This window comes from Bradyrhizobium guangdongense, assembly GCF_006483445.1.
Classification (GTDB): Bacteria; Pseudomonadota; Alphaproteobacteria; order Rhizobiales; family Xanthobacteraceae; genus Bradyrhizobium; species Bradyrhizobium guangdongense_A.
The window spans coordinates 1-47,000 of the sequence record NZ_PPPT01000115.1; the positions used below are offsets into that span (position 1 = coordinate 1).

Below are 47,000 nucleotides of genomic sequence, written 5' to 3' on the forward strand. Positions count from 1 at the left end.
CTCACGAGGCGGGCGATGACATTTGAATCTTATGACCGCACTGGCGATCCCCTTAAGGAAAAGACCATGACTGAAATTCGTGTGCCGACGCTCGGCGAATCCGTCACCGAGGCCACCATCGGCCGCTGGTTCAAGAAGGCCGGCGAGTCCGTCGCCGTCGACGAGCCCTTGGTGGAGCTCGAGACCGACAAGGTGACCATCGAGGTGCCGGCGCCGTCAGCAGGCACGCTCGGTGAGATCATCGCCAAGGATGGCGAGACCGTCGCGGTCGGTGCGCTGCTCGGCCAGATCAATGATGGTGCTGCGCCCGCGGCCAAGCCTGCCGCCGCCGCGCCGGCGAAGCCCGCTGCTGCTGCGCCCGCTGCCGCCGCTGCTGCCGCCCCCGCTGCGAAGGCGCCGCCGGCAGATGCGCCGCTCGCGCCCTCGGTGCGAAAAATCTCGGCTGAATCAGGCATCGACGCCTCGACCGTTCCGGGCTCCGGCAAGGACGGCCGTGTCACCAAGGGCGACATGCTCGCCGCGATCGAGCGTGCGGCCTCCGCGCCGACCCCGGTCAACCAGCCGGCCGCCTCGGTGCAGGTCCGTACGCAATCGCCGGCCGACGATGCCGCGCGCGAGGAGCGCGTGAAGATGACGCGGCTGCGCCAGACCATCGCGCGCCGCCTCAAGGACGTGCAGAACACGGCCGCGATGCTCACGACCTTCAACGAGGTCGACATGACCAACGTCATGGCGCTGCGTGCGCATTACAAGGATGCGTTCGAGAAGAAGCATGGTGCCAAGCTCGGCTTCATGGGCTTCTTCACCAAGGCCGTCGTGCAGGCGCTGAAGGACATCCCGGCCGTCAACGCCGAGATCGACGGCACCGACCTGATCTACAAGAACTACTACCACATCGGCGTCGCCGTCGGCACTGACAAGGGCCTGGTCGTTCCCGTGGTGCGCGACTGCGACCACAAGTCGATCGCCGACATCGAGAAGGGCATCGCCGATTTCGGCCGCCGTGCTCGCGACGGTCAGCTCAAGATCGACGAGATGCAGGGCGGCACCTTCACCATCACCAATGGCGGCATCTACGGCTCGCTGATGTCGACCCCGATCCTCAACGCGCCGCAGTCCGGCATTCTTGGCATGCACAAGATCCAGGAGCGGCCGATGGTCGTCGGCGGCAAGATCGAGGTTCGCCCGATGATGTATCTGGCGCTGTCCTACGATCACCGCGTGATCGACGGCAAGGAAGCCGTCACCTTCCTGGTTCGCGTCAAGGAGAGCCTGGAAGACCCGGCGCGGCTGGTGCTGGACCTCTGATCCCCTGATGTCCTCAAAAACGCCGTCGCTCGCGAAGCGGCGGCGCATGTCGAACGATGGAGACTGACGTGACAGACAAGGTCGTTGTCATCACCGGCGGCAGCCGTGGCATCGGACGGGCAACCGCGCTTGCGGCCGCCGCGCGCGGTTTTCGCGTCGTGGTCGGCTATGCCAGCAACAAGCAGGCCGCTGACGACGTCGTCGCCAAGATCGAAGGCAGCAACGGCAAGGCCATCGCGGTGAAATGCGATGTCGCCGAGGAGAAGGACATCCTCGCGCTGTTCAAGGCCGCCGACAAGTTCGGCACGCTGGGCGCGCTGGTCAACAATGCCGGCATCGTCGGCACCAGCGGCGTGCGGGTCGACGAGATGTCGGCCGAACGCATCCAGCGGGTGCTGGCCATCAACGTCACCGGCAGCATGCTGTGCGCGCGCGAAGCCGTGAAACGGATGTCGACCAAGCATGGCGGCAAGGGCGGCGTGATCGTCAATTTGTCGTCGGTCGCAGCGCGCCTCGGTGCGCCCAACACCTATGTCGATTATGCCGCGTCCAAGGGCGCGATCGACTCTTTCACCGTCGGCCTCGGCTATGAGGTCGCGGGCGAGGGCATCCGCGTCGCCGCGATTCGCCCCGGGTTGATCGACACCGAAATCCATGCCGCCGGCGGCGAGCCGGATCGCCACCATCGTCTCGCCCATGTGGTGCCGATGAAGCGCGTCGGCACCGCTGACGAAATCGCCAATGCCATCGTCTGGCTGATGTCGGACGACGCCTCCTATGTCACCTCGGCCATTCTCGATGTGTCCGGCGGACGCTGACGCATCTCACCACGCTTAACTTACGGGACTTCCTCTCATGGCTACCTACGATCTCGTCATCATCGGCACCGGACCGGGCGGTTATGTCTGCGCGGTGCGCGCAGCTCAGCTCGGCATGAAAGTCGCCGTGGTGGAGAAGAACGCAACGCTCGGCGGCACCTGCCTCAATGTCGGCTGCATGCCCTCGAAGGCGCTGTTGCATGCCTCCGAGATGTTCGAGGAAGCCGGGCATTCCTTCGCCAAGATGGGCGTGTCGGTCTCAACGCCAAAACTCGATCTGCCGGCGATGATGAACTTCAAGCAGCAGGGCATCGACGGCAACGTCAAGGGCGTCGAGTTCCTGATGAAGAAGAACAAGATCGACGTGCTGAAGGGCACCGGAAAGATCCTCGGCACCGGCAAGGTCGAAGTCTTCGCCGACGGCAAGTCGCAGGTGGTTGAGACCAAGAACATCGTGATCGCTACCGGCTCGGACATCGCGCGGCTCAAGGGGATCCAGATCGACGAGAAGCGCATCGTGTCCTCGACCGGCGCGCTGTCGCTGGAGAAGGTGCCCGGAAAGCTGCTGATCGTCGGCGCCGGCGTGATCGGGCTCGAGCTTGGCTCGGTCTGGCATCGCCTGGGCGCCGAAGTCGTCGTCGTCGAATTTCTGGATCGCATCCTGCCCGGCATGGACGGCGAGATCGCCAAACAATTCCAGCGCATCCTCGAGAAGCAGGGCTTTTCGTTCAAGCTCGGCGCAAAAGTCACCGGCGTCGACACGTCAGGCAAGACGCTCAAGGCGACCGTCGAGCCCGCCGCAGGCGGCGCTGCGGAAACCATCGAAGCCGACGTCGTGCTGGTCTGTATCGGTCGCGTGCCCTTCACTGATGGGCTCGGCCTGAAGGAAGCCGGCGTCGTCCTCGACAATCGCGGCCGCGTCCAGATCGACGCGCATTTCGCCACCAGCGTGAAGGGCGTCTATGCCATCGGCGACGTCGTCGCAGGCCCCATGCTTGCGCACAAGGCCGAGGACGAAGGCGTTGCGGTCGCCGAGATTCTCGCAGGCCAGGCCGGCCACGTGAATTACGATGTTATCCCAGGCGTCGTGTATACCACGCCAGAGGTGTCCTCCGTCGGCAAGACCGAGGAGGAACTGAAGCAGGCCGGTCAGGCTTATACTGTCGGGAAGTTTCCCTTTACCGCCAACGGTCGCTCCAAGGTCAACCAGACGACCGATGGCTTTGTGAAAATTCTCGCAGATGCGAAGACCGATCGTGTGCTCGGCGTGCACATTATCGGCCGCGAAGCCGGGGAAATGATCCATGAAGCGGTCGTTCTCATGGAATTTGGCGGCAGTGCAGAAGATCTCGCTCGCTCCTGCCATGCGCATCCGACCCGCTCGGAGGCCATCAAGGAAGCCGCGCTTGCAGTCGGCAAGCGAGCGATCCATATGTAGCAACACGCGCCCTACGCTGAATCGGGCCGGACATCACATGCTGCGCCGCTTACTTCAACCGGTTTGGGTCCTGCTTGCGATCATCTTCCTGATCGAGGCTTGGCTGTGGGACCACCTCGAACCGATCGTGGCGCGGCTGGTTGCGGCGATTCCGCTGGCGGAATTCAAGCAGTGGCTGTCCGATCGCGTCGACGCGCTGTCGCCGGCGATGACGCTGATCGTGTTCGCGGTGCCGATCGTCCCGCTGTTTCCGCTCAAGCTCGTCGGGCTCTGGCTGCTCACCCACGAATACTGGATGAGCGCGATCGTCACGATCGTGTTCGCAAAACTGCTCGGCGTCGGCGTCACCGCCTTCGTGTTCGACGTGACGCGCCCGAAGCTCTTGGAGATGGCCTGGTTCGAGAAGATCTACGAATTCGTGCTCTCGGTGCGCGCCAAGGCCCACGCACTGGTCGATCCGATCAAGCTGCGGATCAAGGAGATACTCACCGGCAACGGCGAGGGCTGGTCCGCCCGCACGCTGCGTCTGATCCAGCGTTTCCGCAAGAGCGTGCACGAGGCGAGGTAGCGCAGCAATTAATCTATCAACCGTCACCCTGAGGTGGCCGCTTCTTCAGCGGCCCTCGAAGGGCGACGGCCCGGCTGCTTCAGCGAGGCCGTTCACGTTCATCCTTCGAGGCTCTCCATGCGACGCGTCGCGTCGCACGGCTCGCACCTCAGGATGACGGGATCGACACCGTCCGCGGGCAACAAGATCTCAATGCAAATGCAACAGATGCGGCAGCCACACGCCGAGCCCCGTCATGCCCAATCCCGCAATCGTCAGCAGTCCCGCGACCCAGGCGAGCGCGGCCATGCCGGTGATGATGGTGGCGGATGCCAGCACGATGCCGATCTGGAAGGCGGCCGAGGCGAGCTCGAAGTGATGATATTTTGCGGTCGCCTCGTCGCGCTCGTGCTCGGCGTGCTTGGCCTTCTCGGCCAGTTGCTCGGTGCCTTCGCCGGTCTCCGGTTCGGAGCGGTAGCGCGCCGCGGTCTTGGTCCAGTCGTCGATCTGCTTCTGCACCGCGGCCTTGCGGGCGTCGTCCGTCGTGGCACCAAGCTCGAGCTTGCCCTGGTCGGCGGCGACCTGCACCACGGTGCGGCGGATGCTCTTGGCCTGGAAGAACGCCCAGAGGTTGGAGGCTTCGACGTTCTTGCTGATCGATTCGGTTTGCGCGCCCTTGCCGAGCGTCTCCGAGATCGCGAGGAAGAGCGCCAGCACGGCGATCAGCAGGGCGATCTTCTTGTTCGAGCCGGACGCGTGCTCGGCATGCTCGGCATGCTCCATGCTTTCATGTGCGCTCATGATGTCCCTCCTGCCTCGATCGCCCACGATTGACCGAACCGCGGCGTCCGCGCAAGAGGCATGCTGGATGTGACAACGTTATGTCGGGGTCTCGTGTCCCGGACGCGGCGCGGCATGAAATGACGCGACGCTGAGCCGGGACCCAGTAAGGCCACATGGGCCCCGGCTCAGCAGCGCACCGCTGAAGAAGCGCTGCCCTGCGTCCGGGGCACGATAGCGGCGCTTAGCGCCGCGGATGTGCCGAGGCGTAGACTTCCAGCAACCGCTCGGAATCGATACCGGTGTAGATTTGCGTAGTCGAGAGCGAGGAATGGCCGAGCAATTCCTGGATGGCGCGTAAGTCCCCGCCGCGCGAGAGCAGATGCGTGGCGAAGGAATGGCGGAGCGCGTGCGGCGTGGCGGAGTCGGGCAAGCCGAGCGCGCCGCGCAGGCGCTCCATCGCGAGCTGGATGATGCGCGGGCTCAGGGGACCGCCGCGTGCGCCGAGGAAGACCGGACCTTCCGGCGGCAGCGGATAAGGACAAAGGCCGGCATATTCCTGCACCAGCGCCAGCACGTTCTGCAGCACCGGCACCATACGGGTCTTGTTGCCCTTGCCGGTGACGATCAGCACGTCGCCTTCGCCGGGGCGCGGCACGTCGCGGCGCTTCAACCCGAGCGCTTCGGAGATGCGCAGGCCCGAGCCATACAACAGCGCCATCACGGCGGCGTCGCGCACCAGAATCCAGGTCTCGCGCTCCTCGCCGGCGCGCTCATCGGCATCGGCCAGGCGTTTTGCCGAGGCCATCGGCAGCGGCTTCGGCAGGCTCTTTGCGATTTTTGGCGCACGAATGGCGGAGAGGGCGCCGACCTTGCCCTTGCCCTCGCGTTCGAGGAAGCGGCCGAAGGAGCGCAGGCCGGCCAGTGCGCGCATCAGCGAGCGTCCCGCGATGTCGTCGGCGCGGCGCATCGCCATGAAGGCCCGGATGTCGGTGGCTTCCAGCGCGGCGAACCGCTTCAACGTCACGCGCTCGCCCCAATGCGCGCAGAGGAAATCGAGGCACTGTCTGAGATCGCGGGCGTAGGCCTCGAGCGTCTTCGGCGACAGCCGGCGCTCGGCGCCGAGATGCGACAGCCAGCGCGTCATCTCCAGCGCGACGGTGTCGTCGGCGGAAGGTAACTCGATTGCCTGGGTGGCGGCTTTGGACATGGCTCTGGACGCGGTGATTCCTCAGAGTATATCGCATCACAGACGTTTATCGTTCGCTAAGGCCGCCCCGCGGCGCTAGCCTTTGACCACCCCAGGGTTCCGATTCTCAGAGATGGATCACGCCTCGCGCCCCGCTGCTCCGGCCGCATCGACCCGCATGGTCGATGTGCTGGTGCCCGTTGCGCTCGACCAGACCTATTCCTACAAGGTGCCGCGCGGCATGGAGCTGAAGGCCGGCGATCTCGTCGGCGTGCCGCTCGGGCCCCGTGAGGTGCTGGCCGTGGTGTGGGGCGAGAACGCCAACCCCGATCCGCGCCTGCACAATCGCCTGAAGGACGTCAGCGAAAAGCTCGACGTTGCGCCGCTGAAACCCGAGCTGCGCGCGCTCGTCGACTGGGTCGCCAACTACACGCTGGGTGCGCGCGGCATGGTGCTGCGCATGTGCCTGCGCATGGGCGAAAACCTCGGCCCCGAGCGCGTGCGCGCTGGCGTGCGGCTGGTCGGCGATCCGCCGCGACGGCTGACGCCGGCGCGGCAGCGCGTGATCGAGGTGCTGTCGGATCGCCTGCTGCACGGCAAGTCGGAAGCCGCCAAAGAAGCCGGCGTCTCCGCCGGCGTGATCGACGGCCTCGTCGACGAGGGCACGCTCACCATCGAGCCATTGCCGCCGCCACCTCCGCCGCCGGCGCCCGATCCCGCCTATGGCCAGCCGGATTTCACGCCGGTGCAGCGCGCTGCGGTGGACGCGATGCGCGCGCTTGCGTCCAACGGCACGTTTCATGTCGCGCTGCTCGACGGCGTCACCGGCTCCGGCAAGACCGAGGTCTACTTTGAGGCCGTCGCCGAAACCATCAGGCGCGGCAAGCAGTCGCTGATCCTGATGCCGGAGATCGCGCTCACCGGACAATTCCTGGATCGTTTTGCGCAGCGTTTTGGCGTGCGGCCGCTGGAATGGCATTCGGAGCTGACGCCGCGCACCCGCGCGCGCAACTGGGCTGCGATCTCCGAAGGCAGCGCATCGGTCGTGGTCGGCGCGCGCTCGGCGCTGTTTCTGCCCTATGCCGATCTTGGGCTCATCATCGTCGATGAAGAGCACGACCAGGCCTACAAGCAGGATGACGGCGTGCATTATCACGCCCGCGACATGGCAGTCGTGCGCGCGCATATCGCGAAGATCCCGATCATTCTTGCGTCGGCGACGCCGTCGGTCGAGTCGGAGGTGAACGCACGCAAAGGCCGCTACCAGCGCATCGCACTGCCGTCGCGCTTCGGCGGCCAGCACATGCCGCATATCGAGGCGATCGATCTGCGCCGCGAGCAGCCCGCGCGCGGCCGCTTCATCTCGCCGCGCCTGGCGGGCGAGATGAAAGCCGCCATCGAGCGGCAGGAACAATCGCTCCTGTTCCTCAATCGCCGCGGCTACGCGCCGCTGACCTTGTGCCGCGCCTGCGGCCACCGCTTCGCCTGCACCATCTGCGATGCCTGGCTGGTCGATCACCGCTTTCGACAGCGTCTCGTCTGCCACCATTGCGGGTTCTCGATGCCGCGCCCGCCGACCTGTCCGCATTGCGCGGCGGAGGAATCCCTCGTCGCCGTTGGTCCCGGCGTCGAACGCCTGCAGGAGGAAGCGGCCGCGCTGTTTCCGGAGGCCCGCACGATGGTGCTGTCGAGTGATCTCATCACCTCGATCGAGACGATGCGTTCAGAGCTCAGCGAGATCGCGGAGGGCCGCGTCGACATCATCATCGGCACGCAACTCGTCGCAAAAGGCCACAATTTTCCGCGGCTCAATCTCGTCGGCGTGGTCGATGCGGATCTCGGCCTCTCCAACGGCGATCCGCGCGCCGCCGAGCGCACCTGGCAATTGCTCAATCAGGTGATCGGCCGCGCCGGCCGCGAGCAGGGCCGCGGCGTCGGTTACCTGCAGACGCACCAGCCCGATCATCCCGTGATGAAGGCGCTGATCGCCTGCGACCGCGAGGCTTTCTATGGCAGCGAAATCGACCTGCGCGAACGCACGCTCTATCCGCCGTTCGGGCGGCTCGCGAGCCTGATCATCTCCGCCGGCGATCGCCCGAGCGCGGAAGGCTTTGCGCGCCGTCTCGTAACGATCGCGCCGCGCGACGAGCGCGTCGTGGTGCTCGGTCCCGCCGAAGCCCCGCTCGCGGTGATCAAGGGCCGCTACCGTTTTCGCATCCTGGTGAAATCGGCACGCGGTTTCGATCTCTCGGATTATTTGCGCAACTGGCTTGCGGTTGGCCCGAAGACCAAGGGCAATCTCAAGCTCGAAGTCGACGTCGATCCGCAGAGTTTTTTGTAGCCCCCGTCATTCCGGGGCGCGACGAAGTCGCGAGCCCGGAATCCATTTCACCGCGGATATTGTGGCCCGATGGATTCCGGGCTCACCCTTCGCGTGCCCCGGAATGACGATGGACAAACAAAAAGCCCGCCGTCCCCAAACGGCGGGCTTTGTTTCACACGCGCGCAACAAGTCGCTCATGCCCTTGGCGGACAATGATCAGAGCTGTGCGTACGGGTGAGGTGCGTCCAGCGACGCCTTAGGAGACGACCTCGGCGGTGACGCGGCCGACGCCGGCGCCAGTCAGGCCGATGGCGCGGGCGGCACCGGTCGAGAGGTCGAGGACACGGCCGCGGATGAACGGGCCACGATCATTGATGGTGACGACGACGCTCTGGCCGCGATGGGTCACGCGGACCTTGGTGCCGAAGGGCAGCGAGCGGTGCGCCGCGGTCATGGCGTTCTGGTTGAAGCGCGCACCGGAGGCGGTCCGGGAGCCGGACTCGTTGCCGTAATAGGAGGCCATGCCGGAGAAGGAATGTCCGGAACCGGAGGTCGGGTTCATCGACGCATTGGCGTTACGCCAGTCCGAGCCTTCGGCCTTGGCGACGTGGTGATGGCGATGGTGCCGCGACTTGGCGGAAGCCTCGGTGGCAGTTCCACCGATCAGAAGAGTTGCGGCGACGAACGCGATCGCCGTACGGGGCCGGGTTACGTTTCCCAGCGTTTTCAATGACAGCATTTAGTAGTCCCTGTACTAGTATTGCCACATATGTGGCCAGTGGAGCCCCCATGGGTTTGCGAGCGTCAGGCCGTTTCCTGTCGCAATGCGGCATGAATTGGGCAGTAAATCCCGTATGTGTCGTAATGAAATATCTTGTGAGACGATTCGGCTAATCAGCGAATGTTCCGTAATCTTGCACTTTAACGCATCGTTAACTGATCTTATACTTATCAATACTGTAAAGATAAGTTGTCATCTTCCCGGTTTAGAATTGGGTAAGTAATCGGCGAAGTGAAACAAAATGCCGGCGGCTCACGCCTCTGCGAGGCGTGTTCATGGCGGCTATGCGCTGAGGGCAGGAGCTAGCGCGACTTAGCCGGTCCGTCGGCGCTCACGCGGGTGAACCAAATCGTGGCGGCGGCGACACGACGCGGGGACACCGGCGTCATCAATGTCATCAACACAGGGACCGCGCGCCGCAGCCTTTAATCTGGCGTCATGTTGCACCTGCGCGCCTGCTATGATAGCAAAGCCGCGATTTTAACGAGCCCGGCACGTCCTGTGCCGGTCGGAAATCGAAGTCCCGCTTGAATTCCAAGGGCTTGGATCGCTTGGCGCCGCTTCCGTGGCGACGGTTTTTCCCTTGCGAATTTGACAGCTAAAAGAGCGCGTCTGTGGCTGCAGAAGATACGTCCGTTTCCGGTGTGTCCGGCCGTTATGCAACGGCCTTGTTTGAACTGGCCCGCGACCAGAATTCGGTCGACGCGGTCAAGGCCGATCTCGACAGGTTCGAGGGCCTTTTGAACGAGAGCGCCGATCTCAAGCGCCTCGTCCGCAGCCCGGTGTTTTCGGCCGATATCCAGGCCAAGGCGCTCGGCGCCGTCCTGGACAAGGCCGGCATCGCGGGCATCTCCGCCAATTTCCTGAAAGTGCTGACTGCCAACCGCCGCCTGTTCGCGGTGGCCGACGTCATCCGCGCCTACCGCGCGCTGGTCGCCAGGTTCAAGGGCGAGGCTTCGGCCGACGTCACCGTGGCGGAGCCGCTCTCGGACAAGAATCTCGACGCCCTCAAGGTTGCCCTGAAGTCGGTGACCGGCAAGGACGTCGCGCTCAACGTGAAAGTCGATCCCTCGATCATCGGTGGCCTCGTCGTCAAGCTTGGCAGCCGCATGATCGATAGTTCGCTTCGCACCAAACTCAATTCGATCAAGCACGCGATGAAAGAGGCAGGCTGATGGACATCCGCGCCGCGGAAATTTCCGCGATCCTCAAGGACCAGATCAAGAATTTCGGCCAGGAAGCTGAAGTCTCCGAAGTTGGACAGGTGCTGTCCGTCGGCGACGGTATTGCTCGCGTCTACGGCCTCGACAACGTCCAGGCGGGCGAAATGGTCGAGTTCGAGAACGGCACCCGCGGCATGGCGCTGAACCTCGAGACCGACAATGTCGGCGTCGTCATCTTCGGTGCCGACCGCGAGATCAAGGAAGGCCAGACCGTCAAGCGCACCCGCGCCATCGTGGACGCGCCGGTCGGCAAGGGCCTGCTCGGCCGCGTCGTCGACGCGCTCGGCAATCCCATCGACGGCAAGGGCCCGATCCAGGCCGACAAGCGTATGCGCGTCGACGTTAAGGCGCCCGGCATCATTCCGCGCAAGTCGGTGAACGAGCCGATGGCGACCGGCCTCAAGGCGATCGACGCCCTGATCCCGATCGGCCGTGGCCAGCGCGAGCTGATCATCGGCGACCGTCAGACCGGCAAGACCGCGATCGCGCTCGACACCATTCTGAACCAGAAGCCGCTCAACGCGCAGCCGGACGAGAACATCAAGCTGTATTGCGTCTACGTCGCGATCGGCCAGAAGCGTTCCACCGTCGCGCAGTTCGTGAAGGTGCTCGAAGAGCAGGGCGCGCTCGAATACTCGATCATCGTCGCCGCCACCGCGTCCGACCCGGCCCCGATGCAGTACATCGCACCGTTCACCGGCTGCACCATGGGCGAGTACTTCCGCGACAACGGCATGCACGCCGTCATCATCTATGACGATCTGTCCAAGCAGGCCGTCGCCTATCGCCAGATGTCGCTGCTGCTGCGCCGCCCGCCGGGCCGCGAAGCCTATCCCGGCGACGTGTTCTATCTGCACTCCCGCCTGCTCGAGCGCGCGGCGAAGCTGAACAAGGACCAGGGCTCCGGCTCGCTGACCGCGCTGCCGGTCATCGAAACCCAGGCCAACGACGTGTCGGCCTACATTCCGACCAACGTCATCTCGATCACCGACGGCCAGATCTTCCTGGAAACCGACCTGTTCTTCCAGGGCATCCGTCCTGCCGTGAACGTCGGTCTGTCGGTGTCGCGCGTGGGTTCGTCGGCACAGACCAAGGCCACCAAGAAGGTCGCCGGCAAGATCAAGGGCGAACTCGCGCAGTACCGCGAAATGGCGGCGTTCGCGCAGTTCGGCTCCGATCTCGACGCCTCGACCCAGCGCCTGCTCAACCGCGGCTCGCGCCTGACCGAGCTCCTGAAGCAGCCGCAGTTCGCGCCGCTGAAGATGGAAGAGCAGGTCTGCGTGATCTGGGCCGGCACCAACGGCTATCTCGATCCGCTCCCGCTCAACAAGGTGCGCGCGTTCGAGGACGGCCTCCTGTCGCTGCTGCGCGGCAAGAACGCCGACATCCTCAATGCGATCCGCGACAGCCGCGACCTCTCCGACGACACCGCTGCAAAGCTGAAGTCGGTCGTCGAAGGTTTTGCGAAGAGCTTCGCGTAACAGACAGCCGTCATGGCCGGGCTTGTCCCGGCCATCCACGTTCTACGGCGTGGAGACGAAGACGTGGATGCCCGGCACAAGGCCGGGCATGACGAACGGAAAGGCTAGCGATCAAGTCGCAGACTGATCGTCGGGGTGAACGAAGAATGGCGTCACTTAAAGACATGCGGGTCCGCATCGCCTCCACCAAGGCGACGCAGAAGATCACCAAGGCCATGCAGATGGTCGCAGCGTCCCGGTTGCGCCGCGCGCAGCAGGCGGCCGAAGCGGCGCGGCCCTATGCCGACAAGATGGCGGCTGTGATCGCCAACATCGCCACCGCGGCCGCGGGCTCGCCCGGAGCACCGAAGCTGCTCGGCGGCACCGGCAAGGACCAGGTTCATCTGCTGCTGGTCTGCACCGGCGAGCGCGGCCTGTCCGGCGCCTTCAACTCCTCGATCGTGCGCCTCGCGCGCGAGCGCGCGAATGCCCTCATGAACGAGGGCAAGGAAGTCAAATTCTTCTGCGTCGGCCGCAAGGGTTACGAGCAGCTCCGCCGCCTCTACGACAAGCAGATCGTCGAGCACCTCGACCTGCGCAGCGTCCGTCAGCTCGGCTTCGTCAATGCCGAGGACATCGCCAAGAAGGTGCTGGCCCGTTTCGATGCCGGCGAATTCGACGTCTGCACGCTGTTCTATGCGCAGTTCAAGTCGGTGATCGCCCAGATCCCCACCGCGCAGCAGATCATTCCGCTGAAGGTGGAAGAGAAGGCCGCGAATGCGCCGTCGACGTCCTACGAATACGAGCCGGAGGAGGACGAGCTCCTCTCCCGCCTGCTGCCGCGCAACATCGCGGTGCAGATCTTCCGTGCGCTCTTGGAAAACAACGCCTCGTTCTATGGCGCGCAGATGAGCTCGATGGATAACGCCACCCGCAACGCCGGCGAAATGATCCGCAAGCAAACCCAGATCTACAACCGAACCCGTCAAGCACAGATCACCAAGGAGCTGATCGAGATCATCTCCGGCGCCGAGGCGGTCTAAAGGCATAACGACGGTCGTTCACGTCAAGAATTCGAAGGAGAGCTTCATGGCTACAGCAGCTAACCCGGTCGGTCGCGTCACCCAGGTCATGGGCGCCGTCGTCGACGTGCAGTTCGAAGGCCACCTGCCGGCCATTCTCAATTCGCTGGAAACCAAGAACGGCAACATCCGCCTGGTGCTGGAAGTTGCGCAGCATCTCGGTGAGTCCACCGTGCGCACGATCGCCATGGACGTCACCGAAGGTCTGGTGCGCGGCCAGGAAGTGACCGACACCGGCCAGCCGATCGCGGTGCCCGTGGGTGACGGCACGCTCGGCCGCATCATGAACGTCATCGGCGAGCCGATCGACGAAGCCGGTCCCATCAAGTCCGACGGCAAGCGCGCCATCCACCAGGACGCGCCGACCTACACCGACCAGTCCACCGAAGCTGAAATTCTCGTCACCGGCATCAAGGTCGTCGATCTCCTGGCTCCCTACGCCAAGGGCGGCAAGATCGGCCTGTTCGGGGGCGCCGGCGTCGGCAAGACCGTGCTGATTCAGGAGCTGATCAACAACGTCGCGAAGGCGCACGGCGGTTACTCCGTGTTCGCCGGCGTCGGCGAGCGGACCCGCGAGGGCAACGACCTCTATCACGAGTTCATCGAGTCCAAGGTCAACGCCGATCCGCACAATCCGGATCCGAGCGTGAAGTCGAAGTGCGCGCTGGTGTTCGGCCAGATGAACGAGCCGCCCGGTGCGCGTGCCCGCGTCGGCCTCACCGGCCTGACGGTCGCCGAGCACTTCCGCGACCAGGGCCAGGACGTGCTGTTCTTCGTCGACAACATCTTCCGCTTCACCCAGGCGGGTTCGGAAGTGTCGGCGCTGCTCGGTCGTATTCCGAGCGCCGTGGGTTATCAGCCGACGCTCGCGACCGACATGGGCGCGCTGCAGGAGCGCATCACCACCACCCAGAAGGGCTCGATCACCTCGGTGCAGGCCATCTACGTTCCGGCCGACGACTTGACCGATCCGGCGCCCGCGACCTCGTTCGCCCATCTGGACGCCACCACCGTGCTGTCGCGCGCGATCTCGGAAAAGGGCATCTACCCGGCCGTGGACCCGCTCGACTCCACCTCGCGCATGCTCTCGCCGCTCGTCGTCGGCCAGGAGCACTACGAGACCGCGCGTCAGGTCCAGCAGGTGCTGCAGCGCTACAAGTCGCTCCAGGACATCATCGCCATTCTCGGCATGGACGAGCTTTCGGAAGAGGACAAGCTGACCGTGGCCCGCGCCCGCAAGATCGAGCGCTTCCTGTCGCAGCCGTTCCACGTCGCCGAAATCTTCACCGGCTCGCCCGGCAAGTTCGTCGACCTCGCGGATACCATCAAGGGCTTCCGCGGCCTCTGCGAAGGCAAGTATGACCATTTGCCGGAAGCCGCCTTCTACATGGTCGGCACCATCGAAGAAGCCGTCGAGAAGGGCAAGAAGCTCGCGGCGGAAGCCGCCTAAGACGCGAATGGCGAATTGGGAGTAGCGATCAGGTTGCTACTCCTTCTCGCCATCAGCCGTTTGCTACTCGCTATTCGCAAGGTTCATCATGGCCACCTTCCACTTCGATCTCGTCTCTCCTGAAAAGCTCGCCTTCTCCGGCGAGGTCGATCAGGTCGACATTCCCGGTTTCGAAGGTGATTTCGGCGTGCTGGCGGGCCACGCGCCCGTCGTGGCCGCGATACGGCCCGGCATTCTGACCATCATCACCGGCGGCCAGAAGCAGAAGGTCATCGTGCTCGGTGGCCTGGCCGAGGTTTCCGACAATCGCCTGACGGTGCTGGCCGACGTCGCCACTTCCCTCGACGAGCTCGATCGTGCGCAGTTCGCCGAAACGATCGCGGAGATGGAAGAGAAGCTCAAGCAGAAGGAAGGCGACGAGCTCGATCTCGCGATCACCCGCCTCGACCACTACAAGAGCATCCAGCAGCAGCTCTCGTCGACGGCGATGCACTGATCCGGCAATCGCCGCTCAAACAAAGAATGACGGTTCAAATCGGCGCTCGTCACGATGGTGGCGGGCGCCGAAACCTTATTGCACGCCGCTGCCGTTAGCGGCATTCTGCCGCGGAACACCGGGGCGATTGCATATGACCCTAGCGCAATTAAGCGCAGAGGCCTCCACGTCGTCATGGCCGGGCATAGCCGTCCGAAGGACGGCGTCGCTTCCGCTCGCCTATGTCCCGGCCATCCACGATCTTTCTTGCGGCACCAAGAACGTGGATGCCCGGGACAAGCCCGGGCATGACGAGTTCGTGGCATGACCGGGGCCGGTAGAGCATGAAACGCAAGATCGCAGCGATTTTCGCAGCCGATATTGCCGGTTACTCCCGACTGGTCGCGGAAGACGAAGAGGAGACGCTGCGGCGCCTGGCCTCCTATCGCTCCGTCGTCGACGATTTCATCGCAAAGGCCGGCGGGCGCATCTTCAACACGGCCGGCGATGCCGTGCTCGCGGAATTCCCGAGCGCCGTCGATGCCGTGCGCTGCGCGATCGACATCCAGGAATCCCTGCGAACCCGCAACATGGCCTATCCGCCGAGCCGGCAGATGTCGTTTCGCATCGGCATCACCATCGGCGACGTGGTCGAGCGCGACGGCGACCTGTTGGGCGACGGCGTCAACATCGCGGCGCGACTGGAGGGCCTTGCCGAAGTCGGCGGCATCTGCGTCTCGCGCGCGGTGCACGAGCAGGTCGCCAACAAGCTGTCGGTGCAGTTCGCCGATATCGGCGCGCAGGAGGTCAAGAACATCCCGACTCCGGTGCACGCCTACATGGTGGCGATGCGCCGCGAGGACGGCACCTATGCGACGCCACAGGTGAAGAAGGCGGGCGCCAAGGTGGCGGCGGCCCCGGTGTGGATGTGGCCGCTGGTGGTCGCCGTCGTGTCGCTCGTCGGCATCGGCGTCACCGGCTTCCTCTACAATAAGAAGCTGAAGCAGACCGAAACCGCAGTCGTGACGCCGAGCGTGTCGCCAAATGCTGTGGCGAGCGCGACCCCAACGGCGGCGGCCGTGACCCCGAGCCCGACGCCGACCCAGATGGCAAAGGCGCCGATGGCACCGATGACGCCGCCCATGGCCAACGCCGCGATGGCTCCGACACCGATGCCGTCGCCCTCCGTCTCGCCGATGACCGGAAAGCTTCTCGCCGACAGCGTCCCCTTCGTCAGCGACCGCGTCCGTGGCTATCTCAGCACTGAATATGCGCGGGGCGCCGATTACAAGGCGTTCGCCTTGAACATCGCCGGCATCACCGGTTCGGCGTTCAACCAGCCCGACGAAGACGCGGCGCGAAACGCCGCCCTCGAACAGTGCCAGAAGCGCGCCGAGGCCGCGCAAAATCAGCGTCGCTGCGAGGTCTACGCGGTCGGCAACAATTTGGTCTATGCACACGGCAAGCCGCCGATGCCGCCGCAGCCCTTCATGCGGCACGACGCAATGACCGAGCGTGCGTTCGTATCCAAGGACGTACCGCTGATACGCGATCAAGGTAAGCAACGGCTTGAGACCATGTTCGTCCCGGCGGCCAGATCGCGGGCGCTCGCGCTTGGCCCCGGTCAATACTTCATGAACAGCGGCTCACCATCGCCTGAAGAGGCGATGCGTCGCGCGCTGGAGTCGTGCGGTGCGATCGCCGGCGGTCCCTGCCTGATCATTGCGGTCGACGAGAATTTCGTCGTGCCGATTCCGAGCCTGTTCAAAGTCACCGGCCTCTTTCATGCCGCCAACAATCCCACGATCGTGGCTGACGCCCGCGACGACGTCGTGCGCCGGCTCGGCGAGAGCCTCGGCTGGAATGCCGTGGCGGTCGGCACAGCGGGGCGTCCAGGCCTCGGCCTCAAGGCCGCCGACGAGCAGACCGCCGTCAACGGCGCGCTCGGCGAATGCGCCAAGAAGGACAGCGACTGCCACGTCATCGCGATCGGCCCGTTTACGGTGGGGCCGAACAATTAGGCGGACCCGTCAGCTTCCGAGATGCGCAAACTGCTCGGCCACCGTGCGATAAACGTCGCGGCGGAACGGCACCACGAGGTCGGCGACCCGGTCGAGGCGCTCCCAGCGCCAGGCATCGAACTCCGCGGGCTGGCCGTTGCGCGGCGTCAGCGGATCGATCTCGCTGTCGTCGCCCGTGAAGCGCAGCGCGAACCATTTTTGCCGCTGGCCGCGAAATCTTGCCAGCCGATGCGTCTGCGGGCCGTCATAGGGCGGAAACTCGTAGGTGAGCCAGTCGGTCTCGCCGAGATAGTCGGCGCTTCTGACGTTGGTCTCCTCCCATAGCTCGCGCATCGCGGCGTCGCGCAAATTCTCGCCCTCGTCGACCCCGCCTTGCGGCATCTGCCAGTCCAGTCCCGGCAAAATGATCTCGGGACCATCGCCCTTGAAGCGATGCCCGATCAGCACGCGGCCATCGGTATTGAACAGCGCGATCCCGACATTCGGGCGGTAGGGTTTTGTTTCAGTCACTTGCTTCCTTCGTCATTCCGGGGCGATACGGAGCATCGAGCCCGGAATCCATAAACACAGGCGGTCATCGGATGAAAGCTCGTGGTCGATGTCTCCCGACCAACTTCTCCCTGGGGTTATGGATCCCCGCCCCCGTGCGCAATTACGCACTAGGCGGGGATGACAGCGGAGTGCTTGGCAGCGGCGGAGCGTGGCAGCCGCGCCCCGCTCACCCCTCCGACAGCGCAGCAAACTCCTGCACCACGCGCTCATAGACCGGCCGCTTGAACGGGATGATCAGCCCGGTCAGGTTCTTCATCGGCTCCCAGCGCCAGGTGACGAATTCGGCCTTGTGGCCGCCACCGCCGGGATTTGCGACGTTGATCTCGCTGTCCTTGCCGGTGAAGCGCACCGCGTACCACTTTTGGCGCTGGCCGCGATAGCGGCCCTTCCAGGCGCGGCCCGCGACGGTGCGGGGGATGTCGTAGGTGAGCCAGTCCGGCACCTCGCCGATGCGCTCGACCGACTTCACGCTGGTTTCTTCGTAGAGCTCGCGCTTGGCGGCTTCCCAGGTGTCTTCGCCGGGGTCGACGCCGCCTTGCGGCATCTGCCAGACATGAGTGTCGTCGACATGCTCGATGCCGCCGGCGCGGCGGCCGATGAACACCAGCCCGTCCTTGTTGATCAACATCACGCCGACGCAGGTCCGGTAGGGCAGATCCTCGTAACGCGCCATGCCGCCAAACCTCTCGCGTCTGTCCTGGCCGGGCCTCATCGGCCCACCAGGACCTGTGCCGTACCAATCCGTTGATCTAGCTGGATTTTGATTTCAGCATCGCCGTTGTCAATGGCACCAGCAGGACGCCGCGGCCCTCCAACCCCCTGATCCAGACGCCGATCCGGTCGATCGAGACCGGCAGCGCCGACGCCGTGCCGATGGCAACGCCGCGCTCGCGGGCGATCGATTCGAGCTTGGTCAGCGCGCGGTCGACCTCATTGGCCGTCGGCACCGCGTCGATGGCGATATCGCCCTTGCCGAACGGCATGGCCTGGCTGGAGGCGATCTGGCCGGCGACGCTGCGCGGCGAGGAGCCGTCGTCGAACAGGCCGAGCCCGCGCTTGTTGGCCTCGCGGATGATCGGGGCCATCGCGGCTTCCGTGGCGATGAAGCGCGCGCCCATGAAGTTGGCGATGCCGGCATAGCCCTGCATCCTGCTGAGGTGCCATTGCAGCCGGTCCAGGTTCTGGTCCGCGGTCAGCGACGTCAGCAGGGTCTGCGGCCCCGGATCGTTGTCCGGGAAGTCGTAGGGCTCCATCGGGAGCTGCAAAAAGACCTCGTGGCGCTGCGCGCGGGCCCGCTCGGCGAGCTTTGCGGGATCGGCGCCATAGGGCGTGAAGGCCAGCGTGATCGCGCCGGGCAGCTTCATGATCGCGTCGGTGGTCTTGGCCGCGCCGACGCCGAGGCCGCCGATCATGATCGCGACCACGGGCATCTTGGCGGCCTTGGCGCGATCGGCTTCGGCGGCGTAGGTGGTGAACGGCTTCATGTCGGCCGCCGCCACCGGGATCATGCCGTAGCGCCCCTTTTCCAGCAGCCGCTGGTCGACGCCGGTCATGGCGGCGGTGGACGGCGCGGCGGCGGGGTCGCCGGGCTTGTCGCTCGCTTCGCCGCCGGCACCGATCACGACGTCATGACGGGTGCCGCTGGAGCCGTCGATGATGGTGACGGTCTTCTGCTCACCGGGTGCGGCCTGCTTTGGCACAGCCTTGGTCTCGTGACCGCCGGCCGCGGGCGCCATGGCGGCCTTCTCATCGGCGGGGGCCTTGGCTTCGCGGATCGCGACCCTCGTGATCGGTTCGCCGCCAAGCGGGTCCTTGTTGAAGATGGCGAAGCCGCCGAAGGCGACCAGGAACAGGCCGAGCAGCACGGCGAGGGCCTGCATGAACGTGAACGGCAGCCGCAGTCGCCGTTTCCGGCGCGGCTTGTCCTGTCCGAGCGGGGTGCTCAGATCATCGGCCGTTTCTGTCATGCGCGATCCCGAATCACTCGCGCGACGATACCACGGCGCGGTTGGGCCACGGCAGGCCGGGAGAGGCCGGGGCCCCGCGAAGCAGTGGGAACTTCAAGCAAAAAGGGCGGCTCCAGGAGCCGCCCTTTGCGATTGGTTCGTATGAGGCCGATGGGCCGTTTAGTTCGCCGCCTTAGTTGGCAGCCTTGGGCTTGTCCGCAGCAGCCTTGTCGCCGCCAGGCGCGGGTGCAGCCGATGCGCTGTTCTTGATGCCGTGGAGCAGGTCGGCGGCGAGCTTGAGCGCCTTGTCGTCCTTGGCGTCCGGCGGGACGTAGGACTGCGATCCCGTCTTCTCGTCGCCGTCGTTCTTCAGATGGCCGCGCAGCGAAGCTTCGCCCTTGGTGTCGGTGCGGGCCTTCAGCTCGTCCGGCACGTCCTGCAGCACTTCGATGTCGGGCACGATGCCCTTGGCCTGGATCGACTTGCCCGACGGCGTGTAATAGCGCGCGGTGGTGAGGCGCAGCGCGCCGTTGCCCGAGCCGAGCGGAATGATGGTCTGCACCGAGCCCTTGCCGAAGGAGCGCGTGCCGACGATGGTCGCACGCTTGTGGTCCTGCAGCGCGCCGGCGACGATCTCCGAGGCCGAGGCCGAGCCGCCATTGACGAGCACCATGACCGGCTTGCCCTTGGTGAGGTCGCCCGCATGCGCGGAGCGGCGCTGGGTCTCCTCGGCATTGCGGCCGCGGGTCGAGACGATCTCGCCGCGCTCCAGGAACGAGTCGGAGACGGTGACCGCTTCCTCCAAGAGACCGCCCGGATTGTTGCGGAGGTCGATGATGTAGCCCTTCAGCTTGTCGCCGATCTGGTTCGAGAGGTTGGCGACCTCGCGCTTCAGGCCTTCGGTGGTCTGCTCGTTGAAGGTGGTGATGCGGATATAGGCGATGTCGTCCTGCTCGACGCGCGCGCGCACCGAGCGTACCCGGATGTTGTCGCGCACCAGCGTGACGTCGAGCGGATTGTCCTGGCCCTTGCGGATGATCTTGAGCCGGATTTTGGTGTTGACGGGGCCGCGCATCTTCTCGACCGCCTGGTTCAGGGTCAGGCCCTGCACCGCTTCGTCGTCGAGATTGGTGATGATGTCGTTGGCCATGATGCCGGCGCGCGAAGCCGGCGTGTCGTCGATCGGCGAGACCACCTTGATCAGGCCGTCCTCCATGGTGACCTCGATGCCGAGGCCGCCGAACTCGCCGCGGGTCTGCACCTGCATGTCACGGAAGCTCTTCGCGTCCATGTAGCTGGAATGCGGATCGAGGCCGGTAAGCATGCCGCTGATGGCCGACTCGATCAGCTTGGTGTCATCGGGCTTCTCGACATAGTCCGAGCGCACGCGCTCGAAGACGTCGCCGAACAGATTGAGCTGGCGATAGGTGTCCGCGGTGGCGGCCCGCGCGCTCGAGCCCATGAACACCGCGCGCGGCTGGGTCACGAACAGCGTCAGCGCTGCACCGGTGGCCGCGCTGAGGAGGATAACTGAAGTCTTGCGCATCATCCGCGAACCTTCTCGCCTTCATTTGCGGCCCACCATGGGCCTGGATCGATTGGAGTGCCGTCTTTGCGGAACTCGACATAGAGCACAGGTTGACTCGCGTTGGTGGCGAGAATGGAAGCGACTTGCGACGTCGACCCCATCACCGCGACCGGCTCCCCCGTGAGCACAAACTGTCCGATGTTTACCGAAATGCGCTCCATCCCGGCGATCAGGACATGATACCCGCCCCCGGCATTGAGGATCAAGAGTTGTCCATAGCTGCGGAAGGGCCCTGAATAGACCACCCACCCGTCACACGGCGTTGTGACCTGGGAGCCCGGCCGGGTTGCCAAAGAAATGCCTTTTTGTACGCCGCCCGAGCCGTCGGAACCGCCAAAATCCCTGATTTTGTTACCGTTGACGGGCAGAGGCAGCAGGCCTTTGGCCGAGGCGAAGGCGATCGCCGGGCTGGTCCGGGACCGGTCCTTGAACGCGGCCGCGGTCGGCTTGCCACCGGCGGTTGCGGCGGCGCGATTCGCGGCCTCCTTGGCAGCTTCCGCCGCCTTGGCGGCGCTCTTGATGTCCTGCTCCATCTTGCCGATCAGGCCCTGGAGGTCGCCGACCTGTTTCGACAGCGCGATGGCGCGCGCGCTCTCGGCGTCGAGATCCTTTTCCCGCGCCGATTGCTGGCGCTGCCGCTCCTCGACGAGCGCTGCGAGGCGGGTCTGGTCGTTGCGAATCTTGTCGCGGTCGGCGGCGAGCTGATCGCGTTCGGCACCGATATTCTTGCGGAGCGCCACGAGCTCGCCGAGCTCGCTTGCGATCTTCTCGGCGCGGCCGCGCAGTTCCGGCACCACGGCACCGAGCAGCATCGCCGTGCGCAGCGATTGCAGCGCGTCCTCGGGGCGCACCAAAAGTGCCGGCGGCGTGCGCCGTCCGGCGCGCTGAAGTGCGGCCAGCACCTCGACGATGTCGGCACGCCGCGAATCGAGCGAGTTGCGCATCTGCTGTTCGCGGCCGTTCAGCGCGGTCAGACGCGCCTCGGCCTCGCCGATCTTGGTTTCGACGGTCCGCACATTGGCGGCGGTGTCGATCAATTGCTGATTGAGCTGGGTGCGGTCCTGGCCGAGCGTCGTGATCTCGGATTTCAGCTTGGCCTGCGCCTCTTCGGCGCTCTTTTGTTTCGCACGCGCCGCCTCGAGCTCCTGCTCGCGCTGCTTGATCGCCTCGGGAGATACGGCTGCGGTCTGCGGCGCAGGCGCCGCCGTCTGCGCTTGCGCGAGACTTGCGCCTGCGAGGCTTGTGCCTGCGATCAGCAGCAGATTGAGGAACGGCGCGCGCATCTCGTCGGCAAAGGTGCTCGTTGTGCGCGCATCACGCGCGGTGATAGGGGTGGCCGGCCAGGATGGTTGCGGCCCGATAAAGCTGTTCCAGAAGCATGACGCGGACCATTTGATGCGGCCAGGTCGCCGAGCCGAACGCCATTGCGAGCTTGGCCTTACGCCGCAATTCGGGCGAAAGTCCGTCCGCACCGCCAATGACGAATATTGTATGTGCGCTGCCTTCGTCGCGCCAGCGCCCGAGATTCCGTGCGAATACGGTCGAATCGATATTTTGGCCGCGCTCGTCCATGGCCACGATGACCGATTTGTCGGGAATATGCGCGGATATCGCGGCGGCCTCTTCGGCCATGCGCGTGGCGGCGTCGCGCGCACGGCTTTCGGGAATTTCGTGGACCTTGAGCTCGCGGAAGCCGAGCTTGCGGCCGATCTCGTCGAACCGCTCGAAATAGCGGTCGGCAAGCTCCCGTTCCGGCCCCTGCTTCAGCCGGCCCACAGCGATGACAGCGACACGCATGAGCGTCCATTGAACCGCGCACAGCATGCGCGCGCAGGACGCTAGCATGCGCGTCAGCCGATTCGAAATCGGCCTCGAACCCTTAGATCGCCTTCGCCGCGACTGCTTTCGCAGCCCCTGGGCCCTGCGTGTACAATCGCTCGAGATTGTAGAACTCGCGGACCTCGGGCCTGAACACGTGCACGATCACATCGCCGGAATCGATCAGCACCCAGTCGCAATTGGGCAAGCCCTCGACGTGGATGTTCTTGATGCCGTTTTCCTTGAGGCCCTTCGTGACGTTTTCCGCGATCGCGCCGACGTGCCGGTTCACACGGCCCGTGGTGACGATCATGTAGTCGGAGTACGCCGATTTGCCGCGAAGGTCGATGGTGACCGTTTCTTCCGCCTTCATGTCGTCCAGGCGGGAGAGGATCAGGTTCAGCGTCTTGTCGGCGTCGGGTTGCGCCTTCAAGGCCGCAGCTTGGGTCGATGTTTTACGCGCGGTTTTGACCTTGGGTAAAACAGACTTGGACAATACAGACGGGGCCAGGGACCATTCCTTTCCTGTATCGCGAACTCCCGAATCCGGGGTCCGCCGTTACACTACATCATGTGGGGTTAAGGGTTTCAATACGCCAGTGCTCCCCCAACCGCCATTGCCTTACTTGGGTGCCTTCCAGCTTCCGTCCGGGTTCCGCAGGGTGGTCGAGGACAGGCTGAGCTTCAGCCCGGTGAGGAAGACCCAGGCGGGCGGGCGCCGATCCGCAAGCAGCCCTGCCTCATTCTCGGGCAAACGGTAGCGCGCGAGCGCGCGGGCCGCCGGCGAGGCGAGGGCGCGAAAACTCTGTGGAGGGCGATCAACCACCGCGATCGGCATCTGGGCCGCGATGCGCTGCCAGTCCTGCCAGCGATGGAATTGCGCGAGGTTGTCGGCGCCCATGATCCAGACAAAGCGCAGGCCGCTTGCGCGGCGGCGCAAGAAGTTGATCGTGTCGATAGTGTAGCGCGTGCGGATGACGGATTCGAGACAGCTCACCGCGATGCGCGGATCGTCGGCGACCTCGCGCGCGGCCTTCATCCGCTCGCCGAGCGCGTGCAACGCGCCGTTCTCCTTCAGCGGATTGCCCGGCGTCACCAGCCACCACACGCGGTCGAGCTTGAGGCGCGTCAGCGCGAACTGGCTGATCGCGCGATGGGCTTGGTGCGGCGGATTGAAGGAGCCGCCGAGCAGCCCGATGCGCATGCCGCTCGTAGAGGGCGGAAGCGCTTGCGCCACGAAGGGCGGCACCAGGAATGTGTTGCTCAACGCCCGCGCCTCGCGACGTTACGGTCGCGTCTGTCCGGTGCCGTGCACGCGGTACTTGAAGCTCGTCAACTGCTCGGCCCCGACAGGGCCGCGCGCATGGAATTTGCCGGTGGCAATGCCGATCTCGGCGCCAAAGCCGAACTCGCCGCCGTCGGCGAACTGCGTCGAGGCATTGTGCAGCACGATCGCGGAATCGACCTCGCTCAGGAATTTTTGCGCGGCCGCTTCATCCTGGCTGACGATCGCATCGGTGTGGTGCGAGCCGTGGTTTTGGATATGCGCGATCGCGCCATTGACGCCATCGACCACCTTTGCCGCAATGATCGCGTCGAGATATTCGGCGTCCCAATCGTCTTCGGACGCCGCCTTCACGCGCGCATCGGCGTGCTGCACGGCGGCGTCGCCGCGCACTTCGCAACCGGCCTCGATCAGCATCTCGACCAACGGCTTCAACTTGGTTGCGGCGGCTGCGCGATCGACCAGCAGCGTCTCGGCAGCGCCGCAGACGCCGGTCCGGCGCATTTTTGCGTTCAACACGATCGACTTCGCCATGTCGAGATCGGCGCTGGCATCGACATAGACGTGGTTGACGCCTTCGAGATGCGCGAACACGGGCACGCGTGCCTCGGCTTCGACGCGCGCGACGAGACTCTTGCCGCCGCGCGGCACGATCACGTCGATCGCGCCGTCGAGGCCCGACAGCATCATGCCGACCGCCGCACGGTCGCGCGTCGGCACCAGCGTGATAGCGGCTTCGGGCAGGCCGGCCTCGCGCAGGCCCTGCGTCAGGCACTCATGGATCGCACGGCAGGAGCGAAAGCTGTCGGAGCCGCCGCGCAGGATCACGGCGTTGCCGGCCTTCAGGCACAACACGCCGGCGTCCGCCGCGACATTGGGCCGGCTTTCAAAGATCACGCCGACGACGCCGAGCGGCACGCGGACGCGCTCGATGGTCATCCCGTTCGGCCGCTGCCAGCTTTCGGTGACGGTGCCGATGGGATCGGCAATGCCGCGCACGATCGCGATGCCTTCGGCCATGGCTTCGACGCGCGCCGGCGTCAGCGCCAGGCGGTCGATGAAGGCAGAGGTTGCATCGCCGCTGGCGCGGGCCTCGGCCACGTCTTCGGCGTTGGCGGCGAGGATCGCCGCGGCGTTGGCGCGGATCGCCCGTTCCATCGCCTCCAGCGCCCGGTTCTTCTGCTCGGCCGGCGCCAGCGCCAGCACACGCGCCGCAGCGCGGGCACGAGCGGCGAGGTCGGACATCAGCGCCTGAAGATCGGCGGTGCCGTCGAGGGCTTTGAGGGGGGTGGCCATAGCGGTTGAACCTTCTGCTAAGGCGGTGTCCTAGCACGGAAATCCCGCATTTGCGAAGGGTAGGGCGGGTATGGCTGCACGGCCCTCGCGGCTGGCAAGGTGTCTCGCATCGGCCATTGGCCTACACCTGCGCGGGACAGCTTGCCAATCCAGTCCCTCATTACATATCATAAAATGATATAGGAGACCCCTGATGGCGAGCAGCTACACCATCGGCAAGCATTTTGAGGATTTCATCGCGGGCCTGCTCGAGAGCGGGCGCTACGCCACCGCGAGCGAGGTCATGCGTGAGGGTCTGCGCCTCGTGGAGGAGCGCGAACAGCGCCGCCAGGTCAAGCTGGAGGCACTGCGCGAAGAGATCCAGAAGGGTTTCGACAGCGGGCCGGCGGAAGAGGTCGGCGACATCAGTCAGTGGATGGAAGACATCAAGGCGCGGGGACGGCAGCGACTGGCCGCGCGCAAACGTGACAAATAGATTCCGCAAGCTTCCACAGGCCGACCGCGATCTCGACTCCATCTGGGAGTTCATTGCTGCGGACAGCGTGCGTGCGGCAGATCGTCAAATTCAGCGCATAGGCGAGATTTTTGAGATGCTGGTCCAGAACCCATTGGCTGGCAGAAAGCGCGCCGAGTTGCGAAGAGACCTGCATAGTTTTGCTGTCGGCAACTACGTGATCTTCTACGTTCCGCTGTCTGACGGCGTCGAGGTAATCCGTATCGTGCACGGCCGGCAAGACATCAATGCGGACGATATGCAGTAGTCGTCTGGTTGGCCGCTACCCGCCCACCACCAGATCGTCGCGGTGGATCATCTCGGACCTTCCGCTGATGCCCAAAATGGCCATCACGTCCTTCGAGGAGCGGCCGATGACCCGCTCGGCATCGTCGGCGTCATAGGCGATCAGGCCGCGGCCGATCTCGCGCGTGTCGGGGCCGCGCACGATCACGGCGTCGCCGCGGGCGAACTCACCCTCGACCTTGATCACGCCGGCCGGCAGCAGGCTTGCGCCCGCGCGCAAGGCCCGGACCGCGCCGGCGTCGATGGTCAGCGTGCCCTTCGGCTCCAGGGTACCGGCGATCCAGCGCTTTCGCGACGTCACGGGATTGGCCGGCGTCAGGAACCAGGTGCAGCGGCCGCCGTCGGCGATGGCTTGAAGCGGATGCTCGATCTTGCCCGAGGCGATCAGCATATGCGTGCCGCCCGTCGTCGCGATCTTCGCGGCCTCGACCTTGGTGCGCATGCCGCCGCGCGACAGCTCGGACTCGGCATCGCCGGCCACGGCCTCGATCTCGGAGGAGATGCTGTCGACGACCGGGATCAGCTTGGCGTTCGGATTGTTCTTCGGCGGCGCGTCATAGAGGCCGTCGATGTCGGACAGCAGCACCAGGAGATCGGCGCTCGCCATGGTGGCGACCCGCGCGGCGAGGCGGTCATTGTCGCCATAGCGGATCTCGTTGGTGGCGACCGTGTCGTTCTCGTTGATCACGGGGATCGCGCGCCACTCCAGGAGCTTGCCGATGGTGGAGCGCGCATTGAGATAGCGGCGGCGCTCCTCGGTATCCTGCAGCGTCACCAGAATCTGCCCGGCGCCGATGCCGTGATCGCCGAGCACTTCCGACCAGATCCGCGCCAGCGCGATCTGGCCGACGGCGGCGGCGGCCTGGCTCTCTTCCAGCTTCAGCGGACCGCGCGGCAGCTTGAGCCGGCTGCGGCCGAGCGCGATCGAGCCCGACGACACGATCAGGACGTCGCGGCCCTCGCGGTGCAGTTTTGCGAGATCGTCAGCGAGCGCGGCGAGCCAGGACGCGCGCACCTCGCCGGCGTCGGAATCGACCAGCAGGGCCGAGCCGACCTTGACGACGATACGGCGGAATTGACTGAGTTCGGGGCTGGCCATGGCGTGTGCGACGAATTGCTCTGATCTGGGAGCGGCGGAGCGACAACGCGGCGCCGATGCGGCTAGCTTTTGCAGCAGGACGGTGGCCGGCGCAAGGCGGCGGAGCCGGTCAGGAGCCCGGTATATTGGCCGAACGGCGCTCTTGTCGGCGCCCGCCGCGCCAGTCTATGCCTCGGACAACGAATAACGGGGAGGAGAGCACATGGACCGCCGCAGCTTCATTGCCGGAGGCCTTTCGCTGCCATGGCTGGCGCAGTCCGGCGCCGCGCGGGCCCAATCCGGTCCACTGACCAAAATCATCTTCCCCTTCGCGGCGGGTGCCGGCGGCGACACGCTGTGCCGGCTGGTGGCGCAGCATCTGGCGCCCATGCTCGAACGCACCATCATCGTCGAAAACCGGACCGGCGGCGACGGCCTGATCGGCATCAAGGCGGTGAAGGGCGCCAACCCCGATGGCGCCACCATCCTGGTGACGACGGGCCCCACCATGTATCTGCTGCCGATGGTGGAGACGACGCCGAGCTTCGACACGGCGAAGGACTTCGTGCCGGTGTCGCTGCTCGCGCGCTTCGAATTCGCGCTCGTGGTGAGCCCGTCGATCGGGGTGACCGACTTCAAGGGTTTTGTCGCCTGGCTGAAGGCGCATCCGGACAAGACGTCGTTCGGCGTGCCCAGCAACGGCACCATCCCGCATTTCACCGGCTCGAAGCTCGAGAAGGATCTCGGCATTCCCATGACGCGCGTACCGTATCGCGGCACCGCGCCGATCATCACCGATCTCATCGGCGGTCACATCCCGTTCGGCATCACCACGCTGGCCGACGCAGTCCCGCAGCACCGCGCCAAGGGCGTGAGGATTCTCGTGGTCTCGAGCGCAGAGCGCTCGCCCTTCGTGCCCGAGGTGGCGACCTTCAAGGAGAGTGGCATCGATCTCGTCGCCGACGGCTGGTATGGCATGTGGCTCCCCGCCGGCAGCCCGCCGGATTTCACCGCAAAGCTCAGCGCCGCCGCGATGGCGACGATGGCAAAACCCGAGGTGCAGGAGAAGCTGACGGCGATCGGCCTGATCCCGGTCGGCAGCACGGCGGAGGGCCTGTCAAAACAGCTTGCCGCCGACATCGCCCTCTGGCAGCCGATCGTGAAGGCGACGGGCTACAAGATCGAGAATTGATCTTTTCTCCCTCGCCCCGCTTGCGGGGAGAGGGTTGGGGTGAGGGGGACTCTCCGCGGGGGCGGTGGTAGTCGGACTCGGGCTGGCTTAGCCTCCGTCATTGCGAGCGCAGCGAAGCAATCCAGACTGCATCCGTGGAAAGACTCTGGATTGCTTCGCTGCGCTCGCAATGACGGCGTGGATGGATCGTTGATCATCGACGAATTCGATTCGCGGAGAGTCCCCCTCACCCGGAATCCGCGCTTTGCGCGGATTCCGGCCTCTCCCCGCAAGCGGGGAGAGGCGAAGAGGGTAGCGCTTACAACTTCGTGCGCTGCGCGATGCCGTCGCGGATGTTAGCCAGCTCCTTCTCGTCCCAGATGCCGATCAAGATCCCGCCCTTCACCTGCATCTGGTTGTCGGCATAGGAAGCGATCTTCTCGTTCGGCGTGGTGATGTGGCCGTTCGGATGCAGCGCCCAGTCGAACAGCGCGGCCTGAAGCCGTGCGATGACGTCCGCACATTCAGGATCATCTCCGCGGTCGAGATATTCCTGCGGGTCCGTTTGCAGATCGTAGAGCATCGGACGGAAGCCTGAGGCGTGGATGTATTTCCAGCGGCCGTCATAGACCATGAACAGGCGGCAGCGCTCGATCGGCTGGTTCAGCTTCAACCGCACATCCTGCATGGCGTAGTCGTATTCGGAGAACACGACCTTGCGCCAGTCGGCCGGCTTTGCGCCGCGCAGCAGCGGCAGCAGCGAGCGTCCCTCGAGAATATGCGCAGGCACCTTGCCGCCAAAATAGTCGACGAAGGTCGGCGCGAGATCGATGCCTTCGACCAGCGCATCGCTCGTCGTACCGCGCGTGGCGTCGGCCTCGGGCGAGGGATCGATCACGATCAGCGGAATCTTGGCGGACTGTTCGTGAAAAAGATCCTTCTCGCCCATCCAGTGATCGCCGAGATAATCGCCGTGATCGGAGGTGAACACGATCATGGTGGTCTCCAGCAGGCCGCGCGCCTCCAGAAACTTCATCAGCACGCCCATCTGGTCGTCGATCTGCGTGATCAGGCCCATATAGGTCGGGATCACCTTCTCCCGCGCGTCGTCGCGCGCCATGTTGCGGGAGTAACGCATGTCCATGTAGGCGCCGAACACCGGATGCGGATTCTGTCGCTCGCGCTCGGAGCGGATTGCCGGCAGCATATCCGCCGTATTGTACATGCTGGCGTAAGGCTCCGGTGCGATATAGGGCCAGTGCGGCTTGATGTAGGAGAGATGCAGGCACCACGGCCGGCCATCGCTCTCGGCCTCGCTGATGAAATCCATGGCGCGCCGCGTCATGTAGGGCGTCTCGGAATGCTCCTCCGGAACGCGCGCGGCCTTGTCGGCGTGAACCAGCAGCCAGCCGTTCTGCAAACTGCCGTCATCGTCGGCGCCGGAATTGGCCCAATGCTCCCACGGGTTCGGCGCTTCAAAACCCTGCTTGCGCAGATACTCGTCGTATTTCGGGCGCGGGCGTCCGGTGGGATGCAATCCGTCGTCGCGCTCATAGGGCTCGAACCCGCATTCGGCGACATGCACGCCGATGATCGATTCCGGGGGTATGCCGAGCGATTTCATGCCTTCGAGGTCGGGCGCCATGTGGGTCTTGCCGACCAGCACGTTGCGCACGCCGATCTTCTTGAGGTGATCGCCGAGCGTCGGCTCGCCGACGCGCAGGGGCCAGCCGTTCCAGTGCGAGCCGTGCGAGCGCATGTAGCGCCCGGTGTAGAACGACATCCGCGAGGGTCCGCAGATCGGCGATTGCACATAGGCGTTGGAGAACAGCACGCCACGCTTCGCCATGGCGTCGATGTTCGGCGTCTTCAGTCGGGGATGGCCGGTGCAGCCGAGATAATCATAGCGAAGCTGGTCGCACATGATCCAGAGAACGTTCTTCGCGCGCGCCATGCCTCGCCCCTGCATTTTCTTTGGGGTGCAATGCTGCGCTATCGCGCGGGCGAAGACAACCCGCCAGTGATGCGCGCGCCCGTGGCCACACATTCCGCTGTCGTCCCGGCGCAGGCCGGGACCCATAACCCCAGGGAGTAGTTTGGCGAAGACTCGTCGATCGGTACTGCGACCGTTCGCAATCGAGAGATCACGCGGTATGGGTCCCGGCCTGCGCCGGGACGACGGTTCAGCCCGCCCAGGGCTCCGCTTCCGCCGCACCCTTCGCCTTGGCGGACACCGGCGCTTCGCCGATCACATCGGCGAGCGCGCGCAGCGCTTCCTTGACGCCTTGGCCGGTGACGCCTGACATCAGGAGCGGCGTCTTCTTCGCCGCGCGCTTCAGGCGGTCCTTCTGCTTCTTCAGCTCGTCCGGCTCGACCGCGTCGATCTTGTTCAGTGCGACGATCTCGATCTTGTCGGTGAGCTGCCCGCCATAGGCGTCGAGCTCGTGGCGCACCGTCTTGTAGGCCTTGCCGGCATGCTCGCAGGTCGCGTCGACGAGGTGCAGCAGCACGCGGCAGCGCTCGACATGGCCGAGGAAGCGATCGCCGAGGCCGGTGCCTTCATGCGCGCCTTCGATCAGTCCGGGAATATCGGCGAGCACGAATTCGCGGCCGTCGGCATTCACGACGCCGAGCTGCGGATGCAGCGTGGTGAAGGGATAGTCGGCGATCTTCGGCCGCGCCGCGCTGACCTTGCTGAGGAAGGTCGACTTGCCGGCATTGGGCATGCCGACGAGGCCGGCATCGGCGATCAGTTTCAGCCGCAGCCAGATCCAGCGCTCCTCGCCGGGTTGGCCGGGGTTGGCGTTGCGCGGTGCGCGGTTGGTCGACGACTTGAAATGCGCATTGCCGAAACCGCCATTGCCGCCTTCGGCGAGCACGAATTTCTCGCCGACTTTTGTGAAGTCGTGGATCAGCGTCTCGCGATCCTCGTCGAAGATCTGCGTTCCCATGGGCACCTTCAGCACGATGTTCTTGCCGTTGGCGCCATGGCGGTCCGAGCCCATGCCGTTCTCGCCCTTCTGGGCCTTGAAATGCTGCTGGTAGCGGTAGTCGATCAGCGTGTTGAGGCCGTCGGCGACCTCGATGATGACATTGCCGCCGCGGCCGCCATTGCCGCCGGAGGGACCGCCGAATTCAATGAATTTTTCGCGGCGGAACGCCACGCAGCCGTTTCCGCCGTCACCGGAGCGGATATAGACCTTTGCTTCGTCGAGGAATTTCATTGGGCATAGGTAGGGCAGGGGAGGGGTCGCGGCAACCCGAACTTCTCCGTAAAAGCAGCGAAATTCGGTCATTTTCAGGCGTGATTAACCGGGTTCGGGAGCCCAGAGGGGCAGGAGTGGGAATGAGGCGGCGGGAGTTCATTACAGGCGTTTTGTCGGCCGCCATGCTGTCCGGAGCCCGCGCGCAGAGCGCGGCCGGGGCCAAGCGGCTCGCGATCTACAGCCCGTCGGAGCCGTCCTCCCTGATGCAGGAGGACAGCACCAACCGCTATTACCGCGCCCTGTTCGCCGAGCTGCGCCGGCTCGGCCAGGTCAGCGGCGAGACGGTGACGATCGAGCGCTGGGGTGCGGAAAAGGCCGGCATCGGTGCGCCTGCGCTGGTCGAGGCGGTCGTCCGCAGCAATCCCGATGTGATCTACATCGTCGGCCCCGGCGCGCTCCTGTTCAAGCGCGCCACCGACAAGATCCCGATCGTGGCCCTGACCGCCGATCCGGTGGCGCAGGGGATCGCGCAAAACCTCGCGCGCCCCGGCGGCAATTTCACCGGCGTCAGCGTCGACACCGGCCCGTCGATCCACGGCAAGCGGATCGCGCTGCTGCGCGAGATCTATCCAAAGCTCTCGAAGCTCGCCTACGTTACGCTGCGCGGTGCATGGGATGGCGTGCAGGGGCCGAGCGTGCGCGCGGCCGCAGCCGCAACGAGAACCGAGGTCACGCCATATCTGGTGGAGTTCCCGACGACGGATGCGAGCTATCGGGATCTGATCGCGGGCATTCGCGCCGGCGGCGCCGACGCGGTCATGATCGGCGACAGTCCCGACGTGATGGCGAAGCGCGAGGTGATCGCGGTGCAGATCGCGTCTTCAGCACTTCCGGCCATCTACCCGCTGTCGGAATTCGTCGATGTCGGCGGCCTCATCACCTATTCCTTCGACCTCGTCGAACTGAACAAGCGCGCCGCCAACAATATCGATGCGATCCTGCGTGGTGCCTATCCCGGAGACATCCCGTTCTACCAGGCGTCGAAATTCGAGCTGGCGCTGAATCTCAAGACGGCGAAGGCGCTGTCGCTGGAGGTGCCGGCGACGCTGCTCGCGAGCGCTGATCGGGTGGTGGAGTAGGCGTCACGCCGGGCGCCGCCGGATCAAAAACTTCTGCATCCCCTCCAGCACAAGCTCCTTGCGCTGGTTGTAGATCGTGCTCTTCAGCGTCACCGTGCCGGTGGTGCGGCCTGGGACCAGCTCGATCACCTCGAGCGCCGGATAGATCGTGTCATCCGCGAACACAGGCTTCAGGAACCGGCTCGACTGCTCGAGAAAGCCGACCAGCGAGTCCTCGACCATGAAGGGAAACAGGCCGGCGCCCGGCGCGGTGTGGATCAGGGTCTGAAAACCGTGGGCGAGCAGGTGCGGCATGCCGCGGGCGCGGCAATATTCGACATCATAGTGCACCGGATGGGTGTCGCCGCTCGCGGTCTGGAACGCCGCGAACACCGCCGATGTCTGGGTGCGGCTCGGCAGCACAAAGCGCTCGCCGAGGACGAAATCCTCGAACCAGCGTTGCTCGGGGACCATGCGGTGCTGGGTCGGATCGAACGCGGTCATGGCTTTTGTTCTCGCGATGGCAACAGCTATCGGTACCGCGCTGCGAAGGGTGCGACAATCCGCTCAATTCGCTGTGGCCGGGCTTGTCCCGGCCTGTGAGGCCGCTACAACAGCGCCAATGCCTCTCTTCAAGAAACTCTCAGCCTACGACGAACGCTCCGCACGGTTGGCCGGCATCGCCCTGATGCTGCTGTCGATCTTCATGTTCTCGTTCGGCGACGCCATGGGCAAGTTCATGGTGGCGACCTATTCAGTGGGGCAGCTGTTGTTCCTGCGCGCCTGCGCGGCGCTGCTCCTGCTGTCGCCGATCATCTGGCGGCAGCGCCACGAATTTGCCCGGCTCGAACGGCCCTGGCTGCAGCTTCTGCGCGTGACGCTCTCGACGCTGGAGGTCGCGGCCTTCTTTCTCGCAACGGTCTACCTGCCGCTCGCCGACGTCATCACTTACTATCTCGCAGGTCCAATCTTCGTCACCGCCTTGTCCGCGCTCCTGTTAGGGGAGCATGTCGGCTGGCGGCGCTGGACCGCGATCCTGATCGGCTTCTGCGGCGTGCTGATCGCGTTGCGTCCGTCGGCTCAGACCGTCAGCCTGCCGGCGCTGATCGCGCTCGGCGGCAGTCTCTCCTTCGCTGTGCTGATGCTGATCACGCGCTCGCTGCGCCAGACGCCTGATATCGTGATGGCATCATCGCAATTCGTCGGTACGTTCCTGCTCGGCCTCGGGCTCTCGGTGTTCAACTGGGTGCCGCCGACCGGCGGCAGCCTGGTGATGTTCGCGCTCGCAGGTCTCACCTCGGTCGCAGCACTCTTCTGCGTCAACCGCTCGCTCAAGCTCGCACCGGCCAGCGTGGTCGTGCCCTATCAATATTCGATGATCGTGTGGGCGGTGATCTTCGGCTTCGTCGTGTTCGGTGACGTGCCGTCTGTCGCGACCATCATCGGCGCCGCCATCATCATCGGCGCCGGCCTCTACATCTATCTGCGCGAGCGCGATTTGGGCCGACAGGAAGATACGCAGGTGAGTCCACCGGTGTAATCCTTACCCTCCCCTGGAGGGGGAGGGTCGATCGCGCGAAGGGCGAGCGGGGTGGGGTGAAGGTCCCTCCACGTTTGACGCTGTCCGCGTTGAGAGATCACCCCACCCCGTCTCACATTTCGCTGCGCTCAATGTGAGCCGACCCACGAGCGAGCTACGCTCGTCTCGGACCCCTCCAGGGGAGGGTGGCGACGTCCGCGCTCTACCTCACCCTTCGCGCGCTGCTCCAGCTCTTCAACGACGACCACACCCCACGCGACAGCCGAAAGCTGTCGACCGGCGTCGACGACCCCAGCGCCTCGAAGCGGTGCAGCTCGACGCCGCTCCACTGGAAGCCGCACTTCTCCAGCACGTTGCGCGAGGCCGGGTTGGTGACGCGCGCGCCGGCGTAGAGGTGGTCCTCGCAAAACTCCTCGAAGAAGAAGTCGATCGCGCCGCGCGCGGCTTCGGTGGCGTAGCCGCGGCCCCAATGCTCGACGCCGAGCCAGTAGCCGAGCTCGGCCTCACCGGGCGTCGAGCGATCGATGCCGACCATGCCCACAGCGGTCTCGTCATGCTCGATCAAAAACACGCTCTCGCTGCCGAGCTCGGCAGTGGCGCGGATGAACTCCACCGCGTGATCCTGGTGGTAGGGGTGCGGCAGCCGACGGGTGTTTTCGGCGACACGGAGGTCGTTGGCGAGGCGCGCGATGGCCTTCACGTCGGCAAGCGTCGGGCGGCGCAGCGTCAGCCGCTCGGTGGCGACAACGCTCGGTCTCGCCTCGTGCAAGGTCGTGCTCGAAAAGTCCTGCAACATGTCCGGCTCCGTCAACTTCAATCAGTCAAAACGAAAAGGGGAGGCCGGTTTCCCGCCTCCCCTGGAGCCTTCGATCTTTCGATCCTAAGGACTCCGCCGGTTTGGTAGGATCCGGCGGACTCCAAATTGATCCACCGTCTATTCAGCCGCCTCGGCCATCGGAAGTACCGATACGAACGTGCGGCCGTTGGCTTTGGCCTGGAACTCGACACGACCTTCGATCTTGGCGAACAACGTATGGTCAGTGCCCATGCCGACATTATGGCCGGGATGCCAGGTCGTGCCGCGCTGACGTGCAATGATGTTGCCGGGAATCACATGCTCCCCGCCGAACACCTTGATGCCAAGGCGCTTGCCCTTTGAATCGCGACCGTTGCGCGATGAACCGCCTGCTTTTTTGTGAGCCATGGCTCGTCTCCGAAATCCTGCGTATTTCTAGGTCAATTCCTTGACGGAATCATTTCAAAATTTCTCACGCATCAATTCGTGAATTGGCGTGATCAAATCTCGTTACTCGGCGGCTTCCGCCGCCGGCTCCTTGGCCACCTTCTCCCTCTTCGGACGCGGGCCCTTGGTGGGCTTGGCATTGTCCGTCAGGATCTCGCTGACGCGCAGAACCGTGATCTCGTCGCGATAGCCGCGCTTGCGGCGCGAATTCTTGCGGCGGCGCTTCTTGAACGCGATGACCTTGGGCCCGCGCTTGTGGTCGAGCACCTCGACCGCAACGGACGCACCTGCGACCGTTGGAACGCCCAGCACCGGCGTGTCGCCGCCGAGCACCAGAACTTCATTCAACTGCACGATCGTGCCGACCTGGCCTTCGATCTTGCCTACTTCGAGAACATCATCCGGAACGACGCGGTACTGCTTGCCGCCGGTTTTGATGACTGCGAACATCGTTTTTTTCCTTCGTGTTCATTCCCGACCTTGCGGGCGGCGTACCGTCCGGGTCGGCTTTTTGTCAGTCGCTATGGGTTTATGATCGTTGCGTGGACGGGAGTTATCCCTTTGAAAATCCACGCAAAAGCAAGCGGCGCGAGAACGCCCCGCGCCGGATCGGGCGGATTTATAGCCGCTTAGCGCTCCAAGTCAAGGAAAACTGGCCAAAAATGCTCGAAATTGGAGGCATTTGGCGGGCATTTCGGGCCGGATTTCTACTGTGCATGGGGTTGTTTCTCGAAAAAACACCGAACCTGCAACCATCAGGTTCCCGCGCCGTTGTCCCGCCGAACAGGCAAGCGGGCAAGGGCTCACCATGGCAACGGACGAACTGGTCGCGACGACAGGCATCGCGCAGCACGGCGCGGGCCGGCTGCCGTCGGTGGACGTCGACAGCTTCAACATCGAGATCAAGGACGAGGACGGCTTCCTGGGCGACCGCGCCAGCAAGGGCGCGTTCCGGGAGATCCTGGACCATTGGCGCAAGCCGCTGCGCAAGTCGGGCGAGGACCCCTTCGGCGACGAGCCCTCGGACAAGATCAGCAAGAAGTTGCTGGACGACATGCTGGTCGGCGACGACACCGAGGCCTCCGCCGTGGTGCACAGCGCGATCGAGGAATTTGCGCAGGAACTCGCCTATGTCACGCGCCGCTTCCTCAAGACCAAAGCCTGGGCCAAGACCGAGCGGATCGTGGTCGGCGGCGGCTTTCGCGATTCCCGGTTAGGGGAGCTCGCGATCGCGCGGGCCGACATCATCCTCAAATCCGACGGCTTCAAGAGCGACATGGTGCCGATCCGCGCCCATCCGGACGAGGCCGGCCTGATCGGCACGCTGCATCTGGCGCCATCCTGGATATTCGAGGCCCATGACAGCATCCTCGCGGTCGATATCGGCGGCACCAATATCCGCTGCGGCGTGGTGGAAACGCGCTGGAAGAAGGCAAAAGACCTGTCGAAAGCTGCAGTGTGGAAGTCCGACCTGTGGCGTCACGCCGATGACGAGCCGACGCGCGAAGGCGCGGTGAAGCGGCTCACCAAGATGCTGAAGGGGCTGATCACCGAAGCCGAAAAAGAGGGCTTCAAGCTCGCGCCTTTCATCGGCATCGCCTGTCCCGGCGTGATCAACGACGACGGTTCGATCGAGAAGGGCGCGCAGAATCTTCCCGGCAATTGGGAGAGCAGCAAGTTCAACCTGCCGGCGAGCCTGATCGAGGGCATTCCTGCCATCGGCGAGCACGACACCGCGATCCTCATGCACAATGACGGCGTGGTGCAGGGCCTGTCGGAAGTGCCGTTCATGCAGGACGTCGAGCGCTGGGGCGTGCTCACCATCGGCACCGGCCTCGGCAATGCGCGGTTCACCAACCGCCGCAAGGAGAACGGCAACGCAAAAGACCGGGAGTCTACGGAGAACAACAAGCGAAAGGGCAAGGAGTAACCTTGACCGGTTAGGTTAAGGGAGGGATTGCGTTGCGGCGCACAGGCCAGTCGCTAGGGTCGATTCCGTCGTCTCACCTGGCCGGCGAAGCCGCCCTTCCCGACCAGATTTTTATGAGCGGCACGGGACCGCCAGTGTTTACCGCGTCTGGCGGTCCCACCCGTGGGGGTTTAGCCCCAGCCTTTCCGCTGAAAAAAACTTGCGATCTCCTCCGCCGCGCGATCCGGATCCTCGCGATGCGGAAAATGTCCGACATCGCTGAACATTGCGAGATCGAGTTCGCTGAACGTCTCTGCGAGACGATCGGTCCATTCAAACGGAAACAGCGGATCATGCTCGGCCCAGCGCACGCAGGTCGGCACTGCAATCGGCGATGATGGTGGCGCTTCGCCCTTCATCATGGCGATGCGCGCGGCGTGGGCCGCGCGATAATGCGCAAAGCCGCCGGCGAGATTCCCCGCCTTGAAGAAATTATCGGCGAAGGCCTCGAGCACGTCGTCGAAGGCGTGCTTGCGATGCGACCAGCTTTTGAGAAAATGCGCGATGTAGAGCCGGCAGCTCTCGCGCGTCGCGCCCACGAGCTGTGGCGCCATCTCCATCTGGTGGAAGGACTGGTACCAGATGTGATTGAGCCGGTCGGGCGCCGCCATCCGCGGCCCGATGCCAGGATAGACGAAATCGAAAAAGAACAGCCCGGCGAGCCTTCCTGCGGCACGGCGCGCAATCGGCTGCATCACCGCGCCGCCGACGTCATGACCGACGACGCCGAATCGCTCGATCCCGAGTGCCTCCATCAGGGCCAGCATGTCCGCTGCGTGCTGGTCCGGCCCGTACGCCCCATCGGGCTTGTCGCTGTCGCCGAACCCGCGCAAATCGGGCGCAATCAGCGTGAAGCGGCCGGAAAGCCGTGTCATCACCGGCTCCCAGGTCAGCCAGAATTCCGGCCAACCATGCAGCAATAGCAGCGGCTTGCCCGTGCCGGTGCGCGCCACATGGAAGCTGGCGCCGTTGGCCTTGACCTGAAGATGCTCCATGCCTGTTCCCATGCTTCAAGGAGGTGGCGGATTTTCGGCTTTCGCGCCTTGTCTGGCCAGCCATCCTCGCCTAGAAGACACCCCGACCACAGGGGTCCGCCCCGATTTGGCACTCAAGGAGAGGTGGCAGAGTGGTTGAATGCACCGCACTCGAAATGCGGCATAGGTGCAAGCCTATCGGGGGTTCGAATCCCTCCCTCTCCGCCATAATAAAACGGCTTCGAGAAATTGAACCCGCCGGGGATGCAAATCTCCGCGGACCCAGCAGCGCCAGCGCCCTCCGCGTAGATGCACTGGGCGACGCTGCTGCGAACTCCCGCGAGAAGTGCTTCGGCTGAATTTCTCCGAACCCGAGGCGTTACGGCGGAACCCGAACATTCTTCACAGCGCACATCTCGCAGCGAATTGACGCGTCGCATGGCTGTTCGCTGCTCAGTCGTGCGGTCTCCCCAGTGATTGACCAAAGTGTGCCTTCAGGGCGTCGACGAAGCTGCGAACCGCCGGGCGGTCCTGGCGATTCCGCGGCACGAGCGCCTTGATCCAGAACTCCGGGACGGGGTAGTCGGCGAGAACGGGCACGAGCAGTCCACTCGACAATGCAGGCTCGGCGACATTCTTGGCGAGGCGCGCGATGCCCATACCAGCGAGCGCCGCGCGCAACAGTAACTGGCTGTCGTTCGCACTCAGCCGGGCCTTGATCTCGACATTGATCAGGCCGCGGCGGCTTTCGAACCCCCAACTCAATCCGGTCGTTGCGAAGGTGAGGCAATCGTGCTGGACCAGATCGCGCGGGTGGCTGGGCTCGCCATAGCGGGCGAGATAGGCGGGCGCGGCACAGAGCACGCGCGGATAAGCGCAGAGTGGCTCGTCGATGACCCCGGGGTAGGACGTCGGCAAGGCCCCGATCGCGATGTCGAAGCCCTCCTCCACTGGATTGACGGAACGATCCAGCATGACCAGTTCGACGCTGATCTTCGGGTGCAAGAGCTGAAATCGGGGCAGCATCTCTCCGAGACTGCGGATTGCGATCGTGGTCGGTGACTTGATGCGCAGATGCCCCTCCACTTCCGCCGACGATGCCGCCGAGTCCTGGAAGATGCTGTCGATCTGGCCCACTGCCGCACGCAGTCGAGGCAGCCGCATCTCACCTTCGGGCGTCAGCGTGATCCGCCGGGTCGTCCGGTGGAGGAGTTGCACGCGCATCTGATCCTCGAGCCGGTTGATGCGTTTGGTGATGACCGAAGGCACTACGCCGAGTTGACGAGCCGCCGCGGTCAGGCTGCTGGTTTCCGCGACGAGCAAAAACGCTTTGATGTTCAGGATGGTATCCACCACACGCTCCCGGGAGGCAGGTGGAAAGGATCTATCATAATTTCCAAATCGAGAAAACTGAACAGGCAAATTCGCAGGTTTATTTCCACCTCAAGAGGATGCAACTCTCGGTTACCGCAGCAGGTGATGCCAGAAAACTTCAGGCGAGACGATCCAAGGATTACCAAGGCATGGGTGCTGATTCCCTGTCCGTACGGACCAAAGCCTCGACGGCGACGCGCATTGTCAGACGAGAGTCGTCTCGGCCGCTGCAGCGTTCTGCGGACATCTGCGTGGTTGGCTCCGGCATCGCCGGCGTCTCGGCGGCGATTGAAGCGGCGCGACTCGGCAAGAAAGTGCTGCTGATCGACGGGCTTCCCGTGCTGGGTGGTCAGGCCGTCAATTCGATCGTCGGTACCATCTGCGGCATGTTTTCCAACGGCCGCGACGGCTATCAGCTCACCTACGGCATTGCCGAGGACATCATTCGTGACCTGTCCAAGACGGGGGCTGTTCACTACCGACAGGGCGTCACCAACATCATCATCTACGATGAGGTGGCACTGGGGCGCTGGATCGAGAACGCGATCCGCGATGCCGGCATCGACGTGTTGCTCGGCGCGGTGCTGCGCGAGGTCGAAGTCCGCGACCGTCGCGTGCGCGCGCTCGGTCTCGCAACGCGCTATGGTGACGTCCGCGTCGAGGCAAACGGCTTTGTTGATGCCAGTGGCGACGCCGCGCTGGTGTGGCAGGCCGGCTTTCCCTGCCAGGAGGCGGCCGACGGGCCGGTGTTCGGCACGCAGATGGTCGTGCTCGAGGGCATCGATGAGGCGCATGTGCCAAGCCGGGCTGAATTGCCGGCGCGGATGCGCGAGCGGGCCGCGTCTTACGGTCTGGTGCGGCGCGAGGGGCTGAGCTTCATCATTCCCGGCCGCGGCATCGCGGCGATGAACATGACGCATATGGAGACTCCGCTCGATCCCTTCGAGATGTCGAACAAGACGCTGGAAGGCCGCGATCAGGCCGATCGCGCCGTGCAGTTCCTGCGAAGCGAGTTTCCCAAGGCCTTTGGCAAGGCGCGCGTGCGCGCCTACGGCTTTCCTGGCATCCGGCAGACGCGCTGGATCCGCGGCCGGCAGCAATTGACCGCCGAGGACGTCATCACCGGGCGCGAGTTCGAGGACGCGATCGCACGCACGGCCTGGCCGATCGAGTTGCACGATTCCGGAACGGACCACGTCTGGCGTCCCTTCGGCGACGATCACATGCACTACGTGCCGTTCGGCAGTCTCACGCCCGGCGACGCCGACAACGTCGTCGCGGCCGGACGTTGCATCGATGCCGACAATGCGGCGCTGTCGAGCGTGCGCGTGATGGGGCCGTGCATCGCCATGGGAGCCGCCGCGGCGCATGCGCTCGATCTTGCGGGCACCGGCAGTGTGCACCAGATCGACATGGCGGCGCTGCGACACCGCCTGCGTGACAATCTCGAGCGCAAGGTCAGCGGCCACGACATTGCCCGGGGCATTCGTCCCTTTGCAGAGGCGGGTATTTGACATGAAGTTGACGGATGCCGAACGCGGGATGTTGGACGGTGCGGAAGGTGCTGCCGTCCAGAAGGCCATGGATCTCCTCGTTCGCTATGGCGAGGCGCTCGGCGCCGAGCGGCTGGTGGAGACCAACAATGTGTGCGGCACCTTTGTTGCCGCGGGGCCGATGATCCGCGAGTACGCCAGCAAGGGCAACGACGCGATCTTCTCCGAATTCAACCTGGACAGTAGTGAACAGGTCACGATGCCGTCGGTGAAGGCCTACACCTGCCATCTGATCATGGGCATCGACAGCGAGCATCCCGAAATGCGGCAGCTCTCGGAGGATGCCGCGCGGGTGCAGAGCGAAGGGGAGCGGTTCTTTGGCGCCAAGGGCGTCAATATGCTTTCTACCTGCACGCCGTACCAGGTCGGCAACGTCCCCGTGATGGGTGAGCACTGCGCCTGGATGGAATCGTCGGCGGTGATCTATTGCAACTCGGTGCTCGGCGCGCGCACCAACACCGAAGGGCGCGAGAGTACGGGGGCTGCGAGCATCACCGGGCGAATTCCCTATTTCGGCCTGCACATTCCGGAAAACCGCTTCGCATCGCACCTCGTCGACGTCAAGATCGCCGTCGACGACATGATGGATTGGGGCCTGCTTGGCTATGCGATCGGCGAGATGGTCGAGGAGGACATCCCGGTATTCCGGGGGCTCGCGTCGCAGCCGAGCTTGATCAAGCTGAAGCATTTCGGAGCGGCCGCGGCATCGTCGGGTGGCGTCGAGATGTACCACATACCGGGCGTCACCCCTGAGACGAAATCGGAAGAAGGGGCTCTTGGCGGGAAGCCGCCGCGCCAGACCTGGGTCTATGGTCCGAAGGAGCAGCGCGCGGCCTATGAAAAGCTGAACTCGACGGCCAAATCGGCCGAGGTCGACTTCATCATGCTGGGCTGTCCGCACAATTCCATCGAGCAGGTCTGGCAGGTTGCGCGCCTGCTGGAGGGGCGGCGCATCAGCCCGAACACCTCGCTCTGGGTCTTCACGCCGCGGGCCCTGAAAGAGATTGCCGATCGCAGCGGCTATACCGACGTCATCAAGGCCGCCGGAGGCCATGTGCTCAGCGACACCTGCCCTGCGATCTCGCGGATCATGCCGAAGGGCACCAAGGTCGTCGCGACGGACTCGGCCAAGCAGGCTCACTATTTGCCGGCCATCACCGGTGTTCAGGCCTGGTTCGGCTCGGTCGCCGATTGCGTCGAAGCCGCCATCGAAGGACGCTGGACCGGAGGGCTGCGATGACCACTATCACTTTGCGCGGCCGGAAGGTCGTCGGCGGCGTCTCGGAGGGCGAGGCGCTGGTGACCAGCGAGACAATCTCGGGATGGGGAGGCATCGACCCGCGCACGGGCAAGGTCGTGGAGACGCATCATGAACTGTGCGGCGTTTCCTTCAAGGACAAGATCCTCGTGTTTCCGGGTGCCAAGGGCTCGTCGGGCTGGTCACAATATTTCCACCTCGCGCGCCTTGCGGGCACCGCACCCAAGGCCATCCTTTACAACCGGACCACCACCAAGGTCGCGCTCGGCGCGGTGGTGATGCGGGTGCCGGCGCTCACCGATTTCGACCGCGATCCGCTGTCGATCATCGAGAACGGCGACTGGGTCAGGGTCGATGCCGACCAGGGGATCGTGGAGATCACGAAGAAGGATTCGTAATCGGTCGAGGCCGGCGTGACCGGCGCGCGAAAATGCCTCCGGCAAGAGGGGCGGTTTGCAAGGTCGAAGGGAGCAGCGAGTGAGACGGGCGTCCTGGTATATCGTGGCAATGATTGCGGCCTGTGTCGCGACCTCGTCGGCAAGGGGCGAGGATAATGCCGCGCTGGTCGCAGCCGCCAAGGCAGAGGGTAAGCTGACCTTCTACACGTCGTTTCTCGGCGCGCCGTTTCACCTCGCCGCCATCAAGAGTTTCGAGAAGAAATACGGTGTCACGGTCGAGTTGCTCGACGTCAGGGCAAGCGAGCTCCGCGAGAGGTTGCGGACCGAGCAGGCCGCCGGCCGTTTCATCGGCGATGTGATCCAGAATGGTGCGGCGACGATGATCCGCTCGCAGCGCGACGGCGAGCTGCAGCCACATGGCGGCATCGTCAACGCGCGGCTTCTATCGCCACAGCAGCCGGCCACCGACGTCCTGGTGCCAAGCTACATCCTGGCCTACGGCATTCTCGTCAATACCACGCTGGTCAAGCCGGCCGACGAGCCGAAGAGCTGGAAGGACCTGCTTGATGCGCGCTGGAAAGGCAAGATCCAGTCCGACGACATGCGCGCGCTTGGCGGCGGCCAGGTGATGTTCTCGGTGTTGCAGGACGCGCTTGGACGCGACTATCACGAGAAGCTCGCGGCCCAGCAACCGATCTTCAGCCGCGACGTCGGCAATGACGAGCGGCGCGTGGCGCGCGGCGAGTTTCCGATGCGCATCCCCCAGCTGTTCTCGAACACGACCGTGCTGAAAGGCTTGCCGGTCAAGCTGGTGATTCCCGAAGAGGGCGTACCCTACATTCGCTTCGACATGGCCTTGCTGCGAAACGCGCCGCATCCCAATGCCGCACGCCTCTTCATCAATCACTATCTCAGTGACGAGGTGCAGCTGATTTACGCGAATGCAGGACTGATCCCGGTCGTGGACAAGCTCAACGGACCGATCAAGGAGGAGATGCGGGCGATGACCGGCGCCAAACTGCTGGGCACCACCAACGTCGACACCCAGGACGCGATGCTTGCGCTCGCGAAGGAGATTTACAAATAGCAGCGCCTGTCGGAGCCACGTACGCGAAGGACAACCTGAACCGTGACCACGGTTCAGACCGGTCTCGTCGTGCCTCAGTGCTCCCAGTCGGCCTCCGCCAGCGCCTTGGCGAGCTGGCGCAACAGGCGTCCCAATTCGGCTTTGTCCGATGGCGCAATCGACTTGAACAGCCGCCGTTGTCGCTGCAGAGACACGCGCAGCAGCTTGGCCGACAATTTCTTTCCGTCGTCGGTCAATGTTGCGATGGCCGCGCGGCCGCGGGTCCTTGTCTGCTGCACCGAGACCAGGCCGTTTTTCTGCAGCAACGCCAGCGCGCGCGAGACGGCCGCCTTGTCGATGTCGATCACCGCCGACAATTCTCCGACATTGAGCGAGCGCGTGCTCTTGAGTGCCAGCAGCAGGCGCCATTCGGCCATGCTCAGGTTCCAGGCATTGCGATAATAGGTCGATGCTCCGCGGTTGAGGCGGAAGCCGATGCCGACCAGCAATACGGTGATGTGTTGTTCCGCAAGCAACCCGCCGAAGGCGAGCGGTTCGGACGCGTCTTTAGGTTTGGTGCGCCGTGTCGGCATGCTGCTCCCCCGATTGCGGGTCACTATACCCAATAGGTCCGATTCGAGGCTATTGATCTGGATCAAATTTTTTGACATGTCATTTATTGAGTGATCAACAAAAAACCCGAACCCAGCGCCCGGGCGCTGCTGGAAGCGATTGAGAAGGGACGAGGCCCGAGGATGACGACCGATCCGTCTGCCAGCCCTCAAGCCTATGCTGGCGCCATCGATTGCGACCTGCATCCCGCCGTGCCGGGGATGGATGTTCTCGCGCCGTATCTCGACGATTATTGGCGAGAGATGATCGCGGTCCGGGCGCTCGATCGCCTGAACCTCAGCCTGACCAGCTATCCCCAGAATGCGCCCCTGAGCTGCCGTCCCGACTGGAAACCGAAGGGTGCGACAAAACCCGGATCGTCGCTCACGGCCATGCAGCAGCATGTGCTCGACCGTTTCCAGGTGAAGCTCGGCATCCTGAACTGCCTCTACGGCGGCCAGGTCATGCACAGCGAGGATATGGCCGCGGCATTGTGCCGAGCGACCAATGAATGGATTCGCGACACGTGGCTCGACCGCGATTCCCGGTTGCGCGCCTCGATTGTCGTGCCCGCGCACAACACCGAGCTCGCAGTCGCCGAAATAGAGCGCGCTGCGGCCGACCGCCGGTTCGTGCAGGTCTTGTTGCTGGTCTCCGGCGAGGTCACGCTCGGTCGCCGTCAGCTCTGGCCGATCTATGCGGCGGCCGAGCGGCACGATCTGGCAATCGGCGTTCATGCCGGCAGTGCGTATCGCTATGCTCCAACCTCGGTCGGGTGGCCGTCCTATTTCGTCGAGGACTACGTCGCGCAATCCGGCGCGTTCGAGAATCAGCTGCAGAGCCTGATCTCCGAAGGTGTCTTTGCGAAGTTTCCGCGGTTGCGGGTGGTCATGATCGAATCCGGTCTGACCTGGCTCAGCGGTTTCATCTGGCGGGCCGACAAGACCTGGAAGGGTGTCCGGGCCGAAGTGCCGTGGGTGACGCGCGCGCCGTCCGACATCCTGCGCGATCACGTCAGGTTCACGGTGCAGCCGATCGACGACCCGAACGAGGCCGAGGGATTGCTGCGGCTGATCGATCACCTCAAGTCGGATGAGCTGTTCCTGTTCTCCACCGACTATCCGCATTGGCAGTTCGACGGCGATGCCGCGCTGCCGTCCGGACTCCCGGGAACGCTGGTGCAGAAGATCCTGCGCGACAATCCGCTCGCCGCCTATCCGCGCCTGGCGGCTCCCGTCGACAAGCCCCAAGCCGAGGTGCATGCATGAGCGTCACCGAACTCGATCGCGCCAATCTCGCCCAATCGAAATTGCGGATCATCGACTGCGACATTCATCCGGCGATGACCGCCTGGACGGAGGTCCATCCGTTCCTCGCGCAGCGCTGGATCGATCATTTGCAGGTCTATGGCAGCCATTTGCGTCACGCCTTCTCCGAGGCGCTCACCCATCCGCGCATGTCGCCGGATGCGGCCCGCGTCGATGCCTATCCGGACGAAGGTGGCCCGCCGGGATCAAGCCTTGCATTGATGCGACAACAGCATCTCGATCCCAACGGGGTCGACCACGGCATCCTGATCCCGTTGCGCTGGAATCCAGGCAGTCAGCGTAACCTCGATTTCGGCGTCGCGCTGACCCAGGCGATGAACACCTGGCAGGTCGAACGTTGGGTTCGCCGCGAGCCGCGCCTGAAGGCGTCGGTGCTGATTGCCCAGGAGGATGCGGCCGGCTCGGTGGCCGAGATCGAGGCGCGGGCCGGCGATCCCAATTTCGTTCAGGTCCTCGTCTTGCCGCGGACTGACGAGCCGCTCGGACGCAGGCGCTATTGGCCGATCTTCGCGGCTGCCGAGCAGGCGGGCTTTCCGATCGCGATTCACGTCGGCGGCACCAACGGGCACCCGTCGACCGGCGGCGGCTGGCCCTCTTACTACATGGAAGAGCATCACGCGGTCGCGGAATCCATGCAGGCGATCGTCAGCAGCCTGGTTTTCGAAGGCGTATTCGAACGCTTCCCGAAGCTGCGTGTCGTGATCATGGAGGGCGGGCTCGGCTGGATTCCGTCGCTCTCGGCGCGCATGGACAAGCACTGGGCGAAACTGCGCGGCGAGGTCCCGCATCTGAAGCGCAGGCCGTCGGAATATGTGCGCGAGCACGTCTGGTTCACGACCCAGCCGATGGAAGAGCCCGAGCGCGCCTCGCATTTGACGGAGCTCTTCGAGCGGATCGGCTGGGATCGGCTGCTGTTCTCCACCGACTATCCGC

At 64.5% G+C, this 47,000-nt stretch carries 45 protein-coding genes and 1 tRNA gene; 24 read left to right on the plus strand and 22 right to left on the minus strand.

The features are described 5' to 3' along the window. Positions 1 to 66 precede the first annotated feature (66 nt). Genes odhB through C2U70_RS17055 form a run of 4 tightly spaced genes read left to right on the plus strand, consistent with a single transcriptional unit; the run spans position 67 to position 4,132 of the window. Positions 67 to 1,308 carry a 2-oxoglutarate dehydrogenase complex dihydrolipoyllysine-residue succinyltransferase gene (gene odhB, locus C2U70_RS17040; RefSeq protein ID WP_140979592.1) on the plus strand — a complete coding sequence of 414 codons (1,242 nt, stop codon included), beginning with the start codon at positions 67 to 69 and terminating at the stop codon, positions 1,306 to 1,308. Positions 1,309 to 1,364: 56 nt separating this feature from the next. Continuing rightward, the gene (locus C2U70_RS17045) at positions 1,365 to 2,126 is read left to right on the plus strand and encodes an SDR family oxidoreductase (RefSeq protein WP_140979593.1); all 762 of its coding nucleotides are present in this window, start codon (positions 1,365 to 1,367) and stop codon (positions 2,124 to 2,126) included. A 37-nt stretch (positions 2,127 to 2,163) separates the two neighbouring features. Further along, positions 2,164 to 3,564 (plus strand): dihydrolipoyl dehydrogenase, encoded by a 1,401-nt coding sequence (gene lpdA, locus C2U70_RS17050; protein ID WP_140979594.1) that lies wholly within the window; start codon positions 2,164 to 2,166, stop codon positions 3,562 to 3,564. A 37-nt stretch (positions 3,565 to 3,601) separates the two neighbouring features. Further along, positions 3,602 to 4,132 carry a hypothetical protein gene (locus C2U70_RS17055; RefSeq protein WP_140979595.1) on the plus strand — a complete coding sequence of 177 codons (531 nt, stop codon included), beginning with the start codon at positions 3,602 to 3,604 and terminating at the stop codon, positions 4,130 to 4,132. 189 nt (positions 4,133 to 4,321) lie between these two features. Here C2U70_RS17055 and C2U70_RS17060 read toward each other — a convergent pair whose 3' ends face one another. Together C2U70_RS17060 and C2U70_RS17065 are read right to left on the minus strand one after the other, a co-directional pair. Beyond that, on the minus strand, positions 4,322 to 4,912 hold the full coding sequence (locus tag C2U70_RS17060) for a DUF4337 domain-containing protein (protein WP_140979596.1): 591 nt from the start codon (positions 4,910 to 4,912) through the stop codon (positions 4,322 to 4,324). 223 nt (positions 4,913 to 5,135) lie between these two features. Further along, positions 5,136 to 6,101 carry a tyrosine recombinase XerC gene (locus C2U70_RS17065; protein WP_140979597.1) on the minus strand — a complete coding sequence of 322 codons (966 nt, stop codon included), beginning with the start codon at positions 6,099 to 6,101 and terminating at the stop codon, positions 5,136 to 5,138. A 112-nt stretch (positions 6,102 to 6,213) separates the two neighbouring features. Between C2U70_RS17065 and C2U70_RS17070 the strand changes: the two genes are divergently transcribed. After that, positions 6,214 to 8,421: a primosomal protein N' gene (locus C2U70_RS17070; RefSeq protein ID WP_140979598.1), complete on the plus strand. Its 2,208-nt coding sequence runs from the start codon at positions 6,214 to 6,216 to the stop codon at positions 8,419 to 8,421. A gap of 238 nt (positions 8,422 to 8,659) precedes the next feature. Here the strand turns inward: C2U70_RS17070 and C2U70_RS17075 are convergent, their stop codons facing one another. Next, positions 8,660 to 9,142, minus strand: a complete 483-nt coding sequence (locus C2U70_RS17075) for a septal ring lytic transglycosylase RlpA family protein (protein WP_140979599.1) — start codon at positions 9,140 to 9,142, stop codon at positions 8,660 to 8,662. A gap of 656 nt (positions 9,143 to 9,798) precedes the next feature. On the opposite strand from C2U70_RS17075, the gene C2U70_RS17080 reads away from it, so the two are divergent. The 6 genes from C2U70_RS17080 (at position 9,799) to C2U70_RS17105 (ending at position 16,895) form a co-directional block, all read left to right on the plus strand. After that, positions 9,799 to 10,359 (plus strand): F0F1 ATP synthase subunit delta, encoded by a 561-nt coding sequence (locus C2U70_RS17080; RefSeq protein WP_140979600.1) that lies wholly within the window; start codon positions 9,799 to 9,801, stop codon positions 10,357 to 10,359. Beyond that, positions 10,359 to 11,888 (plus strand): F0F1 ATP synthase subunit alpha, encoded by a 1,530-nt coding sequence (atpA, locus tag C2U70_RS17085; RefSeq protein ID WP_140979601.1) that lies wholly within the window; start codon positions 10,359 to 10,361, stop codon positions 11,886 to 11,888. Before C2U70_RS17080 ends, atpA begins: the two co-directional genes overlap by 1 nt. A gap of 146 nt (positions 11,889 to 12,034) precedes the next feature. Further along, positions 12,035 to 12,910, plus strand: coding sequence for a F0F1 ATP synthase subunit gamma (locus C2U70_RS17090; RefSeq protein ID WP_140979602.1), 876 nt, complete (start codon positions 12,035 to 12,037; stop codon positions 12,908 to 12,910). A gap of 46 nt (positions 12,911 to 12,956) precedes the next feature. Beyond that, on the plus strand, positions 12,957 to 14,399 hold the full coding sequence (atpD, locus tag C2U70_RS17095) for a F0F1 ATP synthase subunit beta (protein ID WP_140979603.1): 1,443 nt from the start codon (positions 12,957 to 12,959) through the stop codon (positions 14,397 to 14,399). 88 nt (positions 14,400 to 14,487) lie between these two features. Then, on the plus strand, positions 14,488 to 14,895 hold the full coding sequence (locus tag C2U70_RS17100; RefSeq protein WP_140979604.1) for a F0F1 ATP synthase subunit epsilon: 408 nt from the start codon (positions 14,488 to 14,490) through the stop codon (positions 14,893 to 14,895). A 323-nt stretch (positions 14,896 to 15,218) separates the two neighbouring features. Further along, on the plus strand, positions 15,219 to 16,895 hold the full coding sequence (locus C2U70_RS17105) for an adenylate/guanylate cyclase domain-containing protein (RefSeq protein ID WP_140979605.1): 1,677 nt from the start codon (positions 15,219 to 15,221) through the stop codon (positions 16,893 to 16,895). Positions 16,896 to 16,904: 9 nt separating this feature from the next. On the opposite strand, the gene C2U70_RS17110 is transcribed toward C2U70_RS17105, so the two are convergent. From C2U70_RS17110 to C2U70_RS17150, 9 genes are all read right to left on the minus strand, one after another. Further along, positions 16,905 to 17,405 carry an RNA pyrophosphohydrolase gene (locus tag C2U70_RS17110; protein ID WP_140979606.1) on the minus strand — a complete coding sequence of 167 codons (501 nt, stop codon included), beginning with the start codon at positions 17,403 to 17,405 and terminating at the stop codon, positions 16,905 to 16,907. Positions 17,406 to 17,613: 208 nt separating this feature from the next. Further along, a complete protein-coding gene (locus C2U70_RS17115) occupies positions 17,614 to 18,120 on the minus strand; it encodes an RNA pyrophosphohydrolase (protein ID WP_140979607.1) in 507 nt (168 codons plus the stop codon). Positions 18,121 to 18,196: 76 nt separating this feature from the next. Continuing rightward, positions 18,197 to 19,414, minus strand: coding sequence for a divergent polysaccharide deacetylase family protein (locus C2U70_RS17120; protein WP_140979608.1), 1,218 nt, complete (start codon positions 19,412 to 19,414; stop codon positions 18,197 to 18,199). A 172-nt stretch (positions 19,415 to 19,586) separates the two neighbouring features. Then, complete coding sequence (locus C2U70_RS17125) at positions 19,587 to 20,942, minus strand: S41 family peptidase (RefSeq protein WP_140979609.1); 1,356 nt, start codon at positions 20,940 to 20,942, stop codon at positions 19,587 to 19,589. Further along, complete coding sequence (locus tag C2U70_RS17130; RefSeq protein ID WP_140979610.1) at positions 20,939 to 22,264, minus strand: murein hydrolase activator EnvC family protein; 1,326 nt, start codon at positions 22,262 to 22,264, stop codon at positions 20,939 to 20,941. The genes C2U70_RS17125 and C2U70_RS17130 overlap by 4 nt, the downstream gene beginning before the upstream one ends. 31 nt (positions 22,265 to 22,295) lie before the next feature. Further along, a complete protein-coding gene (gene rlmH / locus C2U70_RS17135; RefSeq protein WP_140979611.1) occupies positions 22,296 to 22,778 on the minus strand; it encodes a 23S rRNA (pseudouridine(1915)-N(3))-methyltransferase RlmH in 483 nt (160 codons plus the stop codon). A gap of 82 nt (positions 22,779 to 22,860) precedes the next feature. After that, complete coding sequence (rsfS, locus tag C2U70_RS17140; protein ID WP_140979612.1) at positions 22,861 to 23,232, minus strand: ribosome silencing factor; 372 nt, start codon at positions 23,230 to 23,232, stop codon at positions 22,861 to 22,863. Between the two features lie 189 nt (positions 23,233 to 23,421). Continuing rightward, positions 23,422 to 24,066 (minus strand): nicotinate-nucleotide adenylyltransferase, encoded by a 645-nt coding sequence (locus C2U70_RS17145; protein ID WP_186294311.1) that lies wholly within the window; start codon positions 24,064 to 24,066, stop codon positions 23,422 to 23,424. Between the two features lie 18 nt (positions 24,067 to 24,084). Continuing rightward, positions 24,085 to 25,380 carry a glutamate-5-semialdehyde dehydrogenase gene (locus tag C2U70_RS17150; protein WP_140979613.1) on the minus strand — a complete coding sequence of 432 codons (1,296 nt, stop codon included), beginning with the start codon at positions 25,378 to 25,380 and terminating at the stop codon, positions 24,085 to 24,087. Positions 25,381 to 25,573: 193 nt separating this feature from the next. Between C2U70_RS17150 and C2U70_RS17155 the strand changes: the two genes are divergently transcribed. Together C2U70_RS17155 and C2U70_RS17160 are read left to right on the plus strand one after the other, a co-directional pair. Then, positions 25,574 to 25,855: a type II toxin-antitoxin system ParD family antitoxin gene (locus C2U70_RS17155; RefSeq protein ID WP_140979614.1), complete on the plus strand. Its 282-nt coding sequence runs from the start codon at positions 25,574 to 25,576 to the stop codon at positions 25,853 to 25,855. Further along, positions 25,845 to 26,141, plus strand: coding sequence for a type II toxin-antitoxin system RelE/ParE family toxin (locus tag C2U70_RS17160; RefSeq protein ID WP_140979615.1), 297 nt, complete (start codon positions 25,845 to 25,847; stop codon positions 26,139 to 26,141). The genes C2U70_RS17155 and C2U70_RS17160 overlap by 11 nt, the downstream gene beginning before the upstream one ends. Before the next feature lie 15 nt (positions 26,142 to 26,156). Here C2U70_RS17160 and proB read toward each other — a convergent pair whose 3' ends face one another. Continuing rightward, positions 26,157 to 27,278 carry a glutamate 5-kinase gene (proB, locus tag C2U70_RS17165; RefSeq protein WP_140979616.1) on the minus strand — a complete coding sequence of 374 codons (1,122 nt, stop codon included), beginning with the start codon at positions 27,276 to 27,278 and terminating at the stop codon, positions 26,157 to 26,159. Between the two features lie 202 nt (positions 27,279 to 27,480). Between proB and C2U70_RS17170 the strand changes: the two genes are divergently transcribed. Continuing rightward, complete coding sequence (locus C2U70_RS17170) at positions 27,481 to 28,449, plus strand: Bug family tripartite tricarboxylate transporter substrate binding protein (RefSeq protein ID WP_140979617.1); 969 nt, start codon at positions 27,481 to 27,483, stop codon at positions 28,447 to 28,449. 298 nt (positions 28,450 to 28,747) lie between these two features. Here C2U70_RS17170 and C2U70_RS17175 read toward each other — a convergent pair whose 3' ends face one another. Both C2U70_RS17175 and obgE read right to left on the minus strand, forming a co-directional pair. Next, on the minus strand, positions 28,748 to 30,382 hold the full coding sequence (locus C2U70_RS17175; RefSeq protein ID WP_140979618.1) for an alkaline phosphatase family protein: 1,635 nt from the start codon (positions 30,380 to 30,382) through the stop codon (positions 28,748 to 28,750). A 229-nt stretch (positions 30,383 to 30,611) separates the two neighbouring features. Next, the gene (obgE, locus tag C2U70_RS17185; RefSeq protein ID WP_140979619.1) at positions 30,612 to 31,652 is read right to left on the minus strand and encodes a GTPase ObgE; all 1,041 of its coding nucleotides are present in this window, start codon (positions 31,650 to 31,652) and stop codon (positions 30,612 to 30,614) included. Positions 31,653 to 31,774: 122 nt separating this feature from the next. Here obgE and C2U70_RS17190 point away from each other — a divergent pair, with 122 nt between their 5' ends. Then, positions 31,775 to 32,773: an ABC transporter substrate-binding protein gene (locus tag C2U70_RS17190; RefSeq protein WP_140979620.1), complete on the plus strand. Its 999-nt coding sequence runs from the start codon at positions 31,775 to 31,777 to the stop codon at positions 32,771 to 32,773. 3 nt (positions 32,774 to 32,776) lie between these two features. Here C2U70_RS17190 and C2U70_RS17195 read toward each other — a convergent pair whose 3' ends face one another. Continuing rightward, positions 32,777 to 33,256, minus strand: a complete 480-nt coding sequence (locus C2U70_RS17195) for a MaoC family dehydratase (RefSeq protein WP_140979621.1) — start codon at positions 33,254 to 33,256, stop codon at positions 32,777 to 32,779. A gap of 118 nt (positions 33,257 to 33,374) precedes the next feature. On the opposite strand from C2U70_RS17195, the gene C2U70_RS17200 reads away from it, so the two are divergent. Next, positions 33,375 to 34,292 carry a DMT family transporter gene (locus tag C2U70_RS17200; protein ID WP_140979622.1) on the plus strand — a complete coding sequence of 306 codons (918 nt, stop codon included), beginning with the start codon at positions 33,375 to 33,377 and terminating at the stop codon, positions 34,290 to 34,292. A 202-nt stretch (positions 34,293 to 34,494) separates the two neighbouring features. Here the strand turns inward: C2U70_RS17200 and C2U70_RS17205 are convergent, their stop codons facing one another. The 3 genes from C2U70_RS17205 to rplU form a co-directional block, all read right to left on the minus strand. Next, the gene (locus C2U70_RS17205) at positions 34,495 to 35,088 is read right to left on the minus strand and encodes a GNAT family N-acetyltransferase (RefSeq protein ID WP_186294312.1); all 594 of its coding nucleotides are present in this window, start codon (positions 35,086 to 35,088) and stop codon (positions 34,495 to 34,497) included. A 138-nt stretch (positions 35,089 to 35,226) separates the two neighbouring features. Further along, entirely contained in the window at positions 35,227 to 35,496 is a 270-nt protein-coding gene (rpmA, locus tag C2U70_RS17210; protein ID WP_140979624.1) for a 50S ribosomal protein L27, read from the minus strand. A gap of 102 nt (positions 35,497 to 35,598) precedes the next feature. Further along, complete coding sequence (gene rplU / locus C2U70_RS17215) at positions 35,599 to 35,985, minus strand: 50S ribosomal protein L21 (RefSeq protein WP_140979625.1); 387 nt, start codon at positions 35,983 to 35,985, stop codon at positions 35,599 to 35,601. A gap of 358 nt (positions 35,986 to 36,343) precedes the next feature. Between rplU and C2U70_RS17220 the strand changes: the two genes are divergently transcribed. After that, entirely contained in the window at positions 36,344 to 37,465 is a 1,122-nt protein-coding gene (locus C2U70_RS17220) for an ROK family protein (RefSeq protein ID WP_140979626.1), read from the plus strand. Between the two features lie 170 nt (positions 37,466 to 37,635). On the opposite strand, the gene C2U70_RS17225 is transcribed toward C2U70_RS17220, so the two are convergent. Beyond that, entirely contained in the window at positions 37,636 to 38,499 is an 864-nt protein-coding gene (locus C2U70_RS17225; protein ID WP_140979627.1) for an alpha/beta fold hydrolase, read from the minus strand. A gap of 117 nt (positions 38,500 to 38,616) precedes the next feature. On the opposite strand from C2U70_RS17225, the gene C2U70_RS17230 reads away from it, so the two are divergent. Further along, positions 38,617 to 38,706 (plus strand) — tRNA-Ser (locus tag C2U70_RS17230). A 225-nt stretch (positions 38,707 to 38,931) separates the two neighbouring features. On the opposite strand, the gene C2U70_RS17235 is transcribed toward C2U70_RS17230, so the two are convergent. Continuing rightward, a complete protein-coding gene (locus C2U70_RS17235; protein ID WP_140979628.1) occupies positions 38,932 to 39,831 on the minus strand; it encodes a LysR family transcriptional regulator in 900 nt (299 codons plus the stop codon). Positions 39,832 to 40,103: 272 nt separating this feature from the next. On the opposite strand from C2U70_RS17235, the gene C2U70_RS17240 reads away from it, so the two are divergent. The 4 genes from C2U70_RS17240 to C2U70_RS17255 all read left to right on the plus strand — a co-directional run bounded on the left by C2U70_RS17240 (position 40,104) and on the right by C2U70_RS17255 (position 44,148). After that, entirely contained in the window at positions 40,104 to 41,366 is a 1,263-nt protein-coding gene (locus C2U70_RS17240; protein WP_246666775.1) for an FAD-dependent oxidoreductase, read from the plus strand. Between the two features lies 1 nt (position 41,367). Next, positions 41,368 to 42,645 carry an aconitase X gene (locus C2U70_RS17245; protein ID WP_140979630.1) on the plus strand — a complete coding sequence of 426 codons (1,278 nt, stop codon included), beginning with the start codon at positions 41,368 to 41,370 and terminating at the stop codon, positions 42,643 to 42,645. Continuing rightward, positions 42,642 to 43,061: an aconitase X swivel domain-containing protein gene (locus tag C2U70_RS17250; RefSeq protein ID WP_140979631.1), complete on the plus strand. Its 420-nt coding sequence runs from the start codon at positions 42,642 to 42,644 to the stop codon at positions 43,059 to 43,061. The genes C2U70_RS17245 and C2U70_RS17250 overlap by 4 nt, the downstream gene beginning before the upstream one ends. A 79-nt stretch (positions 43,062 to 43,140) precedes the next feature. After that, entirely contained in the window at positions 43,141 to 44,148 is a 1,008-nt protein-coding gene (locus C2U70_RS17255; RefSeq protein ID WP_246666776.1) for an ABC transporter substrate-binding protein, read from the plus strand. A gap of 74 nt (positions 44,149 to 44,222) precedes the next feature. Here C2U70_RS17255 and C2U70_RS17260 read toward each other — a convergent pair whose 3' ends face one another. Next, the gene (locus C2U70_RS17260) at positions 44,223 to 44,945 is read right to left on the minus strand and encodes a MarR family winged helix-turn-helix transcriptional regulator (RefSeq protein ID WP_140979632.1); all 723 of its coding nucleotides are present in this window, start codon (positions 44,943 to 44,945) and stop codon (positions 44,223 to 44,225) included. A 15-nt stretch (positions 44,946 to 44,960) separates the two neighbouring features. Between C2U70_RS17260 and C2U70_RS17265 the strand changes: the two genes are divergently transcribed. Both C2U70_RS17265 and C2U70_RS17270 read left to right on the plus strand, forming a co-directional pair. Then, positions 44,961 to 46,007 (plus strand): amidohydrolase family protein, encoded by a 1,047-nt coding sequence (locus C2U70_RS17265; RefSeq protein WP_433960682.1) that lies wholly within the window; start codon positions 44,961 to 44,963, stop codon positions 46,005 to 46,007. Next, on the plus strand, positions 46,004 to 47,000 hold a 997-nt coding region (locus C2U70_RS17270; RefSeq protein WP_140979634.1), incomplete at its 3' end, for an amidohydrolase family protein. The genes C2U70_RS17265 and C2U70_RS17270, both read left to right, overlap by 4 nt.

Bases quoted from the DNA above. Each gene is read 5' to 3' on its own strand.
- C2U70_RS17045 (WP_140979593.1), top strand. From the start codon at position 1,365: ATGGAGACTGACGTGACAGACAAGGTCGTTGTCATCACCGGCGGCAGC.
- C2U70_RS17150 (WP_140979613.1), bottom strand. From the start codon at position 25,380: ATGGCCACCCCCCTCAAAGCCCTCGACGGCACCGCCGATCTTCAGGCG.
- C2U70_RS17115 (WP_140979607.1), bottom strand. From the start codon at position 18,120: ATGGCGCGTTACGAGGATCTGCCCTACCGGACCTGCGTCGGCGTGATG.
- C2U70_RS17065 (WP_140979597.1), bottom strand. From the start codon at position 6,101: ATGTCCAAAGCCGCCACCCAGGCAATCGAGTTACCTTCCGCCGACGAC.
- C2U70_RS17120 (WP_140979608.1), bottom strand. From the start codon at position 19,414: ATGACAGAAACGGCCGATGATCTGAGCACCCCGCTCGGACAGGACAAG.
- C2U70_RS17195 (WP_140979621.1), bottom strand. From the start codon at position 33,256: ATGACCGCGTTCGATCCGACCCAGCACCGCATGGTCCCCGAGCAACGC.
- C2U70_RS17070 (WP_140979598.1), top strand. From the start codon at position 6,214: ATGGATCACGCCTCGCGCCCCGCTGCTCCGGCCGCATCGACCCGCATG.
- C2U70_RS17075 (WP_140979599.1), bottom strand. From the start codon at position 9,142: ATGCTGTCATTGAAAACGCTGGGAAACGTAACCCGGCCCCGTACGGCG.
- C2U70_RS17225 (WP_140979627.1), bottom strand. From the start codon at position 38,499: ATGGAGCATCTTCAGGTCAAGGCCAACGGCGCCAGCTTCCATGTGGCG.
- C2U70_RS17190 (WP_140979620.1), top strand. From the start codon at position 31,775: ATGAGGCGGCGGGAGTTCATTACAGGCGTTTTGTCGGCCGCCATGCTG.
- C2U70_RS17265 (WP_433960682.1), top strand. From the start codon at position 44,961: ATGGATGTTCTCGCGCCGTATCTCGACGATTATTGGCGAGAGATGATC.
- C2U70_RS17130 (WP_140979610.1), bottom strand. From the start codon at position 22,264: ATGCGCGCGCCGTTCCTCAATCTGCTGCTGATCGCAGGCACAAGCCTC.
- C2U70_RS17055 (WP_140979595.1), top strand. From the start codon at position 3,602: ATGCTGCGCCGCTTACTTCAACCGGTTTGGGTCCTGCTTGCGATCATC.
- C2U70_RS17090 (WP_140979602.1), top strand. From the start codon at position 12,035: ATGGCGTCACTTAAAGACATGCGGGTCCGCATCGCCTCCACCAAGGCG.
- atpA (WP_140979601.1), top strand. From the start codon at position 10,359: ATGGACATCCGCGCCGCGGAAATTTCCGCGATCCTCAAGGACCAGATC.
- C2U70_RS17155 (WP_140979614.1), top strand. From the start codon at position 25,574: ATGGCGAGCAGCTACACCATCGGCAAGCATTTTGAGGATTTCATCGCG.
- rpmA (WP_140979624.1), bottom strand. From the start codon at position 35,496: ATGGCTCACAAAAAAGCAGGCGGTTCATCGCGCAACGGTCGCGATTCA.
- rlmH (WP_140979611.1), bottom strand. From the start codon at position 22,778: ATGCGTGTCGCTGTCATCGCTGTGGGCCGGCTGAAGCAGGGGCCGGAA.
- C2U70_RS17125 (WP_140979609.1), bottom strand. From the start codon at position 20,942: ATGATGCGCAAGACTTCAGTTATCCTCCTCAGCGCGGCCACCGGTGCA.
- C2U70_RS17205 (WP_186294312.1), bottom strand. From the start codon at position 35,088: ATGTTGCAGGACTTTTCGAGCACGACCTTGCACGAGGCGAGACCGAGC.
- obgE (WP_140979619.1), bottom strand. From the start codon at position 31,652: ATGAAATTCCTCGACGAAGCAAAGGTCTATATCCGCTCCGGTGACGGC.
- C2U70_RS17175 (WP_140979618.1), bottom strand. From the start codon at position 30,382: ATGGCGCGCGCGAAGAACGTTCTCTGGATCATGTGCGACCAGCTTCGC.
- rplU (WP_140979625.1), bottom strand. From the start codon at position 35,985: ATGTTCGCAGTCATCAAAACCGGCGGCAAGCAGTACCGCGTCGTTCCG.
- C2U70_RS17220 (WP_140979626.1), top strand. From the start codon at position 36,344: ATGGCAACGGACGAACTGGTCGCGACGACAGGCATCGCGCAGCACGGC.
- C2U70_RS17100 (WP_140979604.1), top strand. From the start codon at position 14,488: ATGGCCACCTTCCACTTCGATCTCGTCTCTCCTGAAAAGCTCGCCTTC.
- C2U70_RS17250 (WP_140979631.1), top strand. From the start codon at position 42,642: ATGACCACTATCACTTTGCGCGGCCGGAAGGTCGTCGGCGGCGTCTCG.
- C2U70_RS17105 (WP_140979605.1), top strand. From the start codon at position 15,219: ATGAAACGCAAGATCGCAGCGATTTTCGCAGCCGATATTGCCGGTTAC.
- lpdA (WP_140979594.1), top strand. From the start codon at position 2,164: ATGGCTACCTACGATCTCGTCATCATCGGCACCGGACCGGGCGGTTAT.
- C2U70_RS17245 (WP_140979630.1), top strand. From the start codon at position 41,368: ATGAAGTTGACGGATGCCGAACGCGGGATGTTGGACGGTGCGGAAGGT.
- atpD (WP_140979603.1), top strand. From the start codon at position 12,957: ATGGCTACAGCAGCTAACCCGGTCGGTCGCGTCACCCAGGTCATGGGC.
- C2U70_RS17060 (WP_140979596.1), bottom strand. From the start codon at position 4,912: ATGAGCGCACATGAAAGCATGGAGCATGCCGAGCATGCCGAGCACGCG.
- proB (WP_140979616.1), bottom strand. From the start codon at position 27,278: ATGGCCAGCCCCGAACTCAGTCAATTCCGCCGTATCGTCGTCAAGGTC.
- C2U70_RS17260 (WP_140979632.1), bottom strand. From the start codon at position 44,945: ATGCAGGTCGCAATCGATGGCGCCAGCATAGGCTTGAGGGCTGGCAGA.
- C2U70_RS17200 (WP_140979622.1), top strand. From the start codon at position 33,375: ATGCCTCTCTTCAAGAAACTCTCAGCCTACGACGAACGCTCCGCACGG.
- C2U70_RS17170 (WP_140979617.1), top strand. From the start codon at position 27,481: ATGGACCGCCGCAGCTTCATTGCCGGAGGCCTTTCGCTGCCATGGCTG.
- odhB (WP_140979592.1), top strand. From the start codon at position 67: ATGACTGAAATTCGTGTGCCGACGCTCGGCGAATCCGTCACCGAGGCC.